Source organism: Bacillus sp. J14TS2, assembly GCF_018333015.1.
Classification (GTDB): Bacteria; Bacillota; Bacilli; order Bacillales; family Bacillaceae_C; genus Lederbergia.
In genome coordinates, this window is sequence record NZ_BORE01000006.1 from 230,244 (window position 1) to 287,914 (window position 57,671).

At 38.2% G+C, this 57,671-nt stretch carries 49 protein-coding genes, 2 pseudogenes and 1 riboswitch (2 of these 52 cut by a window edge); of the genes and pseudogenes, 16 read left to right on the forward strand and 35 right to left on the reverse strand.

Annotation, left to right across the window (positions count from 1 at the left end):
* Window positions 1–696 carry the 3' portion of an AraC family transcriptional regulator gene (locus KI375_RS11240; protein ID WP_212973586.1) on the forward strand. It extends 210 nt beyond the left edge of the window, so 696 of the gene's 906 nt are visible here — the last part of the coding sequence; its start codon lies beyond the left edge, outside the window; the stop codon is at window positions 694–696.
* An 82-nt stretch (window positions 697–778) separates the two neighbouring features.
* Here KI375_RS11240 and KI375_RS27950 read toward each other — a convergent pair whose 3' ends face one another.
* Both KI375_RS27950 and KI375_RS27955 read right to left on the reverse strand, forming a co-directional pair.
* Window positions 779–946: an FIMAH domain-containing protein gene (locus KI375_RS27950; RefSeq protein WP_374706837.1), complete on the reverse strand. Its 168-nt coding sequence runs from the start codon at window positions 944–946 to the stop codon at window positions 779–781.
* A gap of 57 nt (window positions 947–1,003) precedes the next feature.
* A pseudogene (locus KI375_RS27955) lies at window positions 1,004–1,177 on the reverse strand (alpha-L-rhamnosidase C-terminal domain-containing protein); the annotation flags it as partial.
* Between the two features lie 634 nt (window positions 1,178–1,811).
* Here KI375_RS27955 and KI375_RS11250 point away from each other — a divergent pair.
* The gene (locus tag KI375_RS11250) at window positions 1,812–3,296 is read left to right on the forward strand and encodes an FAD-dependent oxidoreductase (protein WP_212973588.1); all 1,485 of its coding nucleotides are present in this window, start codon (window positions 1,812–1,814) and stop codon (window positions 3,294–3,296) included.
* Between the two features lie 202 nt (window positions 3,297–3,498).
* Here KI375_RS11250 and KI375_RS11255 read toward each other — a convergent pair whose 3' ends face one another.
* Complete coding sequence (locus KI375_RS11255) at window positions 3,499–3,744, reverse strand: YkuS family protein (protein ID WP_242698250.1); 246 nt, start codon at window positions 3,742–3,744, stop codon at window positions 3,499–3,501.
* Between the two features lie 58 nt (window positions 3,745–3,802).
* Window positions 3,803–4,981 (reverse strand): multidrug efflux MFS transporter NorA, encoded by a 1,179-nt coding sequence (gene norA, locus KI375_RS11260; RefSeq protein WP_212973589.1) that lies wholly within the window; start codon window positions 4,979–4,981, stop codon window positions 3,803–3,805.
* Between the two features lie 237 nt (window positions 4,982–5,218).
* Here norA and KI375_RS11265 point away from each other — a divergent pair, with 237 nt between their 5' ends.
* The 5 genes from KI375_RS11265 (at window position 5,219) to KI375_RS11285 (ending at window position 9,262) form a co-directional block, all read left to right on the forward strand.
* On the forward strand, window positions 5,219–6,208 hold the full coding sequence (locus KI375_RS11265; RefSeq protein WP_212973590.1) for an ABC transporter substrate-binding protein: 990 nt from the start codon (window positions 5,219–5,221) through the stop codon (window positions 6,206–6,208).
* 327 nt (window positions 6,209–6,535) lie between these two features.
* Window positions 6,536–7,522 (forward strand): FecCD family ABC transporter permease, encoded by a 987-nt coding sequence (locus tag KI375_RS11270; protein WP_212973591.1) that lies wholly within the window; start codon window positions 6,536–6,538, stop codon window positions 7,520–7,522.
* 3 nt (window positions 7,523–7,525) lie between these two features.
* Window positions 7,526–8,305, forward strand: a complete 780-nt coding sequence (locus KI375_RS11275) for an ABC transporter ATP-binding protein (RefSeq protein ID WP_212973592.1) — start codon at window positions 7,526–7,528, stop codon at window positions 8,303–8,305.
* Window positions 8,306–8,339: 34 nt separating this feature from the next.
* Complete coding sequence (locus KI375_RS11280) at window positions 8,340–8,849, forward strand: pyridoxamine 5'-phosphate oxidase family protein (protein ID WP_212973593.1); 510 nt, start codon at window positions 8,340–8,342, stop codon at window positions 8,847–8,849.
* Complete coding sequence (locus KI375_RS11285; protein ID WP_212973594.1) at window positions 8,846–9,262, forward strand: DinB family protein; 417 nt, start codon at window positions 8,846–8,848, stop codon at window positions 9,260–9,262. Before KI375_RS11280 ends, KI375_RS11285 begins: the two co-directional genes overlap by 4 nt.
* 117 nt (window positions 9,263–9,379) lie before the next feature.
* On the opposite strand, the gene KI375_RS11290 is transcribed toward KI375_RS11285, so the two are convergent.
* Both KI375_RS11290 and KI375_RS11295 read right to left on the reverse strand, forming a co-directional pair.
* Window positions 9,380–9,946: an NADPH-dependent FMN reductase gene (locus KI375_RS11290; protein ID WP_212973595.1), complete on the reverse strand. Its 567-nt coding sequence runs from the start codon at window positions 9,944–9,946 to the stop codon at window positions 9,380–9,382.
* Window positions 9,947–9,949: 3 nt separating this feature from the next.
* Window positions 9,950–11,017 (reverse strand): LLM class flavin-dependent oxidoreductase, encoded by a 1,068-nt coding sequence (locus tag KI375_RS11295; protein ID WP_212973596.1) that lies wholly within the window; start codon window positions 11,015–11,017, stop codon window positions 9,950–9,952.
* A gap of 146 nt (window positions 11,018–11,163) precedes the next feature.
* Between KI375_RS11295 and KI375_RS11300 the strand changes: the two genes are divergently transcribed.
* A complete protein-coding gene (locus KI375_RS11300) occupies window positions 11,164–11,511 on the forward strand; it encodes a winged helix-turn-helix transcriptional regulator (RefSeq protein ID WP_212973597.1) in 348 nt (115 codons plus the stop codon).
* Between the two features lie 264 nt (window positions 11,512–11,775).
* On the opposite strand, the gene lacZ is transcribed toward KI375_RS11300, so the two are convergent.
* From lacZ to KI375_RS11370, 14 genes are all read right to left on the reverse strand, one after another.
* Window positions 11,776–14,904 carry a beta-galactosidase, LacZ type gene (lacZ, locus tag KI375_RS11305; RefSeq protein ID WP_212973598.1) on the reverse strand — a complete coding sequence of 1,043 codons (3,129 nt, stop codon included), beginning with the start codon at window positions 14,902–14,904 and terminating at the stop codon, window positions 11,776–11,778.
* A gap of 77 nt (window positions 14,905–14,981) precedes the next feature.
* On the reverse strand, window positions 14,982–15,806 hold the full coding sequence (locus tag KI375_RS11310; RefSeq protein ID WP_244852548.1) for a carbohydrate ABC transporter permease: 825 nt from the start codon (window positions 15,804–15,806) through the stop codon (window positions 14,982–14,984).
* Window positions 15,803–16,675 carry a carbohydrate ABC transporter permease gene (locus KI375_RS11315; RefSeq protein WP_212973599.1) on the reverse strand — a complete coding sequence of 291 codons (873 nt, stop codon included), beginning with the start codon at window positions 16,673–16,675 and terminating at the stop codon, window positions 15,803–15,805. The genes KI375_RS11310 and KI375_RS11315 overlap by 4 nt, the downstream gene beginning before the upstream one ends.
* A gap of 129 nt (window positions 16,676–16,804) precedes the next feature.
* On the reverse strand, window positions 16,805–18,088 hold the full coding sequence (locus KI375_RS11320) for an ABC transporter substrate-binding protein (protein WP_212973600.1): 1,284 nt from the start codon (window positions 18,086–18,088) through the stop codon (window positions 16,805–16,807).
* Between the two features lie 145 nt (window positions 18,089–18,233).
* Entirely contained in the window at window positions 18,234–20,021 is a 1,788-nt protein-coding gene (locus KI375_RS11325) for a sensor histidine kinase (RefSeq protein WP_244852550.1), read from the reverse strand.
* A 196-nt stretch (window positions 20,022–20,217) separates the two neighbouring features.
* Complete coding sequence (locus KI375_RS11330; RefSeq protein ID WP_212973601.1) at window positions 20,218–21,759, reverse strand: response regulator transcription factor; 1,542 nt, start codon at window positions 21,757–21,759, stop codon at window positions 20,218–20,220.
* A 250-nt stretch (window positions 21,760–22,009) separates the two neighbouring features.
* Entirely contained in the window at window positions 22,010–23,413 is a 1,404-nt protein-coding gene (gnd, locus tag KI375_RS11335; protein WP_212973602.1) for a decarboxylating NADP(+)-dependent phosphogluconate dehydrogenase, read from the reverse strand.
* Between the two features lie 51 nt (window positions 23,414–23,464).
* Window positions 23,465–24,823: a gluconate:H+ symporter gene (locus KI375_RS11340; protein ID WP_212973603.1), complete on the reverse strand. Its 1,359-nt coding sequence runs from the start codon at window positions 24,821–24,823 to the stop codon at window positions 23,465–23,467.
* A gap of 34 nt (window positions 24,824–24,857) precedes the next feature.
* A complete protein-coding gene (gntK, locus tag KI375_RS11345) occupies window positions 24,858–26,396 on the reverse strand; it encodes a gluconokinase (protein ID WP_212973681.1) in 1,539 nt (512 codons plus the stop codon).
* Window positions 26,397–26,406: 10 nt separating this feature from the next.
* Window positions 26,407–27,123, reverse strand: coding sequence for a GntR family transcriptional regulator (locus tag KI375_RS11350; protein ID WP_280528643.1), 717 nt, complete (start codon window positions 27,121–27,123; stop codon window positions 26,407–26,409).
* Window positions 27,124–27,345: 222 nt separating this feature from the next.
* Window positions 27,346–28,455, reverse strand: coding sequence for a PA2928 family protein (locus KI375_RS11355; RefSeq protein WP_212973604.1), 1,110 nt, complete (start codon window positions 28,453–28,455; stop codon window positions 27,346–27,348).
* A gap of 42 nt (window positions 28,456–28,497) precedes the next feature.
* Window positions 28,498–29,313: a S1C family serine protease gene (locus KI375_RS11360; protein WP_212973605.1), complete on the reverse strand. Its 816-nt coding sequence runs from the start codon at window positions 29,311–29,313 to the stop codon at window positions 28,498–28,500.
* A 127-nt stretch (window positions 29,314–29,440) separates the two neighbouring features.
* Window positions 29,441–29,806 carry a DUF2188 domain-containing protein gene (locus KI375_RS11365; protein ID WP_212973606.1) on the reverse strand — a complete coding sequence of 122 codons (366 nt, stop codon included), beginning with the start codon at window positions 29,804–29,806 and terminating at the stop codon, window positions 29,441–29,443.
* Between the two features lie 66 nt (window positions 29,807–29,872).
* Window positions 29,873–30,952: an AI-2E family transporter gene (locus KI375_RS11370; RefSeq protein ID WP_212973607.1), complete on the reverse strand. Its 1,080-nt coding sequence runs from the start codon at window positions 30,950–30,952 to the stop codon at window positions 29,873–29,875.
* Window positions 30,953–31,254: 302 nt separating this feature from the next.
* On the opposite strand from KI375_RS11370, the gene KI375_RS11375 reads away from it, so the two are divergent.
* Both KI375_RS11375 and KI375_RS11380 read left to right on the forward strand, forming a co-directional pair.
* The gene (locus KI375_RS11375; RefSeq protein ID WP_212973608.1) at window positions 31,255–31,539 is read left to right on the forward strand and encodes a hypothetical protein; all 285 of its coding nucleotides are present in this window, start codon (window positions 31,255–31,257) and stop codon (window positions 31,537–31,539) included.
* A gap of 91 nt (window positions 31,540–31,630) precedes the next feature.
* Window positions 31,631–32,101: a DinB family protein gene (locus KI375_RS11380; RefSeq protein WP_212973609.1), complete on the forward strand. Its 471-nt coding sequence runs from the start codon at window positions 31,631–31,633 to the stop codon at window positions 32,099–32,101.
* A gap of 478 nt (window positions 32,102–32,579) precedes the next feature.
* Here KI375_RS11380 and KI375_RS11385 read toward each other — a convergent pair whose 3' ends face one another.
* Window positions 32,580–33,089 (reverse strand): DoxX family membrane protein, encoded by a 510-nt coding sequence (locus tag KI375_RS11385; protein WP_212973610.1) that lies wholly within the window; start codon window positions 33,087–33,089, stop codon window positions 32,580–32,582.
* A gap of 480 nt (window positions 33,090–33,569) precedes the next feature.
* Window positions 33,570–33,670: riboswitch (purine riboswitch) on the forward strand.
* A gap of 80 nt (window positions 33,671–33,750) precedes the next feature.
* Here KI375_RS11385 and KI375_RS11390 point away from each other — a divergent pair.
* Window positions 33,751–34,920, forward strand: a complete 1,170-nt coding sequence (locus KI375_RS11390) for an MFS transporter (protein ID WP_212973611.1) — start codon at window positions 33,751–33,753, stop codon at window positions 34,918–34,920.
* A gap of 55 nt (window positions 34,921–34,975) precedes the next feature.
* Here KI375_RS11390 and KI375_RS11395 read toward each other — a convergent pair whose 3' ends face one another.
* The 7 genes and pseudogenes from KI375_RS11395 to KI375_RS11425 form a co-directional block, all read right to left on the reverse strand.
* Window positions 34,976–35,935, reverse strand: coding sequence for an alpha/beta hydrolase (locus tag KI375_RS11395; RefSeq protein ID WP_212973612.1), 960 nt, complete (start codon window positions 35,933–35,935; stop codon window positions 34,976–34,978).
* 429 nt (window positions 35,936–36,364) lie between these two features.
* A complete protein-coding gene (locus tag KI375_RS11400; protein ID WP_212973613.1) occupies window positions 36,365–36,808 on the reverse strand; it encodes a hypothetical protein in 444 nt (147 codons plus the stop codon).
* 310 nt (window positions 36,809–37,118) lie between these two features.
* A pseudogene (locus tag KI375_RS11405) lies at window positions 37,119–37,811 on the reverse strand (SDR family oxidoreductase); the annotation flags it as partial.
* 246 nt (window positions 37,812–38,057) lie between these two features.
* Entirely contained in the window at window positions 38,058–38,645 is a 588-nt protein-coding gene (locus tag KI375_RS11410; protein WP_212973614.1) for a P-loop nucleotide/nucleoside kinase family protein, read from the reverse strand.
* A 459-nt stretch (window positions 38,646–39,104) separates the two neighbouring features.
* Window positions 39,105–40,619 carry an extracellular solute-binding protein gene (locus KI375_RS11415; protein ID WP_212973615.1) on the reverse strand — a complete coding sequence of 505 codons (1,515 nt, stop codon included), beginning with the start codon at window positions 40,617–40,619 and terminating at the stop codon, window positions 39,105–39,107.
* A complete protein-coding gene (locus tag KI375_RS11420) occupies window positions 40,588–41,217 on the reverse strand; it encodes a YesL family protein (RefSeq protein WP_244852552.1) in 630 nt (209 codons plus the stop codon). The genes KI375_RS11415 and KI375_RS11420 overlap by 32 nt, the downstream gene beginning before the upstream one ends.
* A 64-nt stretch (window positions 41,218–41,281) precedes the next feature.
* On the reverse strand, window positions 41,282–42,193 hold the full coding sequence (locus tag KI375_RS11425) for an ABC transporter permease (protein ID WP_212973685.1): 912 nt from the start codon (window positions 42,191–42,193) through the stop codon (window positions 41,282–41,284).
* Between the two features lie 293 nt (window positions 42,194–42,486).
* On the opposite strand from KI375_RS11425, the gene KI375_RS11430 reads away from it, so the two are divergent.
* Window positions 42,487–43,374 (forward strand): carbohydrate ABC transporter permease, encoded by an 888-nt coding sequence (locus KI375_RS11430; RefSeq protein ID WP_212973616.1) that lies wholly within the window; start codon window positions 42,487–42,489, stop codon window positions 43,372–43,374.
* A gap of 109 nt (window positions 43,375–43,483) precedes the next feature.
* Here KI375_RS11430 and KI375_RS11435 read toward each other — a convergent pair whose 3' ends face one another.
* Window positions 43,484–45,721, reverse strand: coding sequence for a helix-turn-helix transcriptional regulator (locus KI375_RS11435; RefSeq protein WP_212973617.1), 2,238 nt, complete (start codon window positions 45,719–45,721; stop codon window positions 43,484–43,486).
* A gap of 464 nt (window positions 45,722–46,185) precedes the next feature.
* Between KI375_RS11435 and KI375_RS11440 the strand changes: the two genes are divergently transcribed.
* On the forward strand, window positions 46,186–47,751 hold the full coding sequence (locus KI375_RS11440) for a glycoside hydrolase family 43 protein (RefSeq protein ID WP_212973618.1): 1,566 nt from the start codon (window positions 46,186–46,188) through the stop codon (window positions 47,749–47,751).
* A gap of 505 nt (window positions 47,752–48,256) precedes the next feature.
* Here KI375_RS11440 and KI375_RS11445 read toward each other — a convergent pair.
* The 6 genes from KI375_RS11445 to murA form a co-directional block, all read right to left on the reverse strand.
* Entirely contained in the window at window positions 48,257–49,732 is a 1,476-nt protein-coding gene (locus KI375_RS11445; RefSeq protein WP_212973619.1) for an MFS transporter, read from the reverse strand.
* 224 nt (window positions 49,733–49,956) lie between these two features.
* On the reverse strand, window positions 49,957–50,160 hold the full coding sequence (locus KI375_RS11450) for a hypothetical protein (RefSeq protein WP_212973686.1): 204 nt from the start codon (window positions 50,158–50,160) through the stop codon (window positions 49,957–49,959).
* A 164-nt stretch (window positions 50,161–50,324) separates the two neighbouring features.
* Window positions 50,325–50,765, reverse strand: a complete 441-nt coding sequence (locus KI375_RS11455; RefSeq protein WP_212973620.1) for an OsmC family protein — start codon at window positions 50,763–50,765, stop codon at window positions 50,325–50,327.
* Between the two features lie 42 nt (window positions 50,766–50,807).
* Entirely contained in the window at window positions 50,808–51,326 is a 519-nt protein-coding gene (locus tag KI375_RS11460; RefSeq protein ID WP_212973621.1) for a hypothetical protein, read from the reverse strand.
* Window positions 51,327–51,362: 36 nt separating this feature from the next.
* The gene (locus tag KI375_RS11465; protein ID WP_212973622.1) at window positions 51,363–52,907 is read right to left on the reverse strand and encodes an ABC-F family ATP-binding cassette domain-containing protein; all 1,545 of its coding nucleotides are present in this window, start codon (window positions 52,905–52,907) and stop codon (window positions 51,363–51,365) included.
* A 496-nt stretch (window positions 52,908–53,403) separates the two neighbouring features.
* Window positions 53,404–54,696 carry a UDP-N-acetylglucosamine 1-carboxyvinyltransferase gene (murA, locus tag KI375_RS11470; RefSeq protein WP_212973623.1) on the reverse strand — a complete coding sequence of 431 codons (1,293 nt, stop codon included), beginning with the start codon at window positions 54,694–54,696 and terminating at the stop codon, window positions 53,404–53,406.
* 467 nt (window positions 54,697–55,163) lie between these two features.
* Here murA and KI375_RS11475 point away from each other — a divergent pair, with 467 nt between their 5' ends.
* The 3 genes in view from KI375_RS11475 to KI375_RS11485 are tightly spaced (at most 26 nt apart) and all read left to right on the forward strand, a layout consistent with a single transcriptional unit that may run on beyond the window.
* Window positions 55,164–56,240 (forward strand): FecCD family ABC transporter permease, encoded by a 1,077-nt coding sequence (locus KI375_RS11475; protein ID WP_212973624.1) that lies wholly within the window; start codon window positions 55,164–55,166, stop codon window positions 56,238–56,240.
* Window positions 56,240–57,037, forward strand: coding sequence for an ABC transporter ATP-binding protein (locus tag KI375_RS11480; RefSeq protein ID WP_212973625.1), 798 nt, complete (start codon window positions 56,240–56,242; stop codon window positions 57,035–57,037). Before KI375_RS11475 ends, KI375_RS11480 begins: the two co-directional genes overlap by 1 nt.
* 26 nt (window positions 57,038–57,063) lie before the next feature.
* Window positions 57,064–57,671: the 5' portion of an ABC transporter substrate-binding protein gene (locus KI375_RS11485; RefSeq protein ID WP_212973626.1), read on the forward strand. 418 nt of this gene lie beyond the right edge of the window; only the first 608 of its 1,026 coding nucleotides appear in the window; its start codon is at window positions 57,064–57,066; its stop codon lies beyond the right edge, outside the window.

Consider the following 57,671-nt stretch of genomic DNA (forward strand, 5'->3'; position numbering starts at 1 on the left):
TTTATACTTGAACCGAGTATGTATCATCGGTTTCGTGCTTCTCTTAGCCATGATACGGTTGTTTACAACGTGCTTTTTAATAAAGAATTTTTACATAGGGAATTAAATACGTTGAGCACCATGCCTTCATTTGTAAATTTCTTTTATTTAATACCCTTTTTACAAAAACACTCATCATTCATTCAATTTTTACCACTTCAACTTGTTCAAAAGATTCAAATTGAAAAACATCTAGATGCTATCTATCGGGAATATCAAGAAAAAGAAGACGGCTATCAATTTGTCATTAAGACTCGTTTAATCGAGGTACTTATCCTCCTTAGTCGTTATTACAAAACCAACCAAGGAAAACAAAATATCTTCATAAGTGATGATGAAGCCATACAATCCATCGCTCATTTTTTAAAAGAACATTGTAATCAACCGATTTCCTTGAGCCAACTTAGCAAAACCTTCGGGATTAGCGTATCCTCATTAACAGCAAAGTTTAAAGCGCATACAGGTAAAACATTAATTGAATTTAAACATACTGCTCAAATTCAACAGGCCTGTTACAAACTTCAAGAGAGCAAAAAGAAAATATCAACGATTGCGTTAGATTCTGGATTCAATGATCTTAGCCATTTTAATCGAGTTTTTAAAAAACACACTGGTACAACACCAAGTCATTACCGATCAAATGGCGGGGAATCTTAGAGACTAAAAAAAAGGAGCTTCCAAAAAGGCGTTACCTTCCCCCTTTTGGATAGCTCCCTATCACCCTCTCCAAATTCTTGTTTTACTTACCTTGCCATTTCTGAATAAGCGAATCTGCATCCGTATTCAGAAGCTCATACAATTCTTTAGAAATCGAGTTGTTTTTTAGCTGATATTTAAGCAATTGCTTGAATCTTTCCATATGTTTAATGACCTTTGCAGCCGCTCCATTTTTCTCAAATTTCGCCACTACTTATAACAATCGGTGGATCATTTCTATCATTCGCTCAAGTACAATTTTAAGATATCAAATTATTCTAACTTTAGTTGGTGCAATAATATTTGAATCCATCTCTCCATTTCTATATCTATTTATCTCGATAAAAATAACTCCAATAGGTGTATTTATTGAACCAGAACAATATTCTAATTCAGGTAAAGGTAGAGGCTGAAAAACCACCTCCTTATAACCAAGTTTTACCGGCTTGACCCCCTAAGATATATTGACTAATCCATTGAACGGGGGTGCTTGACCAACTATGGCATAAGCTCATACATAAGAATCATATCCTACATAAGTTATTTGCATTTTATGGAAATCTCTTTTCTCAGTTAAAACGGAACTCAAGCACACATCTGGATCATATTCCACGCCTGCTCTTGTAATCCGAAATTGGAACAACACTTGGCAAGCCAAAAGGCGGATAGAGGGAATATTGGATTAGTCGGTTTATATGCTTTTAAAAATTCAATCGCTCTAGTATCGGAAACGCCCTCACTTAGACTCCCCATTAATGAGACCCTGGCTATTCTCTTCCTTTAAATCAAGTTCTTTCCATTCTACTGGCTTGCCTGGTTCTGGAAATTTCTTTTCGTAATCATAAGGGCTGCATGAAAAGCACACCAATATTCCTGCTCTTCCATAGGCACCCATTTTAAAAAAGGGTAACACATTCCTTGTGGTAATATATTTTCTTGTTTCTAACCAATCTGTCATATATTTTTATAATAAAAAGGGACCTTTTGTCTGATACAACAGCTGCTTTATCTAGTTTACGCAATCATTTTTTAAGGTAATAGAAGAACAGGATACTATTTCAAGGAGGCGCATACTTATGGATCCATTACCAAATAATAATCAATCTTTCTGGAAATCGACTATAAAGGCACCATCCTATCCTACTTTATCTAAGAATTGCGAAGTAGATGTGGCCATAGTAGGTGGTGGAATTTCGGGTATTTTGACTGCATTTTCGGCCGCAAAGGCTGGCTTATCTGTGACTCTATTAGAGGCTCGTGATTTTGTTAGCGGAACAACAGGAGGAACCTCAGCGAAATTGACAGCACAACATCAACTTATCTATGATGATTTGCTTAATAAAAATGGAGTGGATGTAGCGAAGCTCTATTATCAGGCCAATAAGGAGGGCTTGCATTTTATTGAAAGTTTAGTGCAGGAATATGACATCGATTGTGATTATGAAAAAATAGATGCCTATGTCTATGCTCAAACAAAGGAGGAAGTAGAACCATTAGAAAAAGAAGCAGAGGCTTATAAAAAGCTTTCTATTCTTGGTGGCCTGCAAATGGATTGTCCTCTTGATTTGGATGTACATTCCGCCTTAATCATGAAAGATCAGGCCCAATTTAATCCGGTTAAATTTTCATTGGGAGTGCTAAAAGAGATTGATCATCTAGGTGGGAGCGTCTACCAGAATACCATGGTGACAGATTTAAAAAAAGAAGGAAATTGCATCCATTTATCGACTAATTCGGACTGTACGGTGACAAGTAAACATGTTGTATTCACGACTCTTTTTCCGACCTATGATCCCGATTCCTTTTATGCAAAACATTTGCAACCTGTCACATCACATTTATTAGCGCTACGTTATCCTCAAGATTTTCCAGGTGGTATGTATATTAATGTGGATCGCTCAGTACGAAGCATTCGTCACACTAAGGTAAATGATGACGAGTATCTTCTAATTGGCGGGGAAACACACAAAACCGGTGATCAACATTCCACTGATGATCGCTATCAGCAATTAGCTACATTTGCAAAACAAACATTTAGTACTTCTGAGGTCCGCTCATACTGGTCCGAGCATGATTTGGTTACAGAGGATCGTCGTCCATTAATGGGATATCTCGCTTCAGAGGATGAGAATATCTATACCATTACCGGATTAAATAAGTGGGGATTAACTAATGCTGCAGTTGGCGCAAAATTAATTTGCAACTTAATCATGGAACAGAACAATCCATACCAAGAAATTTTTGCTCCTAATCGATTGCAAGCTAATGACGAGAAAGAAGATTCTTCTTTACAAGCAAAAGCAGCGCATTTAAAAAAGAATCAAGCAGCAACCGTTGAAATCGATGACCAACAAATTGGCCTATTTAAAGATCAAAATGAGGATATTCATTATTTAGACCTTGCTTGTACCCATTTGGGATGTGAGGTGCACTGGAACGATGGTGACCACACATGGGATTGTCCTTGCCATGGCTCTATTTTTAATAGTACCGGAAAAGTAGTAGCCGGTCCTGCCGTGCAAGATTTAAAAAAGGTAGATCCTAATGATATTTCTAATTAAAAAGAGACTGAGACATACCTAAAATGCTAAATCCCAAAGACGGACAATGTATTTCCTTAGAGGAGGAGAATCCTGCGGGTTGAAAGTTCGGCAAGACTCCGGCAGAAGTCTTGCCACTCGCCCGCATTTCCGGAGCAAGTATATGCACCAAACTAGTTCGTTTTTTCTTTGGTAGAAACACTTTTGTCCCAGCCTCTTCTTCTTATCGATGCAATCTTTGTTCTACATCTTCAACAATTTGCTCTACAGACATGCCTTCCATGCTCACAAATGGAAAATCAAACTGCTCAGCTGCTGCATCAATTTCATTTAAACTTCGAACAACCGCAAGATTGGATCCTTTTGCTTCTTCCTCATTTGTAAACATAAAGACTTCATGCCCCTTTTGTTCTAGAGCATGTTTCACATCTTCAAGTGGCGTTTCCACAGCAATTTTTGCCAATTCCATCACCTTCCCTTTTTTTAATAATGATTTGGAAAGGTTAGTATTCCCGTGATAAAGGGATTTACTCATTTAAAAATTGCGGTTCCTCAATCGATTTTGGTTTTTTCCACTTTAAAGCAAGGACAACGCCGATCACTAAAATGATCGCTGAAAAATAGAAAGGATAATCTAAATTTACATCAAAGAGCATCCCGCCGATAATCGGACCAAAGATATTACCGATACTTGTGAACATGGAATTCATTCCCCCCGCAAATCCTTGCTCATCACCAGCAACTTTTGATAGATAAGAGGTGACGGCTGGGCGCATTAAATCAAAACCTACAAAGAGAATGATGGTGACAAACAAAATACTCATATACGTTTTCACAATGGTAATCAAAAAGACAAGGAGTGCGGAAAAAATCAAACTAAACAAAATAAGACGTATTTCCCCGATGTATTTTGTTAGACGATCAAATAGAATCACTTGTGCAACAGCTCCTAAGAGGGCCCCACCAGTAATGACGATCGCTATATCCTTCGGAGTAAAGCTGAATTTATGATCGACAAATAAACTAAAAATCGACTCAAACGACGCTAACCCAAAAGAAAAAATCATAATGATCATAAAGGGAATAAAATAAATCGGCGCAAAAACACGTTTAAATCCCGGCTTCTGCTCTTGCTTCTGTTCATCTTGATTTCGCTCAGGTTCCCGAAGCATAACAACAGAAAAAATGGCCGCAATAAAAGCAAGAAGCGATGCGGAGAAAAACGGAATTCGCGTGCCAATCTCCGCAAGGAATCCCCCAACACCTGGTCCAACAATAAAACCTGTCGATATAGCTGCTGACATATAACCTAATGCCTTTGATCGAGTTTCCACTGTCGTGATATCTGCTATAAACGCCGTTACAGCTGGCATAATAAAAGCCGCACTTACTCCACCTAAAATACGAGAAAAAAATAACACGATCAGCTCCTGCCCAACCGCGAATAATAATTCGGAAACACTAAAAAATAACAATCCAATCACAATCATTTTTTTTCGCCCAAACTGATCTACCCATCGTCCCGAAAACGGGGACATTACTAACTGGGAAATGGCAAAGGCAGCAACCATATATCCAACAACAGAACCGGAAATACCTAGTTCATTCATAAGCGTTGGCATTACAGGGATCACAAGCCCAATTCCTAAAAATGCGATAAATAAATTTATTAATAAAATCGGTAATGTAAATGTTCTTTGTTTCATCATTCTTTCTCCTTCAAGGTAAACTTCCTAAAAATACTACCTCGAAGTACCTATAGAGTCAATATTTAAGAACAAATTGCTTTAAAATCAATTTCTTTCACTGATTTATAATTTTTCAAAAATTTATTTAAATGGATAATCTCCCCTTGACAGTCTCATTGAGAACAGTTATCATTCATGATGATATTGATATTCATTCTCAATTAAATCAAACATATTATACAAGGGGGAAGACATTTGAAGAAATATACAATTATTCTGTTCATCTTCTTCATTACTTTATTAGCAGCATGCTCAGCTGAAACTAATACTAATAAAGAAGCGGATGATCATCAGGAAGAATCAAAAGTGCAAGTCAACGAAACAGACAACAAAGCCGCTTTGGAAGAGGATGGTGTGGATGAGACCGCGCTAGATGAGGCCTTGGAGCAATTTCCCAAAGAGATTCCAGAACGGATCATTACAACTTCTGTTCCTATTACAGAAATGCTTCACCTATTAGAGATCACGCCAATAGGTGTTCCAACCTCTACCAACCCAATTCCCAAAGAATTTGAGGAGATCGATCAGATTGGCTCACCAATGCAACCTGATCTTGAAGTCGTCACAAGTTTAAATCCTGACCTTATTATCGGTGCTAAATCTTTGGAAAGTTCATTAGAAAAAAATTTAGAAGGTATCGAAATGGATCGTGCCTACTTAAACACAGATTCCTTCCATGATTTAAAATTAAGCTTCAAAGTGTTAGGAACTTATTTTGATAAAACAGACAAAATGAATGAGGCTATGAGTCAGATTGTAGAAAAGGAAAATGAGTTAGCAGAACGAGCTGAAGGAAAAGAACTACCTCGTGTTCTCTTAATTATTGGTACATCGGATTCCTTTATGGTCATGAATGAGAAATCCTATTTGGGTAGTATTATTGAAACACTAGGAGCTGAGAATATTGCAACAACAGTTTTAAATGCGACAGAAACTTATTCGCCGATCAATATGGAAGCTGTTGTAGAAGCTGACCCAGATATTATTTTTGTATTAGCATCAGGGGATCATGGTGCTTCAGAAGATATGTTCCAAAAAGAAATTAATGATAATGACGTGTGGACGAAGCTTGCTGCATATAAAAACGACCGAATCCATATTCTGGACTATGACGTTTTTGGCGTAACTTCCATTCTCAACGTTGAAAAGGCTTTGACAGAAATTGCCGACTATGTTTATCAGTAATTATTTTCCACCTCCGAGTGGTATCTTCCTGAGGCTGAGACATAATTAAGCTCCAAGGACGAACAGTGCATTACGCAGCGGGGGAAATATAGATAGACTTCTGCGGGCCACGTCCTGTGACCACCACTAGAACATCGTGTTTGTCGAGATACCGGAGTACAAATGAGGATTAAAGGCTAAATCACGCCGTCCTGGTATAACGCCTTTGTGATCTATAAGGAAGCTCACTACCCGTCCGTGGAAAGCGAAGTATATTTCAAGGTAGTTCGGTTTTGTCTTTTTGTCTCAGCCTTAGGGCAAATTAGTTCATTAAAAGAGGGTTTAGACATGAAGTTAAAATTACATAATCAAACAATTGTCATAGTGACCTTTATTTTGGCAATTGTGGCAGGGGTCCTTGCTATTGGGCTTGGCAGTGTAAATATTTCCATTCCCGAGATTCTACAAACACTTTTTCAACCATCATCCACAATCCATGAAACGATCATATGGGATATTCGTCTCCCACGTGTTCTATTAGCCATGATTATTGGGGCAAATATCGCGATCTCAGGGGCCTTATTACAGGCCGTAATGGGAAACCCACTCGCAGATCCTGGACTTACAGGTGTGACAAGCGGGGCTGCCGTTTTTGTACTGATCATTTTCCTTGTTGCTCCTGAATATACATCTTTCATACCTGTGGCTGCATTTATTGGAGGACTTCTAGCAGCAACTATTGTCTACTCATTGGCCTGGAAAAAGAATGGGATCTCGCCAATCACCATCATTTTATCAGGAGTAGCGGTCAACGCTTTATGTGGCGGAGGGATTGGCTACTTATCGATTTTATATAGTGATCGTCTTCCTTCTGCCCTGCAATGGTTAAATGGGAGTTTGGCTGCGAAAGGCAATAATGCCTTATTTATGGTCTTACCTTATGCTCTTATTGGTTGGGTCTTATCTATTTTTGCCATTCGAAAGGCTAATATTATTCGGATGGGTGATCAAGTGGCCGCGAATCTTGGAGAAAATGTCCAGCGCATCCGTATATTATTATCCCTATTAGCTGTTTTCTTAACAGCCGTTTCAGTAGCAGCGATCGGAATGATTGGTTTCATTGGACTAGTCGTTCCTCATATTGCCAGATTACTAGTTGGCTCTAATTACAAGTATTTACTCCCGATGAGTATGGGACTCGGCGCTTTGGTCTTGCTTGTCGCTGATACAGGCGGGAGAACATTATTTTCACCAATGGAAATACCTGCTGGCATCTTAATGTCGGTCATCGGTGGACCTTATTTCTTATACCTCATGAGAAGGAGTGTGCTTTAATACATGCTTACAGTTGACTCCATTTCGATTCGCTATGAGAAAAAGACAGTGATTGATCAATTCTCTTTCTCCGTGCAAAATAGGGAAATTATGTCGATTATTGGGCCGAATGGTTCCGGGAAATCAACATTGCTCAAGGCCATATCTAAATATATCCCTTATCATACGGGGCAGATTTTTCTCGAAGGAAAAAACTTAAAATCATTACGCGCAAAACAAGTAGCTCGCACAATGTGCATGTTAAGTCAAAAAAACCAAGCACCTCACGATATGACTGTTATAGACCTGGTTTCTTATGGAAGATATCCGCATAAAAAGTGGTTTGAAAAACTGAATGATGAAGATATGGATATTGTTCATTGGGCTTTGGAAAAAACTCATTTATCAGGGTATAAAGATCGTATTGTTTCTTCCCTATCTGGTGGCGAATCACAACGAGCCTGGATTGCCATGGCCTTAGCTCAACGTCCTAAAATCCTCTTATTGGATGAACCAACAACCTATCTCGATATTTCACATCAACATGAAGTGCTGGAACTTGTTCGTGAACTAAACCAAGATATGGGCATGACAGTCATCATGGTGCTACATGATCTTAATCAAGCCGCTCGTTATAGCGATAAAATTGTTGTCGTACGCTCTGGCGAGAAAGTGATGAATGGGACTCCCGAATATGTGATGACAACGGGAATGATCAGAGATGTTTATCACATGGAAGCAGAAGTCGAATATGTGGCAGCGGAAACTAGACCGCGGATTCATTTATTAAACACGGCAAAGTAAAAGCAAGTACATACCAATTGGAGGTTCGTTATCAATGCCAAAAACAATTGATTTGCAAAAGCATAAGGAAAACTATTTGCAGTTTATAGAAAGCCGAAATACGTTAATTTTAAGTATGTTAGATGCTGATGGAAGGCCTTTTAGTAGTTGTGCGCCATTCGTGAAAAAAGCTGAAAAATTATATATATTCATCAGTCGCATCGCCGATCATTATCAGCTAATTGAAAAAAGTGAATATATTGATGTTTTGATGCTAGCAGATGAATCCGCTACAACTAACAAGTTTGCAACAGAACGAGCGCGTTGGAGCTGTATCCCGAAAAACATCGGTCTTGAAGGACATGAAGATATTTTTGCATTGTTTCATGCAACATACGGAGAAAAGATGATTGAAATGCTCCGTGGGCTCGATTTTTCCTTGTTTGAATTAACCCCCTTACAAGGACGCTATGTCGTTGGCTTTGGTTTAGCCTTTGATACAGATATCAATGCAAAGCGCTTTGATCATGTGGTTGTGGATAAAAAGAAGGAGGTTAGCAAATGACCTACGAAACTGTCTTACCGATTTGGAATGCCCTTCGTGAGAGATTTCAAACAAAAGTCGAGGCTATTCCTGAACAAGCTCTCTCTTTACAACTTGGGCAAACGAATGTAGGTGGATTACTTTACCATACAGCAGAAGTAGAGTTTATGTTTGCTGAATGGTTCTTCGGAAAAAAAACGACAGAAAAACTGTCAAAGCCCGAGCAGATGGAAGATTATATTAAACTTCTAAAAGCTTCTAATGACCACTTCATTCAGGCTATGAAGGAGCTTCCAGAAGAAGAATGGCAACAAAGCAAGGATTCTCCACTTGGCGACACGACGCCATTAGAAGCGGTTGGTCGACTCATGAACCATGCTGGCATTCATGCAGGACAAATTTCCCTTATTCAAAAATATGGACAGGAAGGTTAACGCAGTGCCTAACTACGGCTATTATAAGTGCTTTTTAAAGGATACTTATGAAGGAAGCTCACAAATGGAGCTTCCTTTAGCCACAGTCTCCAAGAGGAAATCTCCTAATTAAACTGATCAAAACCCATATTCAGCTTCTTTCGCTTCACGAATCTTTTCATAGGTTTCTGTCAATACAACTGTATCTTCTACCAAACGTTCAATTCGGAATAACACATCATCATTTATAATTTCTTTTCGCTGGAAATCTTTTTCTTCGATAAAGACATATGTCTGAACAAGCTGTGCTTTCATATAAGACAATATCGGCTTTAATTGTTGTTCAGGTATTAGATAGTGCTTTGTTGATCCTGCTGTTATGATCATGCTTACTACTTTCTCCCGAAAAGCGCTTATCGGAAGCAAATCAAAGATATTTTTTAATGTTGCAGGAATAGATGCTTGAAAAATTGGGGTTCCAATGATAATTGCATCTGCTTCCATAATTGTTTGCGCAACATATCTTGTATCCCCCTCGTATTCTAGATAATTTCGTCCGTCGCTAAATTCTACATTATAATCCGCTAGATCAATCACTACTGAATCAATATCAGGATATTTTTCTTCGAGAGTTTTGATGGTATAATCGATCGCTGTTCTTGTTTTTGCCCCCATTTTTGAGCCAGATACCCCAACAATTTTCACATTTCACACCTCTTCATTTTTAGCTGTATATTTCCGAATGGCTGGAAGAATTTCTGTACCAATGATCTCAATATTTTTCTTAACCTTGTCAAAGGGTACACCGCCAAAATCAATTTGAGCAATATATCTTTGGTGACCAAACATCTCATGTTGATAAAGTATTTTTTCAATAATTTGTTGCGGACTACCGATATTCATAATACTATGCGGATCGGTCCCTTGGGCAAACAGTTGCTTGGAAAAGCCCTGTCCATTTGTGCGCTTCATACCCTCGTTGATATGAGGATAATAATCTTGTAGAGCTTGTTGAGATGTCTCTGCAGCATAGAAAAAGCCGGCAGTCGCAACAGGTAATGCAGATGGATCAAAGCCATTCTGTCTAGCTGCTTGACGATAAGCATCTACTGTATGTTTAAAAACACTAGCTGGACCACCTAAATGCGCCATAAACATGGGTACACCAGCATAACCGGCCTTGATTGCACTTGCAGGGGACCCGCCAACTGCCCGCCAAATAGGTAGCGAACCATTCTTTGGACGTGGAAGGATTTTTGCATTTTTTAATGGAGCCCGAAATTCCCCGCTCCAATTGACTATTTCCTCTTCATTCAATTTCCGCAATAACTCAAACTTTTCTTCATATAATTCTTCATAATCACGAAGATTATATCCGAGCAAATCAAATAATCCTACTCTAGATGCCCTGCCCGCAATAATTTCCGCACGCCCATTTGAAATTAAATCGATCGTTGCAAAATCCTCATAGACACGAACCGGGTCTGAAGTACTGATAATCGTCGAGGAACTGCCAATTTTTATTGTATCTGTCGCTTGAGCAATGCTTGCCAGCACAACAGTGTGGGCTTGAGTGGCAAAATATTCTTGATGACTCTCCCCTACACTAAAAAAATCGATCCCTGCCTGCTCAGCTAATTTTGCATATTCGATTATTTCATGAACACGTTCACTAGCTGAGACTCTCTCGCCAGTTAAAGGATTTGGCAGATGATCACCTAATGTATAAATCCCAAATTCTAAGCCATTATGGGGATTGATGCGATATGTTTCCATTTATTTTTTCACCTCAATAATGATAATTCATAAAAGATTCTTTTTGTTTTATCCTCGCTATGCTATTGTAGTTGATAATGACTATAAAGAGAAGTACGCACTTATAAGATACATAGTATACAATTGGATACTAAGGAGGAGAACCTATGGAAAAAATTCCAGAAGAATGCCGTGTTGAAGATGCTCTTAGTATTTTAGTTGGGAAATGGAAGCCGATTATTTTATTGCATTTATTACAGGAAGGAACAAAACGTTTTAGTGAACTTAAACGTAGTATGCCTGGAATTACTCAGAAAATGCTCACAAAGCAACTGCGTGAATTAGAGGAAGAAGATATTGTAGAACGTGTTGTATATCCTCAAGTCCCTCCAAAGGTTGAATATTCTGTGACTGAATATGGAAAAGGTCTAGAGCCTATTTTGGAAGCGATGCATGAATGGGGGACCAAGCATACACAGCATAAGAAGCAAAAAGTAGATCAACAAAACGCATAAAAGCGCATTTTGTTAAGTCAAAAACACACTTAAGCTTTAAGAAAAGCAGCTCGTAAACGCCTAGCAAAAGCTCGTAAGCAGTGAGTCATGACTCGTAAGGGGGCAAATGCCTACTACAGCAGTGCTCTTGGAATGGATTAACCTAGCTTTTGCGCTAAAACAAAAAGGGATATCCAATTGATGTGCACCCCAGAAGTTATACGAAATAATTCTAACTTCTGGGGTGCACATCACAATCAACTTGTTGGATATCCCTTTTCTATATTATTTTTCAATCGGTTTTAGTTTAAATTGATAGTGATAGGTTTGATCAGCATATAATGTGAATTCTGGATGTGTTTTTTGACTCCAACTATCATCGCCGCCTACACCCATTTGTTTATAATTAACCCGAACAACGGTTTTATCCGTTTCCGGTAGTTTGTATGAGTGGCTTGCTTCTTCAAGCTCTGATGGCAGGTATGGAAGAACGTTTACTTCTATTCTAGGCATGCCAGTGATTTTCAAACCTCTTCCCTGTTCATCTGTTACAGAAGCCCATCTGATATCTGTTTTATTCCCACATTCTTGTGGTTTAAGATAAGGAACATATTGGTCCTTTACTTTTCCTTGATAGAGACCAATCTTGGCACTTTTATTCTTATCCCAATAGTTTTCGTGCGGCCCTTTTCCATACCAATCCATGTTGTCAAATTTCTTATCCATCGTAAATAGCATGCCTACTTCAGGGATTTCTGGTAAGTTCTCTCCCGGAATTAATGTAGTATCAACAACTATCTCTCCGGATTGATTGATCGTATAGATTACTTCAACAGTTGATTTAGTTAGAGTCGGTAATTGATAGTTTACGGACACAATAGCTTGATTTTCAATCGTTTCCATTCCAAAGCTTTGAACTTTTCGATTCGCTCCAGCTTCCCTCCATGTTGCACTACGCTCGTCAAGCTTGCTCCCTTTATCATTGTCTGTCATCGCTCTCCAGTAGTGAGGATGTAATGGTGACTTCAACAATTCTTCACCGGCAAATTGATAGGATACTAGATCGCCTGTTTCTTTTTGAAAACGCACTTTAAAGTTCTCACCCTCAATATCCCATTCAGTTGTTCCTTCTTCGACTTGTAAAGATCCATATTGAGCAGCTTCATCCTCAAGTGGATGTCCACGAAGGATAAATTGCTCAAAAGCAACCTCATGCCCTATCTCTGCCCAAATAGATGAATCTTTGGTTAAAAGACGAATGGTTAGAATGAGTTCCCCTTCTTCCTCAATCTCATCTGACTTAGTATTAAGTTCAATATTTTTCGTTTTCAGTGGGGCCACATCGATATCGACTTCCTCAGCCCTAACTTGTTTTCCATCTACTAAAACTTCATAGCACAATGTATACTCTTTTAAATTAGTGAAAAGATTTTTATTCCAAATCTGAACGATTCCTTTCTTAAGATCGACTGCTTTAAACTCAACATTTTGATAGCATTTTTTCACTTCAACTAGCTTTGGTGTAATGGTACCGTCTGCGAAAATAAGACCGTTTCCAGAAAAATTCCCATCATGCGGCGATTCTCCAAAATCTCCTCCATAGGCTAAAAATTCAATACCATCCGCTGTTTTGGTTCGTAAAGCTTGATCGCGCCAATCCCAAATGAATGCTCCTTGCAGAATCGGATACTGATCAAATAGTTCCGTATATTGATATAAATTTCCGTTCGAATTTCCCATCGCATGGCTATACTCACATATTATATATGGCTTGGCCGGTTGATCTGAAGCCTCTGCTTCAAGGGCATATTTCTCTACTTCAGCAGGTGCCTTATACATTGTACTCTCAATATCAGAAGCTGCATCAGACGGACGATAATGGAATACGCCTTCATAATGAACTAAACGAGTTGGATCATTGTCTTTAAAAAATTGGTACATCTTTAAAAAGTTATCGCCGCCAAAGGACTCGTTTCCTAAGGACCAGATAATAATCGATGGATGGTTTTTATCGCGTTGGAACATCGAATTGCAGCGATCTAACACATTCTCTGTCCACTCGGGCTTACTACCGGGAACGGTATCCTCAAGCTCCTTCTGCCCATATCTCCAAGTCCCATGTGTTTCTAGATTGTTTTCATCAATCACATATAATCCATATTGATCACAAAGCTCATACAAATACGGGTTATTAGGATAGTGAGAGGTCCGAACCGAATTTATGTTGTATTGTTTCATTAATTTAACATCATGAACCATATCCTCATAATTGATCGCTCTGCCTTTGTCTGCATGAAACTCATGGCGGTTCACACCTTTAAACACGATACGTTCCCCATTAATTTTCATTAAGCCATCTTTCAACTCAAATTTACGGAAACCGATTTTACAACTGACTGCCTCTAGTATATTGCCCTTATCATCCTTTAGATACAAAACGAGTGTATATAAATTCGGATGTTCTGCACTCCATTTGCGCGGATTTTCAATAAGAACACTCGTATGTATCTCACGCACATCTTGCTGATCAACATGCAGCTCAAGTAAAGCAGGATTCTTCATCACTTGCTGCTGATTGTGATCATATAGCTCCGCACCAAACGTAATATTTGCCTTTCGTTCCTTTACATAATTATGAATCTTAGCTTCAATATTCAATTCAGCATCATGATACTGGTCGTCTAAATCCGTCTGAACAAAGAAGTCTTGAATATGGATCACTGGCGTCGTATAAAGATAGACATCTCTAAAAATCCCGCTCAAACGCCAGAAATCTTGGTCCTCAAGCCAGCTTGCATCACTCCAACGATAAACCTCGACAGCAATTTTATTCTCGCCTTCTTTTAAATAAGGAGTGAGATTAAATTCCGCTGGTGTGAATGTATCTTCACTATAGCCCACAAGCTCCCCATTCACCCAAACATAAAAGGCTGACTCCACACCGGCAAAATGAATATAGACGGGTTGCTCTTGCCACTGATCGGGAACTGTAAACGTTTGAATATATTGGCCAACTGGATTATACTTCGTCGGTGCAAATGGTGGTTCAATATCCTCGGTTTCGCTCCAAGGATAGCGTACATTTGTATATTGAGGATAGTCATATCCTTCTAATTGCCAATGAGATGGCACTTGAATCGTGTCCCAATAACTACTATCAAAATCTACTTGATAAAAATCTAAAATTCTCGTTTTCGGCGTTTCAGAGAAAGAAAACTTCCATTGTCCATTCAATGATTGATAATTATTAGAAGCTTGTCGTTGCCCCTGCACAGCCTCTTCCACTGTATCGAACGGCATCAGTGTAGCATGGGCCTCACACCGATTCAATTGAAAAATTTCCGGATTATTATTCCACTCTGGATAGCCATTTTTCGGCGGTGTGTAGTGAAATTTCTCTGCATTTTTTAACATGACCTAACCTTCTTTCTATGGGGCCTGTCCCCCACCGGGGTAATGCGTTAATACAGTGGGGGTCAGGCCCCGAATTTTTACTTCACTGATCCCATCATACCAGCCACGAAGTGTTTTTGCATTAGGAAAAATACTAAGGCTGTTGGGAGGGTACCAATTACGATTGCCATCATAATTACGCCAAAATCTGGTGAGTATCCTGAACCCAAGTTAGAGATAAGCAGTGGGATTGTTTGTTTTTCAGGTGATTGTAAAACAACTAAGGGCCATAGATAATTATTCCAGCTATTCATAAAGGTAATAATTGCAGCTGCTGCATAGGCTGTTTTCATGGAAGGCATAAAGATCCGGAAAAAGACTCCTATTTCCGACAGTCCATCCATGCGCCCAGCTTCTACCAATTCTTTTGCAAACATTTTTGTATTTTGCCGAAAGAAAAAAATAAGAAACGCCGTTGTAATGGTTGGTAAAGCAGCCGCTGCTAATGTGTCAATTCCAATCGATGGTACTGTTGTTGAAATCCCTCCAAACATCCGATAGAGTGGAACCATTAAAGCTGCAAATGGAATCATCATTGATAACAACAAAACATTAAAAAGAACATCCTTCTTTTTGCTTCGGTAAATTTCAAATCCATAGCCTGCTAATGACCCAATAATCAAAGCCATAATAGTCGTACCAATCGCGATCAGCGCCGAGTTCGTTAAGGCTGTCCCCATATCAGCTGTATCAAATAGATTTTTCATATTTTCAAATAAGTGACTTCCTGGGAGCAAACGGCCTTTCGCTACATCACTCGATGTATTGGTTGCACTAATGATCATCCATAAAAATGGAAAAATAGAGATGAATGCAGCTATCGATAAGAAAAAATACGCTAAAACTCTTTTAATTATAGTCACTTTCGATCACCTGCCACTTTAAATTGTAAGGCTGAGAATAGGACAATTAAAATGACAATGACAAAGGAAACAGCTGCTGCATAGCCAAAGTCAGGAGTATATTTAAAGGATAAATTATAAATATATTGAGAAATGGAAACCGTCGCATTTCCTGGCCCGCCTTTTGTGATATTCATAATCTCATCGAATAATTGAAGTGTTCCAATCGTTGACGTAATCGATGTAAATAGAATAATCGGTTTTAAGACTGGAACAGTAATCTTTGTAAAAACTTGGAATGCATTTGCTCCGTCCATTCTCGCAGCTTCATAGATCGATTGATCGATATTTTGTAAACCTGATAAATAGAAAATCATATTATACCCTGTCCAACGCCATGTAATCGCAATAATAATGGTCACTTTTGCTAATAGTGGATCCGTTAACCATTGTATCGGTTCTGATATTAGCGAAATACTTAGTAAGAATTGATTGATAATCCCATCTTGCCCAAACAAATACTTAAAAATTATCGAATAGGCAACAAGTGAAGTTACAGTTGGTAAAAAGATTGCTGTGCGGAAAAATCCCTTAAGTTTTAATTTCGGATCGTTTAGTAATACTGAAAAAATCAAAGCTAAAACAATCATAATTGGAACTTGAAAGATCAAATAAATAAATGTGTTTTTTATGGCGGCAATAAAGGTCGGATCTCCAAATAATCGAGCGTAATTATTCAATCCAACAAACTCTAAATTATTACCCATCCCTGATTTAAAGGATAAAATGAAAGCTTGAATCATCGGATAAAAATAGAATAAGACGATGAAAAATGTAGCTATTAAAACAAACGACCAACCAATCGTATGATTCCTAAATCTATTACTCATTATTCTCACTCCTCGTCTGGAAAAGCGCTAGCGCCTGAAAGGAAGAGTAGCTTAGCGCCGGTTCCAGTACAGAATCATTTTTTCGGACAACCTCTTATTACAAAGCGGTTGTCCGTGGCTTCTGTAAAATTATTTTAACTGCGCTTCCGCTTGTTTTTGCGCATTACTTAGCACTTCATCGATCGCTTGCCCATTCAAGTAATTTTGCATTTCGGCCACAAGAATATCTTCAATCGCATAAGTGTGCATGCCATAATTCACCCCAGGAATTTCCTCCATCCATTTTGAAAAATCTGCGACCGTTTCCTGTCCACCAAAAAACTCATTTTTTTGTTTGTAAGCATCACCTTTTGCAGCAGGTATGTATGTGCCAATCGCTCCAATCTCTGAAACAAGATCTTGATAGAAATCCTCATTGGATCCGAATGTATTGGCAAGTAACTCAGCGGCCTTTTCTTTTCCATCAATATTTAAAACATAAAAAGAACTCCCGCCTAGATTTGAAGCATTCACAGCATTGGGAACATTTAATCTAGGAATTGGAACAACGGCCCATTTTCCAGATTGCTCTTCTTCAGCTGTAATACTTGGTGTAATCCAGTTTCCTTGAGCAACAGTTACAACTTTCTCCTCACTAATCGCAGCTAATAATTGGCTGAAATCTGAATGAATACCTGCAAGCTCTTCATCAAGCATTGTTTTATAGATACGAAATGCGTCAGCCATCACTTCATTTCCTTCAAGATTTGGGGTTGTTCCATCCTCTTTCAAATACCATTCTCCTGCTGTCTGGATCATCATCCTAATCGTCCCTAAATCATTGGGATCAACTGTTAGCATTTGTTTTCCTGTTTTCTCTTTTATTTTCTTGCCCATTTCGATGAATTCATCCCAAGTAATGTTCGTAAAGTCCTCTACTGTATATCCAGCTTTCTCAAGCATATCTGTCCTCACATATAATCCCGCTACACCGGTATCAAATGGGAGTCCGTATATTTTTCCATCTAAACTAGCAGATTCAATTTTATATTTTGCAAAATCGTCTGAGTTGAAGTAGTCTGACAAATCATAGAAGGCATCTGGATACGCTTGCAAAAAGCTTTGTGCACGATAATCCTCAATTAGTACAAGGTTAGGCATCCCCTTCATGGTTCCGGAACTTAAACCTGTGTTCAATTTTGAAACAATATCAGGTTGTCCACTCTCAATAATATCTAAGTTGATCTCTTCTTCGCCGGAATATTTCTCTTCCGCAAGTTTCAGAGCGGCAATATTAAAATTAGGATCCCAGGCCCATGCTGTAATCGTATTAGGATCTTTCTTCCCGTCTCCCTCTGACTCTTCTTTAGAGCCGGAACTACATGCAGCTAATACTACTAAACTAGCAATAAGAATAAATAAAATCTTCTTCATCTTTTAAACCTCCTATTAATTGAAAGCGATTACCCTCAATTAAAATTCTAGCACGCGCAAAAAAAGACCGTTAGAACGATCTTTAGATAAAGGTTTTACTTTATTTTGGTATTTTGTAAGCGGATTCTATTTAATTGTATTTTTTTTAGATATTTGCATTATTATTGGGTTTTATAACAGGAAGAGTTATTCTAACTCTTGTTCCTTTTCCTAATCTACTGTCGACCTCCAAACCATATTGTTCTCCATATAAAAGTTGAATTCGTTCTTGAACATTGTGAATTCCGATGCCAGAAAAGAAATGGCGTTTTCCTTTTGCTTTTGGAAGGTTTTCCTGAGATTCTATTTCCATTCCATCCCCATTGTCAACGATTTCACAACGCAATACTCCCTCATTTTGAGAAATAAGCAATTGAATATATCCCTCTTTCTGATGATTGAAACCATGAAAAAAAGCATTTTCTATAAAAGGTTGAATCATTAGCTTAGGAATTTCATGCTTTAAACATTCCGGTGAAATAAAATAATGCACTTTTATTCTATTTCCATAGCGCATTTGATTAATATATACATAATTTTTCAGATTATTGATTTCTTGCTCCACTGTATTTGTTTCACTGATATTCCCAATTGTATTTTGAAGTAACGATATTAATGCATGGATGGTTTGAGTTGATTTTTCTCGATCTCCTTGTTGAACCATAAACTTCACGGATGCTAATGTATTATATAAAAAATGCGGGTTAATTTGCTGTTGTAGGGCCTCCAACTCTGCATTTCTTTGCTTTTTTTGCGTTTCCATCAATTGTTCAACGTACTCGTGGAGTTCATCCAACATATAATTAAATGATTTTGCAAGTTTTTTTGTTTCATAACTTCCCGTCTCCGTTACGTAAAAGTCAAAATTGCTTTTACCCATACCGGAAATTTGTTTCACCAACCCTGATAATGATTTCGTCATTCTCCGTGAGATAAGAAAAACAATACAGACTGCAAGAAAAACAATAGTAGCGCTGATAAGGACTATTGTTTTTTTGTCTACTAAATTCTTTTTGATATTTTCGCGATCGATCAAATTAACAAGATACATATCAAAGGTCGGTACATATCGTGAAAACAATAAATAGTCCTTCCCAAATACATTGATTTGTTTAAATTCTAATTCATTATGCTCAATCGTTTTCACTTGTTTCAGTAGATTATCTTCCTCTTGGCCAATCAAATCCCGTTTATTACTTGAGACAATCTTGCCCGTCTGATCCATTAGATACACATCATTACCATTTCCTGTATACCTTGAATACATCTGTCTAAAATCATCTTCTCGCAATGATACATACATAACACCATAAATATGATTCTTAGAGCGATCCATCAATGCTTTAGTTGCGACAATCAGAGGGACTGTAGCATCTTCAGGATCTGCTGATGCATATTGATAGAGGATCTGGTTCGGGTTTTTATATGTATTTAATGTGATCGGGTGCTGACGTAATGTTTCCGCTTCAATAGGCCACTTCACATAATTGGTGGAAAAGATGCGCTGATTCTCTCCCATGATCACAATATTCCCTCCATCATGATTCAATAATGAATCATAATAATTCATCTGTTGTTTAATTCTATAAGTGGCCTTTGCCAAGACAATCGGTTCATTATCGCGATCGGTCAAATAATTTTTAACCGCTCCACTTTGTTGAGCTTGATGAATAGCGGAAGCGGTAGAAAAGCTATAACGTTCGAAATTCGCGGTGACTTGTTCCATCACTTTTACATTCGTTATACTAAATTGATTTATAAATAGCTTTTCAGACATTTGGATCATGGCAATGGTGATACAGATCGACACTGCCACAATACTTGTCACCATCACAAGAAACATTTTAAAAAATAAACTATTCCTTTTAAATTTGCCTATATAATCTCTCATCATGTTTATCCATTCCTATACCCCGGCCTGAACGCCAGCTTAGATTCGCCTAAAGGATAAAGTGACAGTGTTACTTTATCGTGCTTTTATCCCGGTGCAACCGTCCGTAAGACCCCCACTTCAAGACTAGGAATTTTCAAATAAGTCTAAGTGGGGGATGAAGACCCCCCTATTGATGGCAGTCTCGCTTTATTGTCCCTTACCCGAGGGAGATTTTCCGATATTTACTAGGCGACATTCCTGTCATTTTTTTGAATACTTTACAAAAATAACTATGGTCTGAATAGCCTACAAATCCACTGATCTCTGCAATGGAGACATTTTTGTTTTCCAAATAGGCTTTTGCTTTATCTATCCGAATTTGATTAAGGTATTCATTAAACCCAATTCCATGATGCTGACTAAAATAAGTCGATAAATAGGATGGGTTAAAATGAAAATGATCCGCTAAATCGCTTAGACTTATTGGTTCCGTATAATGTTGATCAATATAGCTGAGTAATTGTGGCATATTGGATTGGTTGTTCTCGTTCATTTGCGAAGCAGCCAAATGGTGGACTTCTTCTAAAAACGAGCTGAAATAGCTTATGGCGTGCTCAACGTCGTGCGCTTCATTAAGCAACGCAAAATATTGATATTGATCTTGTTGCATTTTATTGATATCAAACTTTAAACCCTCCAAAACAATCGTAATGTTAAAAATAATATTGCCTAAAGTCGATTTAAAATCATTTTCAGTCATCGTATATTTCCCAGAAATGTATTGGGTATATTGATTTAGCTCTGCGAAAGCCCTTTCGAAGTCAAAGCGTTTAAATAAATCTATGACATGATTTAATTCAAACCTGCTGTCCTCTGTTACCGCTGGCAATTCCCTCAACATAAAAAAGCTTTGATTTGGAAAATAAAATTGATAGTCTCTTAAGCGTTTGAGGTCGTCCTGATAATGCTGCTTCAATTCACTTATTTCTGTAAATGGTTCTCCTAGTATCCACACGATGGACTGGCCAGATCTTTCTCCCTTTTTTGCTGTCTCCTTAATCTTTCTTGCAAGAGCTAAAAATCCCCCCATATCGGTATTCACGACATACGAGCAATGGCGATCCTCTAACAAAATCGGATAATAAAATAAACCAGCTAATAAATGAGACAATTGCTCTGTGATATGCTTTTTCTTTTTCTGGGCATCTATCTCTAATTTAAGATCAATTCCCACTATGCAAAAATAACTTTTCGGAAATGACTCATACTCTAATTGTTTCTGATCGATCGGTTCATGGCCAGCCATCAAATGCTGAATCCATTCTTCCATTGTTATAATTGATTGTTTAGACAAGCCCACAGCAAAATTGGGCAATCGACGTAATGCCTGTTTAAGCGCTCTTAATAATTCCGTACCTTCTAAATTTGGCTTCAGAATGTAATCAGCCACACCATTTTGAAAGGTCGAACGCACATAATCAAAGTCACTAAAGCTACTTAAGATTATTACTTCAATCTCTGGGTAGTCTGCTTTCACCTTTTTGGTCAATTCGATTCCGTCCATTATCGGCATCACAATATCCGTAATAACAATATGGGGATTTTCCTTTTTAATAATTGCGAGAGCTTCCTCACCATTTGAAGCCTCTCCAATCATTGTAAATCCTTCCTCTTCCCAATTCACATAATGCTTAATTCCTTGCCTAATTAACACTTCATCATCAACAATCAGTACCTTACATCGTTCTTGCTCAACCATTTTCTATCCTCTTCCTTGTCTCCCATATTAATTGTAAAGGTATCCAACATTATATCACTTATTGTCGAATTCTTTTATCGATACCGCTCTATCATTGTTGATGATACCATCCGAAAACACTTTATAAGTTGATGTTTCTCTAACACAAGTAAGATACTGGCTAACCAAAGCAAAATCCCTCTTTACATATGCCTTGGATCATCAACCAAAGCATATGAAAGGGGGAATCAGATTTTCATCTTGCAATTCTCTATAACCAGTCCGAATGAAAGGTCCCTTCCTTATCCACTCGTTCATACGTATGAGCACCAAAATAATCTCGCTGCGCTTGGATAAGGTTAGCGCCACTTTCGGAAGAGCGATAGCCATCGTAGAAAGATAATGCGGCACTGAAGCATGGTAAAGACAAGCCATTTTCAAAGCCTTTGATGACAACCTTTCTTAAGGAAGATTCAAATTGATTCGCTTTTTCCATAAAGAATGGTGTTAACAATAAATTGGTGACTTCTTGATTTTCCTTATATGCGTCACTAATGTCATTGAGGAAGTCAGCTCTAATAATGCAGCCGCCACGGAAATTTAAGGCGATCTCCCCTAGGTCCAGTGCCCAATCTTTTTGCACGGAAGCTAGTTTATATTGGTAAAACCCTTGGGCATAAGCACAGATTTTCCCCATATATAAGGCCTCTTTGACAAGTTGAATCCACACTTCCTTATCCCTTTCACCTGCTACAAACTCAGGGCCTGTTAAATGCTGCTCCGCATAGGTCCTTTCTTCTTTTAAAGAAGACAAATATCGAGCGAATACAGATTCCGTCAGAATTGAGGATGGTACACCCAAATCTAATGCATCCTGGCTTGTCCATTTTCCCGTTCCTTTTTGACCAGCTTTATCTAAAATCACATCAACCATTGGCTTACCTGTCTCTTCATCTATTTTTATCAAAAGCTCAGAAGTAATGTCCATTAGATAGCTCTTTAACTCAACTTCATCCCATGACTGGAATACTGTGGCAATCTCCTGAACGGTTAATCCAAGCTTTTTACGTAAAAATAGATACGCTTCGGTAATCAATTGCATGTCCGCATACTCAATCCCATTATGCACCATCTTCACATAGTGGCCAGAACCTGCAGGACCAATATAAGTACAGCATGGTTTTCCATCGACTTTTGCCGCGATTTTTTCTAGGATTGGTGCTACTTGTTGATAAGCAACTGGATTTCCACTCGGCATAAGCGCAGGGCCATGTAAAGCCCCCTCTGCTCCACCAGATACCCCGACACTAATAAAATGAAAGCCTTGTTCCTCTAATTGCTGATATCTTCGGTTAGAATCATGGAAATCAGAGTTTCCCCCATCCATAATAATGTCACCTTGATCTAACAAAGGCACAAGTGATTGAATGACTGAATCTACAATCGGTCCAGCTGTCACCATTATAAATATTTTACGTGGCTTCTCTAATGAATCAACAAAGTTTTCTAATTCAAAATGTGGCATCACATCTGGATGGGAATATCCATCCACAAAAGCTTCTGTTAAATCCGGCGTATAGTTAAATATGGAGACACGCTCCCCGTGATGAAGCATATTTTTAGCTAAATTCGCTCCCATTACACCTAATCCATAAACGCCAATTGTATTTTTCACTGTTCGATCCTTCCTTTACATGTGCATATTCAAAGTAGTTTTGTACGCCCTCTAAACAAACAAATTTATCACCAAGACACCGACTAAGCCGACTACTGAAATAATCGATTCTAACGATGTCCAAGTTGCAAATGTTTCCTTTAAATTTAACCCAAAGAATTCCTTAAACATCCAAAACCCTGCGTCATTAACATGAGATGCGATCAAACTACCAGCACCTGTCGCCAACACCATTAAAGCAGGGTCCACCCCTGTCCCTTGCATTAATGGAATCACAAGACCAGCTGTGGTAAGGGCTGCAACCGTTGCGGAACCAAGAGCAATTCTTAGTATCGCTGCAATGAGCCAAGCTAATAATAATGGTGACATTCGGCTATCTTCAAAAAGGACTGCAACTGCATCTCCAACCCCACCATCAATTAAAACTTGTTTAAGTACACCTCCACCGCCAATGATTAAAAGCATCATACCAATCGCCTTAATTGCTTCTTCAGCTGATTGCATAACTTGCTTCATTGGTATATTTCGCTTTATCCCCATTGAATACACAGCTATTAAAACAGATATTAATAACGCCGTCGTTGGTTGTCCGATTAATTGGATGATCCTGAAAACTACATTATCAGATACATGGGCAAGATCTTGAATTAATTCGACAATCGTAGAGATTGCCATAAGTAAGACTGGAAATAGTGATGTTAAAACACTAATACCAAAACCTGGTGTATCCTTTATATCAAATGTCTTTATTTCTCCCAAGGAATCAAGATTTCCCTGTTTTTCAAAAGAGTCTGGAATAACTTTTCGAATGATTTTTGTGAATAGCGGGCCCGCAATGATGACTGCTGGAATAGAAATAATCGCCCCATAAATTAAAACCATACCAATATTCGCTTCATATTGTTGCGCAATAACCGTTGGTCCTGGATGAGGTGGTAAAAATCCATGTGTCACCGATAAGGCGGTTGCCATTGGAATCCCTAAGTACAATGAGGAAACCTTTAATTCCTTCGCGATTTGAAAAATAATTGGAATTAATAATACGAGACCTACTTCAAAAAATAGTGCAATCCCAATAATAAAAGATGCAATGACAACAGCCCACTGGATCTTCTTTTCTCCAAATTTATCAATCAATGTCACGGCAATACGCTGTGCTCCTCCCGCATCTGCCACCAATCTTCCGAGGATTGCCCCAAACCCAAAGATTAATGCAATACTTCCGAGAGTTCCTCCCATCCCCGCTTCAATGGACTCCACAATTTGGTTTAGTGGCATCCCTAATGCCAAAGCTACAAGGAAAGCTGTTATAATAAGAGAGATAAAGGTATTTAACTTCAACTTCGTAATCAAGAGTAATAAAATGAGTACTCCTAATGCCACAATCAATAGTGGAAGTAGATGTTCCATGTTGTTCTTCCCCTTTCTGATCTGCTATAGACAGTTATTCTTCATAATGGTTCATTCTCGTTTGGTATTGGGCGATTTTTTCGTACTCTCCATGCATCGCGCGCGAAATACTAAGAAAAATTGGCATTAATTGTTGATATTCCTTTGTGTGCTCTGAAATCGGAATATGCCTATGACTTGTTCCAACTAACTCTTCAACAACAGCAAACGAGTCGATTTCTCCTAGGGCATACAAGCCTAATAAGCAAGCTCCAAGGCAAGACGACTCATAACTTTCTGGAACAACCACGTCCTGATCAAAAATATCAGCCAGCATTTGTCTCCATAGAGCTGATTTAGCAAATCCACCCGTTGCTTTTAACGATGTGACAGGCTCGTCCATCACTTCGACTAAAGCTAAGAAAACAGAATATAAATTAAAAATGACTCCCTCTAAAGCAGCCCGTATCATATGTTCCTTTTTATGGCTTAATGTTAATCCTATAAAAGATCCCCGAACATTTGCATTCCATAACGGTGCCCTTTCACCTGATAAAAACGGATGGAATAATAAGCCGTTCGCACCTGGTTGAACCCGGCTGGCTATTTGTGTCAGAACATCATATGCGTCCATCCCTAAACGTTTAGCTGTTTCCACTTCACTTGCAGCTAATTCATCACGAATCCAGCGTAAGATCATCCCGCCATTATTAACAGGTCCCCCAATCACCCAATGATCCTCTGTCAAGGCATAGCAAAAGATCCGCTCTTTTGGATCTGTCTGTGGTCTTGGGATCACCGTTCGAACAGCACCACTTGTTCCAATCGTAACAGCGACCTCTCCCTTTTCTAACGCATTTACACCGATATTTGATAACACTCCATCACTTGCCCCAATCACAAACTTGGTTTCTGGCAAGATATTCATCTTTTCGGCGCATTTCGGGTCACATCCTGTTACAATTTCCTTTGTTGAAACAAGACGTGGTAATTTCTCTTCTGAAATTCCTGCCACTGCCAAGGCTTCTTGATCCCATTCCAGCGCCTGGAGATCCATCATTCCCATGCAGGATGCAATAGAATGGTCAACAATATATTGATGAAAGAGCTTGTAAAAAACATATTCTTTAATCCCGATATACTTTTTCGTCTTACGAGAAATTTCCGGGCAATCCTGCTCAAGCCAAGTAATCTTACAAAGTGGTGACATCGGATGGATCGGTGTACCTGTTCTTCGATAAATTTCATGGCCATTCCATTCCTCTTTTATTCTCTTTACCCATTTAGCGCTTCGATTATCAGCCCAGGTAATACAATTTGTTAATGGTTGATGATTCTCATCCATTGCAATCACACCATGCATCGCACTACTAAAAGAAATAAAAGATAAATTCTGCGGATCTATTGCTGATTTCTTCATCACATTTCCTATCGAAAAAAGAACCGCCTGAAAAATCTCTTCTGGATTTTGCTCAGCCGTTTCACTATCAGGCGTATATAAGTCATAACCATTGTTTTCTATCGCTAGTATTTCACCTGTTTCACGATACAATACAGCTTTTGTACTTGTTGTACCTATATCTACACCCAACATGTATTTATTTTTATTCATGATACATGCTCGCTCTCTTTAGAAATATTGGGTTACTCCATAAATCATCTGATTGTTTGTGGACATCGTTAAAGTTTTTATAAAAAGCTTCATCCACTAATCGTTGATCTTTATTCTCAATTGCTTTGATCAGCCATTCATGATTGTGAATCACACGTTTAAAATCGGCTTTATTTTCCTCCATCCGATGTCTCATTGACAATAAAATAAGACACTCCATGATGGGGCGCAAATTAGCCCATAGGATTTCAATATGTCGGTGCTGGATGGATGTAATGATTTTCTCGTGAAATTCTACATCCCTAAAGGAAAATTCATCGGCATCCTCATATTTAACTGCAATTTTCATCATTTCTAAAATCTTATTTAATTGTCTATTTAAGGAAACCGTTTCAAACTTAAGTAATTTTTTAAAAACAAAAGACTCAATGATAATTCGGATATCATAAATTTCATCTATATCTTGTTCTGTAAGACCAATGACCTTAGCACCCATTCGTTGCTGCTCAACCAAGCCTTCCTTTTCTAGTAACTTTAACGCATCACGAATCGGCGATCGGCTCATATTATATTCCTGAGATAATTTATTTTCAGATAGGATCGCTCCCTCTTGGACATCCTTCGATATAATGCGCATCCTTAAATCCGCCATCACCCGCTCACCTAGTGATGAGTCTGCTAATCTATTTTCCGGATAAAAGCTTTTCACTCCTTCACCTTCTTCCCTGTATAGTTGTATACAAGTATACTAACATAATGAATTTAAATTGTATAATCGTTAGAACTTGATTGTTCCCACCATAAAAAGCGCAAAAAAAAGAGAGCGGCATCCCGCCCCTTATGGGTAAATACATTTTTTGTATTTCTAACAAAACTGTTTTTTCTCTCATTTATTCTTTTTGTATAATTTTTCAATATAATTTTGGAATGTTTAATTTTGATAGACAGGGATATTCCAACGCAAATGATACCTCAATATTTCTTTTCCCGTCTTTTTATCTAACAATATAAACTCATCACCCGCTTGGATCGCATAATAGCTTTTTAATACTCGAAGCCCAGGAACCTTTTGTTCTGCATTCACAGCACCAATATTTTCTTCAAACAAAATACGGTGTTCGTTCATGTCATAGAGAAATATCATTCGATTTGCACTTTCTCGCTTTGTTTCTTGATATGTAACAATCGCTGTTTTGTCCTGCGGATTCACATCTAACACATGAACTCCTAAATTTTCAAATGATTGAATGGCAGGCTCTGCCAACAGATCGCTCATCAACTCCTCGATCTCTTGATACTCTTCCTTCTCTATATGTGAATCAAAGTCATTCGGCAAATCGGAATCCAAGGAAAAACGCGCAGAAAGGAGATTTTCTGCTTCACTATCTTCGCTTAAATTTTTCCCGTCAAACTGGTAGTACTTTCCGTCAATTCCTTCTAAATAAAGTTTATTTTGCCAGACCATTAGATTGTATGTACCCTGATCAAGAATATCTATTAAACTTTTATGCTTCTGTGCAAATTCCTTCTTGGATAGCTCTTCTTTCCCCGTTTGAATGTTTAAAAGAGATAATTTCCCTACTTCTCCATCCCGATGATGAATAAGAAGCCCTCCCATAAAAGGACCAATGATTGTCTCCTTACCTGAAGACGAGTTCGTCCATTGCTTCTCACCCGATTTTAAATCGATTGCGATAATCTGGTAATGAGAAATGAGCTGAGTAATACCATTAGATGTGCCATTATTTTCAGTCCCTCTAACCATTTGGATAGCAATGTTTTGCGAATCATCTGCATAAACTGGTGATACAGCATTAATTGGAAAGCTTCGGCCAGCGAGCCCGAATACAATCATCACAAAACTACTGAAAAAAGCATACGAAATAAAGGCAATTACAAAAGCACCAACACGTCGATGTTTAAACATAATAAATAATAATAGTAGAATTCCTACACCTATCACGATCGCTAAAGTAATATCGTGACGAAGCCACCCATTAAAGCGCCACGAATAAAAATATCGTTGAAAAAAATTCTCCAATCCCATTCCTCCCGCTATATTCTTACAATCAAAGCTTCCTCTTTACTGAGTAACAGCCTGATACAATTCGATTGGAATAAATAAGCCCACTTTTCCATATTCGGAAGGCTCCATTGTCGCAAAGATCACCCCTATTACTTCTCCCTTCTCATTCAGGACTGGACTCCCACTGTTTCCTCGATAAACCGGAGCCTTGATCATCACGACTTCCTCTTCCCAATCTGGTAATTTGGTCGAATCGATAATCTTTCCTTCATTGACAATCCCATGGAAACGAAGTGGGTTCCCAATGAACGTAACTGGCTCCTCTTGATACCATCTTGCTTGTTCAGCTACTTTTAAATATGGCAATGATGTGCCCTCCACCTTTAATAAAGCAAGATCAATTTCTGGGTGAATGTCTGTGACCTTCGCTTGGAATATACCATTTTCTGGAAAAGCAACTGTCACTTCCTCGTTTCCTTCAATTACATGATAATTGGTCAAAATCTCCCCATCACTTGAGATGGAAAATCCTGTTCCTTTGCTTTCTTCCGTTGTAACAGTGACAACTGATTTTTTATACATCTGAATCTGTTCATCCTGTGATAATCTTGCTGATACGCGCAAAAATTCTAAAGCTGGGATGGAATATGTTTGAAAGACAAACGAAAATGTACTTAATAGAAAAACAACGACAATAAGTGTCAATACCCATTTATGTATACGCCGAGTAGGTGGGGGATGTTTGTTTTCTTGCTCTTCTTCTAAAAGAACCTCGCGCTGGGCCTCGCGGATCAGTTCAGCCATTTCCTCTTCATCAATGTCTTCTATTAAATGGCGATCCGGACCGTCAACCTTTTTTTCTTCCTCCTCCATCTAGTTCCACATCCTCATTTTATTGATCCATCATTCATTTGTAGTCTTCTATTTCTAACATTCTTCCATTATTAATGAAGCCCCTCTACAATTTATTTGGTAGAGGGGCTTCTTAAAGCTGAATGGATCACTTATACAAAGTATCTTCTAATGAACCATCTGCACGGTAAATAAAAAGAATGCCATCATGGTCCGTAACATAAGGTTTCGCTTTATCAAGCAAATCTTCCTTATTATCTTCTTTAAAAATGGCTTGTTTCTTCCCTGCCTGTAGCAGTTTCCATGAATCGCCCTCATTTTTTACCTTATAATGAACCCGATTTTTGGCATCATCTTCATAATATTCACGTGCTTGTGTCAAGCCAATTGAAATCGCTCGTCCTTCTTCATAATTTTCTCGCAAAAGAGCATTGCCAATTTCAATCGCTTTATTACGTACCTTGGCAGTTTCATTTTTAAAAGCTGCTGGATAATCACTTTTTGTCCACGGCATATGAATTCCTCCTTAAGTTTTTCATATCCCAATTGGACTTTTTCAAACCTCCTATTTCCTTAAATTCTATACATCTTTCGTGGCTGCACTCTTTATTTTAATACGCTGTTCGTAAACATTGTAAATCACTACTTTAGCAACAGCATAGACCGGGATGGCAACGATGATCCCAAGAAAACCGGCAATATTTCCTGCTGCCAAAATAATCGTAATTACGGTTAATGGATGAATATCAAGCGTTTTTCCCATCACATTTGGTGTAATAAAGTTACTATCCGTTTGTTGTGCCACTAAGGTAACAATCGCGACGCCGATCACTAACTTTGGATCCTGCAAATATGCGATGATCAGAGCTGGTGTTACAGCGATCCATGGCCCAACGAAAGGGATCAGATTCATGAACAAGGCGAAAATGGCAAGCAGCAAGGCATATGGCACGCCTAAAATCATGTAACCGATCCAGATTAAGGCGGCTAAAATTGTACTGATCAAAAGTTGCCCTTGTATATACGAACGCAACACCTTATCAATATCACCTATCGTTTTTTTAATCCATACTCGCCTTTCCCCGGAAAAGAAATTATAAATAATCGGCGCGAATTTCTCATGATCTTTTAACATAAAGATATAGAAAAATGGAACTAATATCAGCAAGAACATCGCCTGGAAGAACGATTGTAAAAATTGGACAATCCATATTCCAAATTTCATTGCAACAGATTGAAGGGAATTTGCTGCACTATTGATCGATTCCTGCAAGTTTTCAGGCAAATTATCCTTTTCCTGTAAAAGCTTGTCTTTTATGTCATCTAGTTCTTTTGTAATTATAGGAGCATTGTCAACTAAAGCATTGACTTGCTTTGTGATCGGCGGACCAATGATTGCCACGAAAAGCCAAATAAGTAAAACAAGACCAACCAAAATAATGATGATACTACCCCAACGTGGAACTTTCCGCTTTTCCAAAAATCGTTGAACAGGTTCTGTCATGTAATACAATACGCCGCCCAGTAATAGGGGCAGGATAATCGCTTTAACAATAATCACGACAGGTGAAAAGATAAAGCTGATTTCCATGAAATATTTAATGATTAGAATCGCTAATAATATACCGACCCCTACTTGAAACCATAGCTTCTTTGTCAAATCCTCACTTCCTCATGCGAAAATAATACTCTAAGTATACGTTTAATTACGGACCATGTCGAAGAAAAGTTTCAAACTAATAATGGATTACATTGGATAATGTGAGAAATCACGATGTCTTTTTTCCTTACAAATTGCTCCCCAGAAAAACGAGCTGTTTTTTCCTTTTCCATTCTCCTGTTCAAAAGACGACCAATCTTGACTCTTTTGTAAAGAAAAAAGGACAATTCGTCACTGTTCTTTTTTTCATCGTTACCACATATTTCTTATTAATGCATCCTTTTATCATAAGGAGTGACACCATGAATCTACAACATGCTGAAATGTCTTTTAAGGAAATAAAATTATATTTGTTGGGGATTGTTGTCATCATTAGTCTATTCCTTCTGTCAATTATTTTCGGCGATTTCACCACGGCCCTGCTGCTTTTACAATATCGTTTGACCATGCTGGTTGTTGGAACTGTCTACTTTGTCGGCGTATATCTGTACTATACGCGCATTTCGAAGATTTCTGCTGCCATGATGCAAGATCGAATGAATGATGTCATTGTTATTTTATTAAATGGCAAGGAGTACAGGAGATAAGAGTTGACTTTGGAGGTTCTCTTATTTGAATACAGTCTCTCTCATTCGTTATAATTAAAGATGATTATAGTAAATGAAGGGTGTGTTCAAATTGTATCGAAAAGTGGAAGATTTTATCGAAGACTGGTCCGCTTCAGCGGAAGGCACATTAGCAGTAATGAAGGCCATGACGAACGATAAGCTAGACCAAGCGATTGTAGAAGGTCATAATTCTCTTGGATGGCTAGCTTGGCACCTAGTTGGTGCAGCAGGGGCGTTCGGCCATTTTGCTGGCCTTCAAATTGAAGCTCCATCATCTGATCAACCAACACCCAAAGATGTTGCTGAAATAGTGGAAGCTTATGAAAAAGTGATGCAATCGTATAAAAATGAGGGACCGAAATTAACAGATGAGTCCTTATTAGAGGAAGTAACTGGCTTTGGTGGTCCTGTACCGCGCGGCAAATTATTACGCGCTCTTATTGATCATCAAACCCATCATCGTGGTCAAATGACCGTATTGCTTCGCCAGGCCGGATTAACGGTCCCAGGTATAATGGGACCAACAAAAGAAATGCAATAAGGAACTGGATGGAGAACAAAAGCGCAAGCGCCCGTTTAGCGACGTACAAACTTTTTAAGCTTCTGACGAGATAAAGGATACACGGCGAAGCATGAGCCGATGTTGACTTATCGTAGGAAGAAGCTGAAAGTTTGCTAGTTGCTGGGCGCTGGAGCTAGATGACAAAACTCAAAATTACAACTTATCCACAAGCCAAGAATTTTATAGTTTCCTTAACAACAAGAAAAGCGCAAGGCGCCCGCCTATCGTCGACAAGCAAATGTTCTGAGACAAAGAAAGGCGTTCTTTGCCTTTCATTGGCTCAGGTTATTATGCAGAACATCGGCTAAGTTCGCGCCGTCCTGGCGCAACGCCGATGGACTCGCTCCTGCGAGCCTCGAGACGATGGTGCCTGGAGCTGGATCAAGCACTAACCAAAATTTATATTTTCCTATCCTGGGATAAAAGGGTAAGCTTTTATCAGCTTTCCCTTTTTAGATTATTGTGTAGCAACCCTTCGGAACTTTTTAAAGATATTTTTGTCTTTCAAGTTTCTGATCGTAGCTGGAACTAAGAAGCGGTCAACTCCGTAATATACTGTTCCATTGATGACAAATAAGAGAATGATAGCTACGGCAAGTAAGATTGGATTTGTGCTAATCGTTCCTGCAAGTAGGAAGTTCAAGTTCATGAATGCTCCTGCAATCAGAGCTGGGATTGTCAATGCGCCGACAATTAATCCAAGACCAACGAGTATTTCCCCTGCTGGGATCAAGATGTTGATAATCTTCACATTTGGAAGGGCAACATGTTCAAGGAAAGCGGCATACCATCCTTGGACAACTGGGGCTTCTCCTCCCGCCTTTGCAACTGCTCCTTGTATAAATCCGCCTGCATCAAATGCGCCTAATTTATGCCAACCTGCTTCTAACCATTGAACACCTAACCAAATTCTTAATGCGGCCCATACAATTGCTACCCAACGATTTTCATACCATTTATTCATCATAATCACTCCTGTTTATTTTATCGTTTGTGAAATCATTCACATAAAAGTGTAAAAAATATAAGTGCACTGTATTGAAGGGTTACTATTTTTATTTTTGTTTGTGAATACTTTCACTAACTTTCTACACTCTTAATATACTACGTTTTCGCCAATTACGCAAGGGGATTTCATAACAGACACAACATTGACACTTTTCTATTAAACTTGCGAATTTCTCGAGAACATGTTATATTGCTATTTGGAATTTCGAATAAAAATAAAGTGAAACTTCATTCAGTGGGATTCATTCCCCACTGATTTCAGAGGATCAAAGGCTAAAATCGCGCCATCCTGTCGCTTCGTCTGCACTAGTACATCCTATACGTCGCTACGCCTTTGTGACCAACATCCTGTTGGTCTGAACCAATCGGGGATTTACTGGCAGTTGTCCCCCACTTACAATTCTCGTTTTCACCCCGAATTCTTGAAGTGGGGGTCTTACTGCCAGTTAATTCGGATAAATGTATAACCTCAATAATATGGTTTGAGGGTCTCTACCAGGAACCAATTAAATCCTGACTACAAATTTATTCTTTTGTAGTCGGGATTTTTTCTATATTTATAGCTGTTTAAACGAAAGGGAGTCTCGCAGATATACATAAGGGACCTTGGAGGTATGAATATGAATTTTAAAGTATTTATCCTTGCCATATCGACGATTATTGTTGGATTGGTGGAATTAATTGTAGGTGGAATCTTACCCATTATGGCTGATGATTTGCATGTCACGATTGGAACCGCAGGGCAACTAATTACTATTTATGCACTTGTATATGCCATTGCTGGCCCAGTTCTTCTATCTTTAACAGCAAAAATGGAACGCAAAAAATTATATTTGATCACCTTATTTATCTTTTTCATAGGAAATATCATCACCTATTTCAGCCCCAATTTTACATTCATTATGATCGCCAGAGTACTTACAGCGATGAGTGCGTCTTTAGTGATCGTTTTATCTTTAACGATTACCTCAAAGATTGTGGAACCCAGACATAGGGCAAAGGCATTAGGAGTCATTTATATGGGAATCAGTTCTTCCTTAGTACTTGGTGTACCAATCGGCATTGTCATCACAAATGCTCTGGGATGGAGAACCGTTTTTCTCGGAATCGCCATTCTTACAATTGGCTCGTTTATTCTTATTTATATGTTTTTGGAGAAAATCCCTCCCGAGAATATCCAGCCTTTATCGATACAAATGAAAGCACTAGCCAACAAAAAAATTGCAGGCGCCCATTTGGCTACCATGTTTATGTTAGCTGGACATTACACGATATATGCGTACTTTACGCCTTTTTTAGAAACCACTTTACATTTAAATCAAAACTGGGTAAGCATTTGTTATTTTCTTTTTGGAATTTCTGCTGTAGGTGGCGGGGCATTTGGAGGTGGACTTGCTGACCGAATCGGCTCACAGAAAAGCATCTTAATGATCCTTGGTGCTTTTGCTTTAGTCCTATTTGTTCTTCCCTATTCCACTTTTTCCTTCCCTGTATTCTTGGTGACCATGATGATCTGGGGAGCATTAAGTTGGAGTCTTGCTCCACCACAACAGGATTATATTATTCGCACAGATCCACACACATCTGATATTCATCAAAGCTTTAATAACTCTGCATTGCAAATCGGTATTGCCTTAGGATCGGGTATTGGCGGCTTAGTCATGGAGCATACGGAATCCGTTACCCGGACTGCTGCCGTTGGTTCAGGGGTAGTAATCATTGCCTTTATCTGTGCCATTATTTCTTTGAAAATCCCAGCACAACTTCATCAAACCGAAACAACAAACTAGATAAGCAGTCGTCTCAACTACAAAAAATGCAAAGGAATGTAGCTCTCCTTTGCATTTATTCGATATAATTGAATAAAAAGTCGCTTAACCGCTCTTTATAAACCGCTTTTTCTAATACAAATGATTCACCATGATTGGCCCCATCCACAAGCATAAGCTCCGCCTCACTATTCGTAGATTCATAAAGTTCTTGTGCTAGTTTCGTAGGAACAAAGGTATCACCCTTCCCATGTATATAAAGAATTGGGATATCTGTCACCTCTACTTCTTTTCGCGCATCCGCCTCCCTTAGCCAATAACCAGCCTTTATCTTAGTAACAAGACTTGTACTGTCCAAAATCGGGAATGCAGGTAGCTTAAACATACGCTTCATCTGGTAGGCAAACAAGTCATAAACAGATGTATACGCACTATCTGCCACGATGGCTTTCACTTGATCAGGCAGCTCTTTTTCTCCACTTGCCATTAGCACTGTTGCAGCGCCCATGGACAAACCATGGTAGACAACCTGCGTATCATTTCCTAATTTATTGACTAAAAGATTCGTCCAATCAATCAGATCGAGACGATCAGGCCAACCAAACCCATAATAATCACCTTCACTATCTCCGTGCCCACGCGCATCTGCCATGAAAATATTGTAACCTAATTCCTCATAATAAAATTGACCAAATAGGCCCATTTGCTTCGCATTCCCTAGATAGCCATGAGTGAAAACAACCAACTTATCGGTCGGTTCCTTGGCTGGCAAGTAATAGCCTATTAATTTTAAACCATCACGAGATTTCATTTCGATTTCCTCGAAATCCTGAGTAGCTACCCATTCTCGCCATTCCCCATCTAACATTTCGTCCAATGATTCTGCTGCCACTTCCAGATCAGCATTTTCCTCAAGGAACTCCTTTGGTCCCCGCTTAATCGCCAAGTTATAAAAAAAGAAACTCGCTGCAATGTCTCCAATTAATAGGACACCAATAAAAATTGTAATAATTTTTTTCCAATACTTTCGTATCATGGCCATTTTCCCTTTCAAGTAAAATCAGTCACTCTATTCTTCTATTATACTAAAAAAATAGGTAGAACTCTTTGGCAGATTATTGAAGTGGGATCGCCCCATGCGGATTTCATTAGGACCGCCCTACTTCTTTTTCTTGCCCTCTGTCCTCAAATAGGAATATGATGTGGTGAGGATATACATACTAGCGAATTTCTATTACTCAAGAACCAAGGGGCGAAAAGCAAGGTAACACAGAAATCCGCTGTGTCTTTTTTTTGTTAGACTTTTTAAACATCTTCTATATGAGTTTTATTTTTACTGCTAAGGATGAGATATTGGATAAGGGGGCATGTTCCAAGTCATGAACAAGGACACGTCTTTGATGTTTGAAAGTTCGATCGGAGTTTTTACTGGGAGGAAACTTGAATATCAAAAAGGGAATACCCGTCAGCGCCCGTAACGGGTTTCAAGTTCAAAAATTCTCTGCTCTAGTTCAACGTTCTTATGCTCAAAATAGTGTATCTTTTTACTAACATGTTGCCGATTATTATCTAATTTTTCACCATTTTGGATAACCAGTTTTTCAAGATTTGTAAATCGTTCTTTTGTTTCTTGGCGAAATTCTCTCATTTCCTCCTGAAAGCTCTTATGGCCTTCTAATTCTTCCTGCATAGTTCGTTGACCTTCTCGCATTGCTTGCTGTCCTTGTCGCATTGCTTGCTGTTCTTCTCGCATTGCTTGCTGTTCTTCTCGTGTTGCTTGCAGTTCTTCTCGCATTACTTGCTGTTCTTCTCGTGTTGCTTGCAGTTCTTCTCGCATTACTTGCTGTTCTTCTCGTGTTGCTTGTAGTTCTTTTTTCATGGATTGTAATATCTTTAAAATCTCTTCCATTTGATTTCCTCCTCCCTGTAAGAAACTTCACTACTATTTCATTATAACAGAAAAGCCTTCCTCTTTCTTACAAAAAAGAAAAGGTTTACACAATTTTCCCTCTTCTCAGCTCAATCTACTGCCCTGTAATCTGAGGTAGATATACTTCCTTACAATATTGGGATACATTAGGATTGGATTGCACTTCTTCTCGTGATAATTGCTCAACTTTAGTACGGGATTGTGCTTCTCCTCTTGTGAATAACAGAATTTCAAAAACCCCGAATACCTCTATAGGTAACAGCTTCGGGTTTTTCCTATCCATTCTTGTTCATACCGGCCGGATGGTGATTTCATTAACATTTACATATTGTGGTTGTGTAACTGCATAAACGACTGCTTTGGCAATATCTTCTGTTTCCAGTTTTTTTCGATCCATTACTGTGGAGTTACTTAAACGAGTCGCGACCATCCCTGGAGAGATATTTGTCACTCTAACACCTGTTCTCGCCAGTTCCTTTTCCAATCCCATAGAAATAGCTCTAACGGCGAATTTGGTTGCACTATAAACCGTACTCGTCTTTGTCACTTCATATCCAGAAACAGACGCGATGTTAATAATATGTCCAGTAGATCGCTCCAGCATCGATGGCAACACCGAATGAACACCGTATAAAACGCCTTTGATATTGACATCAATCATCTGCTCCCATTCCTCTACTTCCCCAGAACGGATAGTCCCTGTAAGCATCTGACCCGCATTATTCACAAAAATATCCACATCTCCAAAGGCCTCGTTTGCCTGTTTTACCATCTCCTCCACACTGTCTCGATTAGCCATATCTGTTTTGACAGCTAGGGCTTTTCCTTTTCCTTGTTGGTGAATCTCATTTTCTAGTTCTTTCAGCTTTTCCATACTACGGGCCGTTAGCACCACACTTGCTCCTTCATTAGCAAGTTCCCGTGCTATGCCTGCTCCAATACCACTGCTTGCCCCTGTTACAACAGCAACCTTTCCCTTTAATTTCCCCCAACAGTCCCTCCTTTGTTTCTTTCATTAAAAGCTTATCATGAAATATTAAGAAAAGCACAAGCGCCTTGGTCAGCCCCAACAAGCAAATGTTCTGGAACTTTAGAAGGGCGGTTTTTCCCTTCATAGGTTTCAGAACATTTGACCTCGAGGGGCTAGGCGCTGGAGCTAGATACCAAAAAGACTGAACAAATCCCTTTGATTTGTGCAGTCCCTTATGACTTTTAGCAAAAGCTCTATCTATCGCTCGATAAAATCTACAAGATTTTTTATTTTCTCTTCTGTTAATTCTCCTGAGTTATCATATACCAGAATATCTGATTCCGGAATTCCCCAAGCAACAGTCGGCAGGTCTAAGCTTTGTTCATACTCATCCCAATTATCGATTTTCCATTGATCACGATCCATTGCTCCACGTTCAATAATCCGTTCTTTTTGTAACGTTGTATCCTGCAATGTAACGAATAAAACTTTAACCGTCACATCGACTCGTGAAAGCCCAAACTCAGTTAATTTTCTTCCTAGCCATTCTTCTGTTTCAATTTCTTTTGTAAATGGACCAATTAGAATGGAATCAAGCCCAAGTGCTGCGTTCTCCATTGCCAAATCCATCGTCACATCATACTCTAAATCACGGCAATGCTGCTTATAATATTTGGAATCCCGGTCACTGGGATCATATCCCGTTGCTTGCAAAAAATGCTCGCTAAACTTCCCACCGACTGTATCTTTATCCAGATAAACAGCAGGAATATACTTATGTAAACATTTTGAAACAGTTGTTTTCCCAGTCCCCGCAACTCCACTTACAAAAATAATCTTCGGCACAATAATTCCCCCAGTGAACAACATTTTAATCAGTATACAGAACTTTTCATTACTATACCATCAAGGTTCTATTCACTCAAGAAGCTTCTATTCTTTGAATGATTTACATCATTATAGCTCCTCCTTTATTCAGTAATGCTTATCCAGTGCTCGCTGGATTATTCGAACAAAAAACTATGAAACTTACAGATTTACATATCTAACCGTTGATAATCAAAATCGGCATATGATCCAAATTTTCGATCCATTTCATGTATTACAATTCCAACTAAACTCTCGGTAAAACCACCTGATAGAGAAGGAACCAGTCAAAAATTCGCCTGATGCTAGCACCAAAATCGCTATGTTATAAATAGTCATTTTTAAAATATTTCCTTTCTTTTCTTTCTGTGTGAGTAGATTTTCACATTTAAAATGGAGTATCTTCTATCGTAAACAATAGAAAATACTCCATCATGATCATTTTTCAGAAGCTTTATATGCTTCCTTATATTCTTCTTTTATTGTGTTTCCACCTTGTTTATTCCACTTTTCCACTTCTTTTTTAAAATCATCTACGGAAATTTCACCTAAAATGTATTGGTAAGTTGCATCGGTAATAATCTTTTCTAATTCAGATCCTTGTGCCGTATTTGTCGGTGATTCTAAAGGAAAAGCGGGATTAAACACTGCATATTCGGCATTTTCAGCTATCTTTTTATCCGCTTCTGCCTTAAGTGGATTTGGATCTTTTAAATCATATCCTGTTTCTTTTGGACGTGAAGACGCAAATGGTTGAACCTCTTGTTGCCATAAATCCTGATTTGTAATCTCATAAGCACCATCATCATTTATTTCATAGTGTGTTCCTTCAATTCCATACGTCATTAATGTAAACATTTCTGGATCCATTAAATCGTTGACAAATTTTAAAAGACGTTTGAGTTCAGCTTCATCTTTTACTTCTGAGCGTGGAAAAGCCAATAAACCACCAATCCCATTTCCCGCACTCCAAATGGCTCGTTCCGAGTGGGATTCAGATGTAATATCATTCACTAACGCTAGTTCCATTTCATCCTGAATGCCATCTGCCATATTTTTTAGGTTTTTGCTATCGAATAAAGCACCAACATAAATTCCGCCTTTCCCTTGAGCAAAATTTTCTTGTTGATCGGTTTTGGCTGTCACAGCAAAATCCTTATTAATCCACCCGTTTTCATATAGTTCTTTCATATAATCCATCGTTTCTATATAAGCATCTGTTTCAAATTCCGCTGTAAAATTACCCTCATTGTCTACTTCCCAATCCGTCGGTGTACCAAAGTAAGAGCCTATTGTTTTAAATACACCGTAAACTAAATCGCTCCGATCCATAAAACCTGTCGTATCATTTTTGCCATTTCCGTCTGGATCATCATCTGTAAACGCTTTCGCTATATTCATTAGTTCATCCGTTGTTTTTGGTACTGATAAATCAAGATTATCCAACCAATCCTTCCGAATCACCACTCCATTCCTGGCAACATCCTTCTGTAAAGGGACTCCATACAATTTTCCTTCAATCGAAGCTGATTCTCGAATTTCCTGTGATATTTCTTTCAAATTTGGAAATTCATCCAAGTAGTCTTCAACATTCCAAAACATCCCTGATTTTAATGCGTTACGTACAGACGAATTTTCCAATATGGTTAGGGTGACAATATCAGCCAATGAATCAGAAGCCAAAGAAGTGTTAATCCTCTCTTCCTTAGATGCATCTGGAATCCAGGAAAATTTGATCTTTGTATTTGTTTTACTTTCAATTTCATTTAAAACAGTATCTGTAGGTGGTGAAGCCGTATGCAATATATTTAACCATGTAATTTCCATTCCTTCATTTTGGCCTATTCCTTCGTCACTAGAATTGCTACTCGATGATGATTCATTACATCCTGATAAAAAGAGCATAACCGCCAAACTAATACTAATTAGCTTCCAAACTTGCCATTTTTTCATCCTGATTCTCCTTTGCAATTTGATAAGAATTGTGTGGTTCTTTCATTTCCATTCTTTTAAACACTTGAATGGCCATCCAAGTAATCGTAAAGAAAAAGAAACTAATACCAAAAAAGGGTAAAACGCCTGGTAAAAAACGAGATAATATCCAATAAGATATACCAATCACTAAAAATAGAACAAGTGAATATTGTAAACAAGCAAACCCAAATAGGAAGGACATCCTCATTTTCAAGAAAATTCCTTTCCAATCATAATTGGCCATAATTGGAAATATATAAGTAAGCGACAATAAATAAATAAAACCTATGACTAGCAAAGCGACACGAACGTACCAATTGACAACATACATTAAATCCACAACAAGTACGAAGCCAATAATGCCATAGATGAAGCTTACAATGATAGATTCTTTAAATCCCTCTTTATAATATTTCCAGAATGAATGAAAAACGGGTGGACTACTGCCCCGAATCCATTGTCTACAAATACTCACTAATGCATAGGTTGAAGGGCCAATTCCAAAAATACCAAGACCAATAAGTGTGAAAAATACCCATAAAAAATTGACATACACTAAATTAAGAATACGAATCAAAATATGATTTAAATATTCAATTGATTTTAGAATCGAACTCTCCTCCTATTATTCATTTTAAATTTTAATAGACACCATCCTCTCCGATCTTTTTCGCAAGTTTATTAGAAAGCATGATTAATATTAAACCAACTATTCCTTTAAACATACCTACAGCCGTACTAAAACTTAGCTGGCCATTTTTCAAACCGGCTGTGTATATATAGGTGTCAAAAATTTCAGCCACGGAACGGTTCAAAGAGTTAAGAAGAAGATACATATGTTCAAATCCTAAATCCAATGTGCTCCCTATTTTCAAAATTAAAAGAGTAATAATTACTGGTCGAATAGCTGGTAAGGTAACATGCCATGTTTTTCTAAGCCGGCCGGCACCATCTATCTCAGCAGCCTCATATAATTGAGGATCGACAGCAGTTATGGCTGCAAGGTAGATGATCGTAGACCACCCTAATTCTCTCCATATGATCTGCGCTATATAAATCGGCCTTGTCCAATTTGGAGAAGTTAGAAAGTTAACCTTTTCGCGTCCCATCTTTGCCAAAAACTCATTCACAATCCCACCATCACTATTTAATAAGACAAAAGTAATGGAAACAATAATCACCCATGACATAAAATGTGGAATATAGATAATCGTTTGTATTCCTGATTTAAAATACTTATTTTTCACTTCATTAAGCATTAATGACACAATAATTGGAATTGGAAAGAAGACAACAAGTTCCAGTCCAAAAAAAATTAACGTATTTTTTAATAACATAAGAAAAGTAGGTTCAGTGAAAAGGCGAATAAAATGCTTCAAACCTGCCCAGGGACTCCCTAGAATACCTAAATATGGCTGATAATCTTGAAACGCAACGATCAATCCCCCCATAGGTAAATACTTAAAAATGATAAAGTATAGTAACCCTGGAAAAATCATAAGGTATAGAAATAGATTCACCTTCATACCTTTCAAAACTTTTTTCCTGTTCATTCTTTTCAACTGCTTGTCCGAAAATGTAGGCAAAGCATTTTCTTTTCGATTAACAACATCCTCCATATACTTCCTCCTCTCTGTTTCTCTTTCCTTAGGATAATTGAATATCGAAAGTTTCGTATATAATCATTTTTTAATACGCTTACAAATGAACGGTTATTTATAAATGATAATACGCTAATCCCCATTACGATCAGGATCAATGATAATGATTATAGCTGGAATTGCAAGCGGATGATAACCTATTTGTAAAGTTATAGAAGTTTTTTATGCTTAGGCAAGGAGGAATTATGATGAAAAGAATAAAGACTAAGAAAGTCAGGAAAGGAGAACGTCTTTTTTCTGTCGTAAACGGAACAATACTCATTATCATTGCACTTGTTTGTTTTCTTCCATTTGTGAATGTCATCGCAACATCTTTTGCCTCTACACAGGAAGTTGTTGCTAAAAAGTTTATTTTATTTCCAAGTACTTTTTCTTTAGATGCTTACCGATATATTTTATCAACACCTACGATCTTCAAGGGACTAGCCGTATCTATTGGGGTAACTGGTATAGGCACATTTGTAAGTATGGCACTCACCTCATTAATGGCCTACGGACTATCACGGAGATATCTATGGGGAAGAAATTATATAAATTTTATCGTTGTCTTTACAATGCTCTTTAGCGGCGGCATGATTCCCACATTTTTAGTTGTGAAAGCCTTTGGACTAATTGATAGTTATTGGGCATTAATTCTTCCCGTTGCAATTAGTGCCTTTAACTTAATTATTATGAGGAATTTTTTCCAGGCTTTGCCTGATAGTTTGGAAGAGTCTGCTAAAATAGACGGATGTTCACATTTTGGAGTTTTCTTTAGAATTATGTTGCCACTTGCATTGCCTTCCATCGCTACAATTTCATTATTTTATGCCGTTACATACTGGAATACATATATGACAGCGATTTTATATATTAATGATTCAGCAAAATGGCCGATACAAATATTATTGCGACAAATCGTTATCGTTTCTAGTGGAATGCAGGCAGATGGAGCATCAGTAGATGTCACCCCTCCCCCCCAAACAATCAAAATGGCTGTGATTGTGATCGCAACCGTTCCAATGCTGATTGCTTATCCATTTGTACAAAGATATTTTGTAAAAGGAGCGTTAATAGGATCAGTAAAAGGATAACCTATATTAGCTTTTCGAGAGACTCACTCCGTGAGTCTCTCGGCAACTAGAACGTGTGATCTAGATTTATCAATTATATTTACCTTAATAAGCCAATGGATAGAATTCATTAATATCGAAACTCTTTTCGGTATTCCCCAGGGGTTTTTCCTAATTTCTTTTTAAAAAATCGAATAAAGTTTTGTGAATTTCCATATTTTAAATGTTCAGCAATCCCCTTTATTGGTTCATCTGTATCTTTCAGTAAATTTTTTGCTACTTGTAATCGATAGTTCATTAAATAATCGACAAAATTTTCACCGAATTCTTTCTTGAAAACATTACTTAAATAATTTGGACTATAATGCAGACGATCTGCAATAATATCAAGCGAAATTTCTTGGTCGTATTCCGTTTGAATAATAAGCCCAATGTTTTCAGCAATCGCTTTAAACCCTTGCTCTGTTTTATCCTGAGCACTTGATATAATAGGTTTAATCAAATCATAGATTAATAGCTGCTTTATTTGTTCTGGATCATAGGCATTCATGGCGTTCTGATATAGTGTTTTAACATTTTCAAATATTTTTGGCTCTACTGCTAAAAGTTGCCCTAATTGCACTAACTCATTGATGATGCGAAGCAGGGTGATACCTAAACTGATTGGATTTTTGTTTAAACGGAAAGATGTGTCTACTAGAGTAGCCGTTATACGAGCAGCCGTTTCTTCCTCACCAGACCGTATCGTCTTCATTAATTTGTTTTGTATTTCTACAGGGAATTTTGCGATTGATGTGGCATTCAGCATTGGGGCTATATCATTATAGAAAATAATGGCGCCTTGCCCTACGTTCACTCGGTAGTGAAGGGATTCTATTGCCAAATCCATTGCTTTCTCACTATCCATTAGTGATGTATATTCCGGACTAATTCCCACGCTGATTGTGATTTGCAAAACTTCTTCTATCTTTTTTTGAATTTCTTCATAAGTCTTCATAATATGACGCTCAGAGTCTTGATCGCTTCTATCTAATATAAAAATGGTTGCTTGTGTTGCATTATTTAGGACGATCGGCATCAATCGATTTGTTTCAGGAACCATCTCTTCCACAATATTATTAATGGCTAGTAGGAACAGACTTTTATCCACTATCTGTTTTTCTTTAAGTTTATCAATTTGAATTAATCCTGTGTAAAAAACTTTATCCTCATCGAAATGGTAACCTAATTGTTCTAAACGATAATTGACTTCGCTTTCATTTATTCGCTTTTTAAATAAACTTAACACAAACAATGTTTCCAACTGTGGTTTCTGTAAAGTTAAATGAGCGGTCAACCTTTCATTTTGTCCAACAATTTGATCAACGGAATTTTCTAATAAAAATAGTTCATTTTTTCTTTTATTATCCGTTTCATCAATGGAAAGTTTTTCTTGAATTTTTTTAAACGGTCGCAGAAAGGAGTCAGCTAAATAATACGAAATAATGGCTACGAATAGAATTAATAAAATGGAAGTAATAAAAAGTCCCACTCTGGTATTATGGATAAGACCACTGATTTCATTCACATTAATTTCCACTAAATAAAGCCATTTATTATAATGAGATCTTATAAACACATAATGTTTTCCATCTTCAGTATCAAAAAACAGGGGGATTTGATCGTTTTTATCAGCAATCGTTTTTAATTGTTCATAGCCATTGATCCCATATTTATTATCCTGTTTCTTACTCGAATAAATTAACTGATCTTGACTGTTATATATTTGTACGAAATGATCTTGATCACCTACAATTTGATCAATACTTCTTTGCGGAATCTTGGCCATTCCTAATGCAAACTTTTCCTTTTGATACATCGGTAACGTGATGACCATTTCTATTCCATCGTTTTTATCCTCTACAGGTTTCCAAAAAAGGTTTTTATTTTGGTTATCAATATATGTATATTTATACTCATCAATTTCTTTATCAGTTAACTGGATTAAGGAACCGTCCATAATGCCCCATTTTCCACTTAAACTAATCAAATTATACTGACTGCCTTCAATTCCCATCATTTCAATATAATTCATTTCCTTTTTGACGTCACGGTAAATATCATAATTTTTTTCAGTTAATGATTTTTTAAAAGTCTCGCCAAAATTGAAAGTGGAACTATAGGCTGTATAGCCGTATTCGATCGTTCGGACTTTTTGCTCAACATTATAGTGGACTTGCTCGATATAACTTTTCTTATCATCTATAAAATTCTGCTCAACTGACTTGTAAGTTGAATTGTAGATATATATACTAAACCCCACTACAAGAATAATCCCTAATAAAAAAAATGGGATAAACAGTTGATAAAACATTCTGCTTTTTTTCATTTATAGGCACTCCCTATTGTACTTTAGTTACTTCGTTAATTAAAAAACCTTTTCATAAAAGGGGCATAATTATTATTCAATATAGATTATCACAATCTATATTGCAATCGCTTTAAATCCTATCTTCTATTAATTTATAACGTATCCAACATCAGGAATAGAAAGCAATAAAATGATTATAGACGTAATCCATCCCTTATCATACCATTTGTTATAGGAGCACGTTCAAAAAGGAGAATAAAACGGATCAAGTCGGATAAAGGAGTTGGCGAAAGTTTGAGGCGTCTAGCTTTGAGCAGCAGAAAAGCAAGCCAACGAACTTCCTCAGCATGTGACTTCGACGTTCGATACAGGACGTGCCGGTACTTAGTCGAAAATCCTTTAGCTCGATGTGTCATTTTTACCGGACTTTTTGAACAACCTCTATAAGTTATAAATAAAACACCTAAAGGATGTGTCTACTTTTGAAAACCTTTCAAAATCCAATTCTACCTGGATTTCACCCAGATCCATCGATTTGTAGGGTTGGTGAAGATTATTATTTAGTGACATCAACATTTGAATATTTTCCAGGAGTACCCATTTACCATAGTAAAGATCTTGTCCATTGGCGGCAAATAGGTCATATACTTGATCGCCCTTCTCAATTGAATTTAGATGGAACCCCATGTTCTAGAGGCATTTATGCTCCAACCATTCGTTATCATGATGGGCTCTTTTATATGATCTCGACTTTCGTAGAAAGCAAAACAGGGGCAAGACGAAACTTTTATGTAACGGCATCTGATCCCAATGGTCCTTGGTCTGATCCAGTTTGGTTAGAAACAGCTATTGGAATTGATCCTTCCTTATTCTTTGACGATGATGGGAAAGTCTATTATACAGGAAATCGTAAACCGCCTTCTGGTCAGACACACTTAAAACATAATGAAATCTGGTTGCAGGAAGTAGATTTAGAGAAAGGTGTATTAGTTGGACCAACCAATAGTTTGTGGGATGGTGCTTTAAAAAATGCTCACGCTCAAGAAGCATCTCATCTTTATAAAATCAATGGGTGGTATTATTTACTTATTGCAGAGGGTGGAACTGGTTTTACTCATGCCGTCACAGTTGCTAGAAGTAAATCAATTACGGGTCCTTATGAAAGCGCCAAGACCAATCCTATTTTAACTCATCGGCATTTGGGCAGACATTACCCAATCACGAATATTGGTCATGCTGATATCGTTCAGACACAAGACGGTGATTGGTGGATGGTCTGTCTTGGATCCCGCCCTTATGGGGGACCCTATCGGAATCTTGGTAGAGAATCTTTCCTTGTCCCTTTTATATGGGAAAATGACTGGCCAGTGATCAACCCCGGTAAGGGAATCGTCGAAATGGAAATGTTATTTCCAAACCTACCTGAGAAAAAATGGCCTGCTAAACAAGCTTGCGATTCTTTTGATGCTCCTCATTTAGGAATGGAATGGAATTTTATTCGTACCCCTCGTGAAGATTTTTGGTCTTTACAAGAAAGAACTGGTCACCTGCGCTTGAAATTAAAGAGAGAAACGATTATGGAAGAGAAAAATTCTGCATTTGTTGGGAGAAGGCAGCAGCATATGAATTTTTTTGCAGAGACTGTCATGGACTTCTCCCCTAAGAAAGAAGAAGAAGTTGCTGGACTCGTACTTTTACAGAATCATCAATATCAATTTAGGATGGAATATGCACTGGAGAATGGGAAAAAGGTGATTCACTTAATCAAAAGGGAAGATGGGATAGAAGAGATGCTAGCAAAAAACGCTCTTAATGCCAGTAAACTTTTTCTACAAGTGGAAGCGCAAGGACAAGATTATCATTTTTATTATGGGACATCTCCTGAGCAAATGAATGTTCTAAAGGAAAAGGTGAATGGTACTATCTTAAGTACGGACGTAGCGGGGGGATTCGTTGGCGCTTACATAGGAATGTATGCAAGCTCTAATGGGACGGAAAGTGATCAGCATGCTGATTTTGATTGGTTTGAATATAGGGAGATAAGGTAGTTGTAGATTTAAAAGATACAATTGTAATCGAACTCCTTTAGCTAATTATTGCTGGTTTAACTAAGATATAAGGGAACTGATCTTCATTACTCCAGTTCCCTATCTTGCGTTCGATACTAACCGAATCATAGATATCCGTCCTATTATTAGCATATCTTCTTTCATTGAGAGTTCAAATATAATTATTGCCGGCCAAAACGGCCTTCGTTGTTCTAGTTCTATGTTTTTATGCTCACTAAAATGTATTTTCCTGCTTACCTGCTCACGATTATTATAAAATTTCCACCGTTTTGCACGACTAACCTTTCAAACCGTCCATTTGCGTCTTTTCGAAATTCCCTCGATTTCCGCTCGGACCCGCTTTTGTTCCGTCAATTCTCCTCGTAACGACGGAAAAGGATATAGAATCTTTCCATAAGTTTACGTAACTTTTGGTCGTCACTATGTTCACTTTCTTTTTACTTCTATATCTCTCCTTATTCGGTGAAATGTATAAAGCTCCTCCTCATCTTTCCTCATCCGTTTCCTCTATTCTCTTATCGATCCTATGCTTTTCTTCTCCCCACCAAAGTTCATCCTCCAGATCTTCTATTACCTGCTTGATTTCATGTTTTTCTGCAACTGCAGGTGGAGAACCACGGAGCGGTTTTCCAGATGTATTTTTAAGAAATAAAGTGACAACCACAATGCCAATCAATGAAGCGAATATTAAATAGAAGGCAGGAATGAGTTGGTTAGCTGTAAGATTAATCACCCAGGCAATTAGTAAAGGAGCCGTACCTCCAAATAGCGATGCAGAAATATTATAAGTAAAAGCCAGCCCTCCGTATCTTACTTCGGTGAAGAATAGGGATGGTAATTGCGAGCTCATCGTTGCTTTTATGGCTGCTAAGAAAGACCCCAGTATGAGTAATCCTAAAAAGACCAACCAGTTATTTCCACTGCCAATTAGTAAAAATGATGGAACCGCTAATAAAATAATCCCAATCAAGCTCACTTGCATAATTCGTTTATTGCCGAATCGATCCCCAAAATATCCTATTGTCAATACAAGTGGAATCATAATAAACATAACAATAACAATGAGCAAAAGTCCTTTTGTCTCTCCATACCCTAAAACAGCCGTTAAGTGAGAGGGCATATAGGTTAACACTGTATAATCAATGACATTATAGAAGAAAACTAAGACCAAACACATTAAAACAGAACGACGATGGTATAAGAACAGCTCTTTTATTGAAACATGTTCTCTCTCCTCGGCTCCCCCTTGTTTCTTCTCCTCCATGGCTGCAAAGGCAGGTGATTCTTCAAGATGGGTCCGGAGGTACAAGCCGATGATTCCAATGGGAGCGGCAATTAAAAACGGCACCCTCCAGCCCCAATCGAGCATCTTATCTGAGCCAAGAATAAAAGTAAGCAACGTTACCAATCCGGCACCAGCAATATAACCGACTAAGGTTCCCACTTCCAAACCGCTTGCCATAAAACCACGGCGATTATCTGGAGTCGATTCAGCGATAAATGTCATCGCACCAGCATATTCACCACCCGCCGAAAACCCTTGTACTAATCTAGCACATAACAGCAGAATTGGTGCGGCAATTCCAATCGTCGCATATACGGGAATCAGTCCGATGGTTAATGTCGAAATAGACATAATAATCAATGTTACCGCTAAAATCCTTTTTCGCCCTAATCGATCACCTAGCATACCAAAGAACATTCCACCAATAGGCCGGACGAGAAAGGCAACGGCAAATGTTCCAAAACTAAAAACAAGCTGAGCAGAGTCACTTACACCTGAGTAAAATACATGCCCGATGATCACAACTAAATATGAATAAATCCCAAAGTCAAACCACTCCATGGCATTTCCTAATGCCGTTGCAACTACGGCCTTTTTTGCAATATCCGAATCAATGACCGTAATATCATCTTTATGTACTTTATATTTTTTTCGCTTACCTTTTTCCTTCTTCATAAATAGCTCCTCCTTGATACTCCTTTTCTTAGATGTTCCCTTAAACAGCCCTTCTTATGAACAATCTTTTAGTATTTTTCACTTAGAGTTTTCCCTAAAATATAAGTGTTAAAAATAAAATGTATCGGTCATTGCAGTTTTATAAAAAAAAAACAAAACTCCTATTGCAGAAAATCTGTTAAGAAAACAGAACAACTTTTCTACAATAGGAGTTTCTCTCCTGCTTACTTTAATTTATAATCATCCTCTTTAGGGTGCTCTAGCTGCATCTGTTCTAGCTCAAGTTTTAATTTTTCTGTTTCCAATAAGTAATTTTCATGCTTCAGCTTTTCTAACTCCAACTGATCTTGAATAAATTTCCCTTTGATTTTTGTGCGTTCCTGCATGTGATTCGTAATAATGGCTATAATTGGTACGGAAAATATCATGACCCCTACAATCCACCACAAAGAATTCACCTCATTTAGTGTTATTTTTATTAAGTGTAATACATTATCAAGCAGATTTATATAGTTTGTTACATTAGAAAAAAATTCGAGGAAAATGCTCTTTGTGATTTCTTGTAGAATCATACTCCGAAATCAGCCTCTATTTAACGAATCGTTGCTTCCAGTTCTATTTCTACATTCCCTTTAATCGCTTTAGAAATCATACAAGTTTGTTCTGCTTTATAGATGAGCCTTTCAAGCAGCATGTATGCTTTCTCTTCTGCATTTTCAGTTAGGGAAACAGTTGGACGATGGATAATTCTTTTATAGGTAAATACCCCATTTGTTACATCAACAATTCCTTCTGATTCTAAGGCCATTTCTTTTAATGGTAAATCTGCTCGTTCGATCATCGCAGCTAATGTAATGAAGTAACAGGTAGCAGCTGCTCCTAATAGCATTTCATCTGGGTTTGTTCCAATCCCAGGTCCACCCATTTCAGCTGGAATGGATATTTTCGTCTGTAAATTCCCCGCATCGATATACCCTGCACTATTTCTTCCACCTGGCCACTGCGCCTGCAAATGAAAATGGTGTTCTGCCATATAATCACCTCTTTTTCATTATAGTAGTTAGCCGACATTCTATCATTCAATACGCTGCAACTGTTCCAATGATTCTAAAACGTATGTCAAAAAGTTCTTAATATCTCCCATATGCTCTTCCGTTAACTTTGGTTTGAATCGGACTGCAATCCTGTTAGTAAAAAACTGGGAATCCTGGCCATATACGAAACTTATGGTTTGAGTTAACTCGATTTCATCCTCCCAAATAGAGTACAGTGCTTCTTCTATTTGTCGGCATTGCTCTCGTGGTTCGCTTACTGGTTTTGTAAATCGTAAAAGCAAAGTGCACCCAGGTTGGGCTTCAGGCATTTCTAATATTTCACCAGCTAAATCTTCAAGCAAACTCTCCAATCGTAATTCCGCTATCACTTCGGGCTGGTCAGCCAATATGAATTCAAGGGATAAACATCTAGACAAAGTTGCAAAATCCATTTGGTCTTTTCTATTTTGTATCAGGATCTTCTGATCGATATTGTCCAAATCATAAAGATGGTTTTCAAAACTCACTTTTAAATTTTCAAAGACAGTTGGATCAAACATATTATTACCTCCGTCGTGGGACAGTCCCCTGATTCGTTAGACCCATTCTTCCATATCCCATACTTGGGTCACCCATGATTGATAAAATTCTGGTTCATGTGAAACCAGGAGGATGGTCCCTTCGTATGCCTGTAGGGCTTGCTGTAAAGACGCTTTGGTCAATGAATCTAAATGGTTGGTTGGTTCATCTAATACCAGTACATTGCCTGGTGTTAATTGCAATTGACATAGACGGACTTTTGTCTGTTCACCACCGCTTAAGGTACGGAGGGGTTGAAAGATATGTTCACTCCGTAATCCACATCTAGCCAGCATGGTTCTCGCTTCTTTTGCTGTCAAATGTGGAAATAACGAACAGATCTCTTCCAAAGCTGTTTGGTTTCCTTTAATGAGAGCTTCTTGAGAAAAATAAACAGGCTGGACGCGATCTCCCAAAATGACTGTGCCATCTATAGGCTTGATTTGTCCAAGTAAGGTTTTCAAGGTCGTTGTTTTTCCAATTCCGTTATGACCTACAATCGCAACCTTTTCACCACGCTCAAGTTTGATATTCATCGCTGAGAATAAGGCTTCTTGGTAACCGATTTTCAGATCTTTTGTTTCAAGAATCAGCCTAACTGGCTGGTGATGAACCTGAAAAGAAAAAGTTGATTTCGGCTGATCTGTTGGTTTATCAATTCGTACTATTTTATCCAGTTTCTTCTCCCGGCTTTTCGCCTGCTTAGCCGTGGAAGCTCTCGCTTTATTTTTTTGAATATAGGTCTCTAGCTTTTGGATTTCCTCTTGTTGTTTTTGATATTGCTGGTGAATTTGTTCCTTCCGCAGCTCATAAGCTGTTAGGAATTGCTGATAATTTCCTGTATAGCGAAATAATTGTTTGTGTTCAAGATGATAAATAATATTTACGACCTCATTCATAAAGCCTGTATCATGACTTATCAATACAAAGGCATACGGATAGGAGCTTAGGTAATTTTTCAACCACTCGATATGGGCTAGATCTAGATAATTGGTCGGTTCATCTAGTAATAACACCTCTGGTTGTGTTAATAATAACTTGGCTAGTAGAAGCTTTGTCCGTTGCCCTCCACTTAGCTTGCTTACATCCGTCTGTAATCCAAGTGAAGTGAGCCCTAATCCAGCAGCCACCTCTTCAATCTTCGCATCCATTTGATAAAAATCATTTTGATCCAATACCATCTGTAAATGGCTATACCGTTGCAATAATTTATCAAGCTGCTCCCCCGACACATCCCCCATTTCCATAGAAAGGGCAAGCATCTCCTGTTCTGCATCCAACAATTCCTGAAAAGCACCTTGTAAAAAAGCCATCATCGTGACACCTGATTCTAATTGAATATGCTGTTCTAAATTCCCAATCTTAGCGGTTGGATTCCAATGGATATGACCTGAATCTGGAAGAAGCTTTCCTGTTAACAAGTTAAATAACGTTGATTTCCCAGCGCCATTCGCGCCAACTAAACCAATATGCTCTCCTTTTAATATTCGAAAAGATATGTTTTGTAAAACAATCTTGTCTCCATAACTATGTGATAATTGTTCAACATCTAAAATACTCATTATTTGCTCTCCTTTAGTGTAAAAATATACCAAAACACGAGAACAAATATAAAAAGCAGGGCGAGATCTCGCCCTGCTAGTAGCCTTTAATAAAAACGATCACTAATTAAGAAAGTGAAAGGAGGAAAAAAAAGATACCAAACCTTATCAACGCAACTATAAAAAAGTGATTGTTTTATCTAGTTAAAGAGCTAATCAGTGAAGATCTACTGTAGAACTCGTGTTTAGGCTTTGTTAAAAATGGGCATACGTATCCCGTTATCAAGCCAAGACGAGTTGAAGCACAGTAGAAATATTCATTGATAAAGCTCCCTCCTTAATCGAACTAAAATGTTTGAGAATATATTATAACAGATAATCCGCAATTGTAAAACCCCTAGCTAATTGGAATGGGACGCTCCAACAATAAAAAGGGAGAAGCCCGATACGCTGCTGGAATATCATCGACCCCGGAGGCCGCGGCAATGGAGCCTTTTTTTAAAATTTTCAATTTTACTTATTCTGATGAAACATATTTAACTTTTGCTCCTAACTCACATAACTTATTAACTAAATTTCCATGCCCGCGATTCAAATGCTCTAATCCGCTTACATATGTAGTTCCTGATGATGACAAGCCTGCACAGACAAGACCAACTGCAGCACGTATGTCTTTCCCCTCAACAAAAGCTCCATTTAGGCTATTTACTCCGTTAATTCTCACTAAATTTTCTGAACTATCTATATCTATTTGTGCTCCCATCTTTATTAATTCAGAGCATATTGAAAATCTACCATGAAATACAGGATCTATAATAATTGATTTTCCATTACATATGGTTGCTAAACTAACTATTAGAGATTGTAAATCAGTAGATAATCCTGGATAAGGGCCTGTCATCGCCCGAAATGATGATAATTTTTTCGGTGTTACAACAAGTATAGAGTTGTCTCTGATAAACGATATCTCTAAACCAACATCTCTTAACAAAGAAATAACTGCCTGATTGTGTCCTGGTATAACCCCATGTATAGTCCCACTTCCTTTTGTCATAGCAAAAGCGGTAAGTAACGCAACGGCTTCCAAACGGTCAGGGATTATTTGATGTTTAATACCTTGTAAACGCTCGCTCCCCTGTATGATTAATTTCCTATTATCTGTTAATGTGATATTGGCCCCCATACTTTTTAAAAATTGGACTAAATCCATTATTTCAGGATCAATCGCAACATTTTCTATCATGGTCTCTCCAGTCGCCCGGCAAGCTGTAAGTAGAGCCTGGACAGTTGCACCAAAACTAGGAAGTCTTAGTTTAAATTTTGTTCCTTTTAGAGGAAGTTCTTTTGCCTTTGCATAGACAATCCCATCCTCTACATTCACATCAACGCCAAATGATTCTAAAGCACTTAGGTGGATATCTATCGGACGAACACCAAAATGATCTCCTCCTGGCAAGGAAACAGTTGCTTCTCCTATTGTTGACACAAGAGGGCCAAGGAATAAGATCGATTGGCGCATTTTTGACATTAATGCTTCGCTTATATGTCCATTTTTCAGTCCATTACTTTCGATAGAAAGAGAAGCACCCTCTCTATAGCTTGTAACCCCAATTTCGCGCATAATTTCAATTAATACATCCATGTCAGAAATAGAAGGGATATTTTCCAAATAAGAAACGCCATCAGTCGCAAGACAGGCAGCAGGCACCAAAATTAAAGCAGCATTCTTCGCTCCCTCTACCTTCGTCTCTCCAACTAATCTATTTCCACCCTCTATTTTCAATTTTTCCCCTTTAATGTGTGCACTCATCTAAATACCCCCAAAAATAAAGTGAACCTTCAATCAGTGGGGGTTTTCTTTCATCCCCCACTGATTTCAGAGGATCAAAGGCTAAAATCGCAACATCCTGTTGCAACGCCTTTGTGACCAACTTCCTGTTGGCCTGAACCAATCGGGCTTTTACGGGCAGTGTATCCCCCCACCTATGCTTCTCCATATTCTCTAAAGCCTTGAGGTGGGGGGATTACTGCCCGTTAATGCGGGATAAAATCATGAAAAGGAGAAGAAGTTTTACTCATACTCATTTGGTTATTTCTCTAGGATACTTATGGAAAAAAGCCTAAAGTATTCTCGGAATAATGTCTATTTCCTCCTCCAAAATCCCTATTGACAAAATAATCTTTGGTCAGCTAAGATAATCTTTAAAGTTTCCATAGGTAAACTATTTAGTACAAATGAAACAAATTTAACCGAAGTTAAAATTAAGGAGGTAAGAATTGATTACAACAACAAATTCGGTAAACAAAGGAAACAAAGTTTATATAGGTGGACAAAAGAAGAACGTCATTCGCTTATCTATCTTTTTTATCATCTTGTTTTGTTTAATTATTGTGTCCACTTCAATCGGACCGTTCCATATTCCATTCCAGCATTCATTCGCAATTATACTCGACCATTTACATATCACATCAGGATCAGCTTTTACGGAAAAAGAAATGACCGTCATTACAAGTATTCGTTTGCCAAGAGTCCTAGTCGGTGGTCTCGTGGGAGCTGGGCTTGGGATATCGGGGGCGATTATGCAAGGTCTATTCCGCAACCCACTTGTGGAACCAGGCTATATTGGGGTTTCGAGCGGAGCGGCTGTCGCGGCTGTGATCGTGCTTTATTTTGGACTCACACGATTCAGCATGTGGGTTCTGCCTTTGGCGGCCTTTGTAGGGGCAGCTCTTTCCCTGTTTTTCGTGTTAATTATTTGGCAAGTGAGCAAAAAGGCATCTATCTCAACACTTCTACTTGTTGGATTGGGGATGAATCTTTTTCTTTCAGCTGTTATGAGTGTATTTATTGCGAGTGCTCCAAGTGAGCAAGAACTTCGAGGAATAGTTTTTTGGCTTCAAGGTGGATTAGAAGCAAGGACTTGGGAGCATGTCCAGCTGATTAGTCCCATTATCATCGGAGCAATTTTACTTGTCTCTATTTTTTCCAGGGAACTTAATGTCATGCTATTAGGCGATGAACAAGCAAAAAGTTCAGGGGTGAATGTAAAACGAACGCGATATATTTTACTTGGTTTAGCGGCGCTAATGGTTGGGGCTGGAGTATCAGTAAGTGGGACAATTGGTTTTGTTGGACTTGTAGTCCCTCATGCGATTCGGCTAATTTTCGGACCAGATCATCGCTTTCTCTTGCCAGCGAGTGCTTTAGGGGGAGCTTCATTTTTAGTTCTTGCTGATATTGTGTCACGTACAATGATTCAGCCTGTCAGTGTTCAAGTGGGAGTCGTTTGCTCCCTCATTGGAGCCCCAGTCTTTTTATTCCTAGTACTTAAATCAAGGAGGGGGAGCTTATAATGACAACACTTATTTCAGATCGCATCACACTGACTCTAGATGGAAACACCATTTTAAAAGACGTTTCGTTAACAGCACCAAAAGGAAACTTTATTGGTTTAATCGGACCAAACGGATCCGGAAAGTCCACTTGGATACGCGCATTAGCAGGACTTTTACCGTTTCAACAGGGGAATATCTATTTGAATGGAAAAGAAATCAAGCATTGTTCTCCAAAGGAAATAGCCCTTATGATCGGCTATGTCCCTCAAGACACAAGCTTTCATTTTGACTTTTCTGTACATGAAATTGTCTTAATGGGAAGACATGCTCATATTCCTCGCTTTGGATTGGAAAGTCAAGAGGATTATGACATTGTGCAAAATGCTATGGAAAAAACAAATATTTCTCATTTATCGAGCCACTCGGTGAATAAATTATCAGGTGGTCAACGCCAATTGGTTTTTATCGCGAAAGCATTAACACAACAAGCGGACATTTTATTATTGGATGAACCGACTTCTGCCCTAGATATCAATCGACAGCTCCAAGTTTTAGAGCTGATCAAGCAATTGACCAAGGAAGGAGTCACGGTCATTATGGCTTTACATGATCTTAATTTAGCCGCACGATTTTGCGATAAATTGGTGTTACTAGCGAATGGACGTGTACTTGCCTCCGGAGAGCCAAAAGATGTCTTCTCGCCTGGAACATTGAGAGAAAGCTACCAAATACATACCGCCGTGCGGTACGACGACCTTATAGAAGCCTATTATATTACGGCCTTGTCACAAATTGAACAAACCGTTAGGATTTAAGAATCTTTTAGTAAAGGATGAAGAATATGAAATGCTATCAAGATGGAAGGAAAAATGGATTATTCCTTGGTTTATTTCTTATTATAACCCTCTTATGTATTACAGGGTGTGCTAGTGGGGAAAAGGTTGTACAATCTGAGTCAAATAAGGCAGCGGAATCCAATGAAAAAAGCAATTCTGCATTTCCACGAACGCTGTCTATTGAGGGGAAAGAGGTGACTGTTCAAGCACAGCCACAACAAATTGCCGCGTTATCTTTAAATGTTGCGGAAATCGTCATAGATTTAGTAGGAACAGATTCGCTTGTAGCAATCACTGAAAGCGCCGAAAATGCAAGCCTGTCTCATTATAGTCAAGAAATAGAAAAGATCCCTTATAAAGTCAAAGGTGCAACCTCACTTGATCCGGAAGTCGTCCTTTCTTATGATCCTGATTTAGTGCTATTGACCCTGACACATGGTGCAGAGCAAGATGCAGAGAAATTATTAGAGCAATCAGGCACCCCCTTAGCTTCTTTTAGCCGCTGGACAACCGTCCAAGATGTGATGGAGAATTATCTTGCTATTGGACAATTATTAGGGGAAGAAGAAAAGTCGGAAGAAATCGTCGATCAGCTGGAACAAAAAATTACTCA

What these genes read in the sequence shown, in the direction of transcription:
- KI375_RS11255 (WP_242698250.1), bottom strand. Translation starts at nt 3,744, where the DNA reads ATGGAATTGGCAAAAATTGCTGTGGAAACGCCACTTGAAGATGTGAAA.
- KI375_RS11365 (WP_212973606.1), bottom strand. Translation starts at nt 29,806, where the DNA reads ATGCCGTGGACAAAAAGTGATTATCCAGCAGCTTTTAAAAATGAAACT.
- KI375_RS11315 (WP_212973599.1), bottom strand. Translation starts at nt 16,675, where the DNA reads ATGAGTAATAGATTTAGGAATCATACGATTGGTTGGTCGTTTGTTTTA.
- KI375_RS11280 (WP_212973593.1), top strand. Translation starts at nt 8,340, where the DNA reads ATGCCAAAAACAATTGATTTGCAAAAGCATAAGGAAAACTATTTGCAG.
- KI375_RS11480 (WP_212973625.1), top strand. Translation starts at nt 56,240, where the DNA reads ATGACAACACTTATTTCAGATCGCATCACACTGACTCTAGATGGAAAC.
- KI375_RS11415 (WP_212973615.1), bottom strand. Translation starts at nt 40,619, where the DNA reads ATGAAAAAATGGCAAGTTTGGAAGCTAATTAGTATTAGTTTGGCGGTT.
- murA (WP_212973623.1), bottom strand. Translation starts at nt 54,696, where the DNA reads ATGAGTGCACACATTAAAGGGGAAAAATTGAAAATAGAGGGTGGAAAT.
- KI375_RS11400 (WP_212973613.1), bottom strand. Translation starts at nt 36,808, where the DNA reads ATGGAAGAGATTTTAAAGATATTACAATCCATGAAAAAAGAACTACAA.
- KI375_RS11385 (WP_212973610.1), bottom strand. Translation starts at nt 33,089, where the DNA reads ATGATGAATAAATGGTATGAAAATCGTTGGGTAGCAATTGTATGGGCC.
- KI375_RS11285 (WP_212973594.1), top strand. Translation starts at nt 8,846, where the DNA reads ATGACCTACGAAACTGTCTTACCGATTTGGAATGCCCTTCGTGAGAGA.
- KI375_RS11445 (WP_212973619.1), bottom strand. Translation starts at nt 49,732, where the DNA reads ATGAAGAAGGAAAAAGGTAAGCGAAAAAAATATAAAGTACATAAAGAT.
- KI375_RS11375 (WP_212973608.1), top strand. Translation starts at nt 31,255, where the DNA reads ATGAATCTACAACATGCTGAAATGTCTTTTAAGGAAATAAAATTATAT.
- KI375_RS11330 (WP_212973601.1), bottom strand. Translation starts at nt 21,759, where the DNA reads ATGGTTGAGCAAGAACGATGTAAGGTACTGATTGTTGATGATGAAGTG.
- norA (WP_212973589.1), bottom strand. Translation starts at nt 4,981, where the DNA reads ATGAAACAAAGAACATTTACATTACCGATTTTATTAATAAATTTATTT.
- KI375_RS11300 (WP_212973597.1), top strand. Translation starts at nt 11,164, where the DNA reads ATGGAAAAAATTCCAGAAGAATGCCGTGTTGAAGATGCTCTTAGTATT.
- KI375_RS11270 (WP_212973591.1), top strand. Translation starts at nt 6,536, where the DNA reads ATGAAGTTAAAATTACATAATCAAACAATTGTCATAGTGACCTTTATT.
- KI375_RS11430 (WP_212973616.1), top strand. Translation starts at nt 42,487, where the DNA reads ATGATGAAAAGAATAAAGACTAAGAAAGTCAGGAAAGGAGAACGTCTT.
- KI375_RS11320 (WP_212973600.1), bottom strand. Translation starts at nt 18,088, where the DNA reads ATGAAGAAGATTTTATTTATTCTTATTGCTAGTTTAGTAGTATTAGCT.
- KI375_RS11275 (WP_212973592.1), top strand. Translation starts at nt 7,526, where the DNA reads ATGCTTACAGTTGACTCCATTTCGATTCGCTATGAGAAAAAGACAGTG.
- KI375_RS11395 (WP_212973612.1), bottom strand. Translation starts at nt 35,935, where the DNA reads ATGATACGAAAGTATTGGAAAAAAATTATTACAATTTTTATTGGTGTC.
- KI375_RS11435 (WP_212973617.1), bottom strand. Translation starts at nt 45,721, where the DNA reads ATGAAAAAAAGCAGAATGTTTTATCAACTGTTTATCCCATTTTTTTTA.
- KI375_RS11455 (WP_212973620.1), bottom strand. Translation starts at nt 50,765, where the DNA reads ATGGCAGAACACCATTTTCATTTGCAGGCGCAGTGGCCAGGTGGAAGA.
- KI375_RS11360 (WP_212973605.1), bottom strand. Translation starts at nt 29,313, where the DNA reads ATGGAGGAGGAAGAAAAAAAGGTTGACGGTCCGGATCGCCATTTAATA.
- KI375_RS11450 (WP_212973686.1), bottom strand. Translation starts at nt 50,160, where the DNA reads ATGATATTTTCCGTACCAATTATAGCCATTATTACGAATCACATGCAG.
- KI375_RS11390 (WP_212973611.1), top strand. Translation starts at nt 33,751, where the DNA reads ATGAATTTTAAAGTATTTATCCTTGCCATATCGACGATTATTGTTGGA.
- KI375_RS11340 (WP_212973603.1), bottom strand. Translation starts at nt 24,823, where the DNA reads ATGGAACATCTACTTCCACTATTGATTGTGGCATTAGGAGTACTCATT.
- KI375_RS11295 (WP_212973596.1), bottom strand. Translation starts at nt 11,017, where the DNA reads ATGGAAACATATCGCATCAATCCCCATAATGGCTTAGAATTTGGGATT.
- KI375_RS11465 (WP_212973622.1), bottom strand. Translation starts at nt 52,907, where the DNA reads ATGAGTATTTTAGATGTTGAACAATTATCACATAGTTATGGAGACAAG.
- KI375_RS11425 (WP_212973685.1), bottom strand. Translation starts at nt 42,193, where the DNA reads ATGAACAGGAAAAAAGTTTTGAAAGGTATGAAGGTGAATCTATTTCTA.
- KI375_RS11460 (WP_212973621.1), bottom strand. Translation starts at nt 51,326, where the DNA reads ATGTTTGATCCAACTGTCTTTGAAAATTTAAAAGTGAGTTTTGAAAAC.
- KI375_RS11250 (WP_212973588.1), top strand. Translation starts at nt 1,812, where the DNA reads ATGGATCCATTACCAAATAATAATCAATCTTTCTGGAAATCGACTATA.
- lacZ (WP_212973598.1), bottom strand. Translation starts at nt 14,904, where the DNA reads ATGTTAAAAAATGCAGAGAAATTTCACTACACACCGCCGAAAAATGGC.
- gntK (WP_212973681.1), bottom strand. Translation starts at nt 26,396, where the DNA reads ATGTTGGGTGTAGATATAGGTACAACAAGTACAAAAGCTGTATTGTAT.
- KI375_RS11325 (WP_244852550.1), bottom strand. Translation starts at nt 20,021, where the DNA reads ATGATGAGAGATTATATAGGCAAATTTAAAAGGAATAGTTTATTTTTT.